Here is a 43,763-nt window from a genome sequence, read left to right as displayed (position 1 = left end):
ATGCCAAGGTCACAATTGACCTCAAGAGGATACTGAGACTCCCCACATCACTCCACTCAAAGGTCAGCATGATTTGCATGGAGGTTAAGAACCCTGAGACATTTGATCCCCTTAAGAGTGCCGTTCCAAAATTTGTTCATGAAAGGGAATCATAAGGTCATCTTCTGATGGCCTTCCAGGGATTCAGGAAGGCGTCAAGGAACATCAGAAATTCAGGGTCCAGTGATTCAATGGTATCCTCAAGGAAATCAACACTGAAGCCATTTATCAGTTCTTTGCGTATGTGTTTTCCCATTTTAAGCCTTTCAGGTTTTGATAGGAGCCTTTTAATGTAATCAACAGCGTTCCTATCCCTCCTGGGGGATTCCACCACAAGCCTCGGGCCCTCAACCCATACCCTCTCATGCCTTTCTGTGAACCTCTCACTGTGCCGCCTGGACCAGACAGGGGGTCCGTATCTCTTCCTGTAGGATGGGAGCGCCCAGACCTCCATTTCAATGATCATAAAAGAGACACTTGATTCGTCGCTCCAGTAGTCGGCCCCAAGAACCGAGAATCCCTCATTCTCCAGGTTTCTGACTATGGAATCAAGGGTCTTCCTGAGCTGGGGGTAGAGGGCATCTGCGGGGACATCAGGCACCCCGGTGGATACCAGAATGACCTTTGAGCCCCTTTTTTCTATGGTTTCAAGTATTTCACCGGGATCTGGGGTGTACTGTGGTTTCCTGAAATATTCGGGTTTCGGGTCCCTCAGGAAATTCCTGGCTGCAGTTACAAATTCAGCCATCCTCTGCAGTGTGAGTGCCGCCGCAACGTTCCTGTTACTGTCTACAGGGTCAACCACCACGAGGGGCTCCTGAAAACCCCCACCGGTACCATGGCCCTCGAGGTCTATGATGTACCCGGGCCTCCAGCTGAGGGCGCCTTTAAGCACCCTCTCGAAGTTTCCGTAGTGGAGAACCAGGAGCTCTGCAAGGTAACCTGCAAATCCTCCAACCCTGAACTCGGATCCGTAGGTCCCTGTTGACTTCATGAACTGTTTGAGGAGAAGAACCTCATCCATCTGCTCCTCCTTAAGGTTCCTCTGGATGTACCTTGTGTGGAGTATGGTTCTGTCAACGGCGGATCTGAGTTCTGAGGCATGGGATATCCTGTAGCAGGGGACGAAGTCCACCTCGTAACCATCTATGTGTCCTGTAACGTAGGGGTGTGACGCATACCTCTCCTCGGCCTCTCCCATGAACCTCTCTATGCAGAGGTATCCGAGTTTCAGGCCATTCTCCTTCAGTTCATCCTCGGGGGTGTCCAGGGGGAAGTGGATGAATATATCGATGTCGGCGCCGCCTGAAAGCCAGGTCCCCTTGGCAACTGAACCCACAAGGAAGGCCTCAGCATCTATCCCCATGCTCGCTGCGAGTTCATTTATACATTCAACAAGGCTATCTGATAATTCCATGACCCGCTGATATTCTTCTCTTCCGGGTTTTATACTCTCAAGTATTTCACTGTAGTCCATGTTTATTCACCATGTTATCCGTTTATACTCCCAGTGCACACTGTCGCATGTCCACCATATCAATTAAAATTAATCAGATTCTGAAGACCTCGAGGTCACTGTAGACGGGTCCTTCAGGTGTGAGTTCACTCCTTTTAAGTGAGACCCTGTCAACCCTCAGGGTCCCGGCGTCCACATTCTCCAGCTCCCCTATCATGGCTGCAAGTTTCTCACGGTTCCTTGGACCCTTTACCCGCCCGATGGTCAGGTGGGGCACATAATCCCTTTCCTTCCGGAATCCTATCCTGGCAAATTCCATGTCCAGGTTCCTCTGCAGCTCTGAGAATACCTCCGGATTTTCAACCCCAAGCCACACCACCCGGATGTAGTTAGGGTTTGGAAAGACACCGGCACCGGTTACGTGAAGTTCGAATGGTTCATAGCCCTTGAGGGTTTCATCCACTATCCCCCTTATCCTCCTGAGTTTACCCTCACCCACATCACCGAAGAATTTCAGTGTGAAGTGGAGGTTCTCAGGTTCAACGAATTTTATCTGGGCATCTGCGCCCCTCAGGATATCCTGTATCTCACATACCCTTTCCCTTAGTTCATCGTCAGCATCAACTGCAAGGAAGGCCCTGACCTTCATTTCATGATCCTCCATGTTTCAGTCAAGTTTTTTCAGCCTTTCAAGGCTCCTGGCGGGTGTTTCAATGGTGTTGAGTATGTGGAGGTCCACCCTGCCCAGGAGTTCACTGAAGAACCTCCTCCGGAGCCCCATCTTTCTCTCATCCCGTACAAGCTGGTGGGGGTTGCAGAAGTCATTTTCCAGCAGATACTCCATCCCCTCCTCCGGATCCAGCCTCCTCATCGGGGGATTATCTGGGTTTCTCTCAAGGAGAACAACCCTTTTGAGTGTTGTGGACTCCCTTATCCGCCCCCCAAAGAGCATCCCAACATCTGCAACCCCCCTGGCTCTAGCATCCAGTTTCACAGAGTCCAGGAGGGAGGAGTACTCATTCCACACAATCCCTATATCGTCCCGGATATAGGAGTTCTTCTCGGATGCATACACCAGAACCCCGTTCTCAAGGAGGCGGGTGAAGAACCAGTCATCTGAAACATAACTGTAGGCCCCATCAAGGAGGAGGCCGTAGGTGAGGGTCGTCTTACCTTTACCAGGCGGCCCTATGATCGCAACTCCCTCCCCTTCACGGTCGAGGGCTGAGCCATGGACCGAGTAGCGGCGGTGCTCTGAATGGTACTCCTCAAAGAAGTCGGCAACCGCTGCAAGGGCTATGCTCTTAACCCAGCCATAGTAGTCACAGTTTCTGATTATGACTGTCTTTGAATTTGCCTCGTAGAGAACCTCCAGGTCACCACCATCTGACACAGCGAATACCTTTGCATGGGGCCTCACATCTTCGCTCATGAATCTGAAGTTGTCCTCCCACTCCTCCTTGAATGACACGTCATCTGTGAGGAGCTTGACGCAGGCCCCATGGAGGCTGGCCTTCCTCTCAAAGAGTCTGAGTCTGGAGAGTTCAGCCAGGAGTTCATCCTTCTCCCTGGGGGTTATGAGCCTCACTCTGTACATAAATATACCATCTGTGAATGTGATGAGTTTATGATAGGCCATTCAGGCCCATCCCCTCTGCTGTGGCTCATTTCTCGATTATGGTCTCTGTTATGGCCATACCGAAGTGCCTTGCAGAGTCCTCGAAGTAGACAAGGACCTTATCACCCTCACTGAGCTCACTGACAGATACAGGTTCTCCCCTATCATTCACCAGCCTTATTGTCTCTGCGTTCTGCAGGAGCGTCCTGACCCTCACGCCCTCGTACTCTGCCTCAACAAGCATCAGGGGCCTCTTCTCGATTTTAACCCTTCCGACAACCGCGGTCCTTGACCTCCCATTCCGGTCAACGATGAGGACCTCATCACCGGTTTCAAGTTCAGAGAGGTACTTTGTCCTGCCACCGGGTATCATGACGTAGGCCTGGACAGGTCCGGCGTTCACGCGGAAGGGCCTTGAGGCCACATACTCGCTTTCAAGGGACTCGCTGTGCACCAGGAAGAGACCCTGTGAGTAGCTGCCCACCAGCATACCCTCACCGACGTCCATCATTGAGCAGGTGTCCACGCAGACCCTGTCACCGGAGCCCAGGGGCTCAACCCTGGTGACCGTGGCGGGTTTGAGTTCATAGGTTTCACTTTCGATCTCCTCAAGGAGCTCTGCTATGGCCTTTATCTGTGAGATGTCCGCGGGTTCTATGAGTACGCCGTCGGTTCCGTGTTCAAGGGTCTCAAGGGCTACCCTCGCCTCATCGGCATCTGCCGCCGCCGCGACCAGTTTAACGTCCTCCTCCTGGAGATCCGCTATTATGTTCTCAAGGGGGATGATCTTCCAGTCCTCCCCAACGAGTATGAGGTAGTCCACGATGCGGCCCAGTTTTCTTGCAAGTTCCTCGTGGGCCTTGCTCCTTATCTCAACGTAGGCCGCAACCTCCTTACCCCCGGATTTAAGCTCAGCTGCCATTTCAAGGTCCCTTGAGTAATCAAGGGTCTCGGGGAGTTCCAGGGTTCCGTCGCCCTCACCGTCCCTTCCAATGAGTACTATGTCTGCCTCTTCCTCAGGGGATATCAGGGTGAGGTTTCCAAGTTTCTTTATCCTCTCGGCATCAGAGGTGTCCACGATGTGGTCTATCCCTGATTCGAGGGCTGCTGTTATGAAGGCCTTCTTCTCATCCCAGTAGGTGTCTGGGGCCATCAGCCATGCGAATTTCATCTCAGTCGCCACCCCTGAGTATCCTGACGGCATCCTCAACTTCAAGGCCGTCATGAACGATACCTGCAATGGCCCGGGTCATATCTGCAGGTGAATCGGCCTGGAAGATGTTCCTTCCAATGGCTACACCGGCACCACCTGCATCAACGGAGTCCCTGACCATCTGGAGTAGTTCCTCCTCTGTTTCAATCTTTGGGCCCCCTGCTATCACCACAGGGACAGGGCAGCCCTTCACAACCTCCCTGAAGGTGTCAGGGTCACCTGTGTAGTTGGTCTTTATTATATCTGCACCCAGCTCTGCACCTGCACGCGCTGCAAGTTTAACAACCTCAGGGTCGTGCTCGTCCTTTATCCTGTCACCCCTGGGGTACATCATGGCTATGAGTGGCATTCCCCAGTCATCACAGATTTCAGCCACGGTACCGAGCTTTATGAGCATCTCCGGCTCCCTCTCGGATCCCACGTTCACGTGGACTGATACGGCATCGGCGCCCAGCTTGAGGGCCTTCTCAACCGAGGTGACAAGCACCTTATGGTTGGGGTCAGGGCCGAGGCCCGTGCTTGCGGATAGGTGTATTATGAGGCCGATATCCCTCCCGTACCCCCTGTGTCCGCTCCTCACCATCCCCTTGTGCATGAGGACGGCGTTGGCTCCGCCGCTTGCCACCTCATCGATGGTCCCTGCCATATCTATTATCCCCTTAACGGGTCCAATTGAGACACCATGGTCAAGGGGTACTATGACAGTCCTGTCGGTCTTCCTGTTTATTATCCTCTCAATTCTAATCCTTTTGCCTATCATGGGCACCCTCCTTGTAGATTTTACTGGACCAGAGTTTAAATTCCCTGAGCCGTGGTGGGATTCCAGCGTCCCCACTTGACTCAAGCCATCCATACCCTGAGGTGAATGACTCTTCGGTGATGGATGAGCATACAAAGTCCAGGAGACCCCGGTTCCTTATGATTGAGGCCCCTGGTTTGAGTGTGGATGACCATATGAAGTACACCTTGAAGGTTGTATCTGGATGATAACCCCCTCCAAGGTCAACGCTGAGCACATCACAGGATTCAATCATACTGCAGACCTCTTCAAGGGTTTCATGGAGGCGAACATCCCCTGATATGAATTCAACATTATCCCTCTCCCTGCTCAGGGCCTCCATAACATCAACCGCCTCTGGGCTGTTATCAACCGCCACCACCCTGCCACCCGGCACAAGGTCAGATATTATGCGTGTTGAATTCCCTATGTGACACCCCAGTTCAACAACGGTGTCCCCGGGCCTCAGGACATCCCTGAGGACGTCCCGGTAGATGTTTATATCATACACCAGTCTTATCATGGCCTCACCTGTCTGTCCCCCTCACACCATTCATCCGGGGATCCCTGATGCAGAGATGGGAACAGTGATTAATATAATCTTTTAATTTAAAGTATTTTCCCCCAAATCCACAGATATGTTCATTATCACCCATAGAACCCCCCCAGATGGTCTTCTGCCCTTTAACTCCAGCATCACAGAAACCTTGCACCTGAAAAGTCAATTCCATACACGTCATCGCCCCCGGCATCAGGGTCCGCTGACAGTGCAAATACCGTGTTACCCAGCATTGCCATGGATGCCCCCAGTGTCCCCTCAGAGAGGGCCTCCATGGGTTCTCTGAGTTCCTGGGTTATGAGTGAGGTTCCTGTGGCAAACTCACGGGAGAGTTCCATGAACATCCTGGGTGTCGGCTCCCTGAGGAGCCTCCGGATCATCCCGGCACCCATCCGGTTTATCGCACCAACCTTTGCTTCGTCACCGATGACCGATGCCGTGTCAAGCTCCCCCAGGGTCTCTGTTAAGACATACAGGCCCCTGTCAGTGATCTGGTCTGTCCTGCCGTATCCAGGCGGGCCCTCCCTGGTTCTTATGACTATCCCGCCGGTCATCTCGGCTATCAGGTCACCCAGTCCTGTTCCAAGTTCCACCTCTGCCCTGTGGGCCACTGAACCTGCAGTGTTGACCGTGACAGGGAGTTCAAGTTCCCTTACAGCTGCAAGGACGCTCCCCAGGGCGCAGGCAGCTGATACCCCAAAACCACACCCTATGGGGACATCAACCCTGTGGTGTATGCTCACACCCTCCCTGAATCCTGTTATTTCCCTGAGGATTTCAATGGAACGCAGGCTAACTGATTCCCCGTGTTCTCTCTTCCCGTTGACCCTAACAACCGTTTTATCTTCGGAACTCCTGACCTTTATTGAGGTTTCAACTCCCCGGTCAAGGACGACCCCTGCACCCCTGGAACCGGTTCTCAGGGGATCAGCGGCCCTTACAACCTCAAAGAATCCGGTTATATGTGCTGGAACAAAGACTGAGGGCTTCATTTAAATACTTCCCTGGACATACTCTAACTGTTCACTGGTATATTGTAACATGAATATAATGATTTTTAAGGAGGACCTGAAATCAGAAACAGGATTGATCTTCACACCCACAGTCTCCTGAGTGACGGTGAGCTCCTGCCATCTGAACTTGCAAGGAGGGCATGTGTCCTGGGACATGAGGCCATAGCCATCACAGACCACATAGATGCCTCGAATATAAACACCATAACATCCCTCATAGACGCGGTTGAGGATATCGGAGATAACTGGGACATCAGGGTCATACCGGGGGCTGAGATAACACATGCACCTGTTGAGATAATTGAAAAACTTGCTGTGAGGGCACGGCGTCTTGGGGCTGAGATCATAGTTGTGCACGGGGAAACAATCGTTGAACCTGTGATTCCCGGCACCAATCATGCGGCTGTTAGCTGCCCGGAGGTTGATATACTGGCCCACCCTGGCCTCATAACGGTGGATGATGCTGAACTTGCCCGTGAGAATGGTGTTACACTTGAGATAAGCGCAAGGAAGGGGCACTGCCTGGGTAACGGGCATGTTGCGAGTGTTGCCCGTGAGGTGGGGGTTCCGGTTGTCATTGACACCGACACCCATGCACCGGGTGACCTCCTTGACTATGACATGGCACGCCGGGTGGGTCTTGGAGCTGGACTTGATGAATCAGAGGTTGAAGAAGCCCTTGTTAAGAACCCTAAAAAACTTCTTAAGGGTAATGGCATTATATGAGCCATTTGATTAATAGATTGGTTTTCCTGAAATTTCCATTTATTTTTTCAGGATAAAACTGTGAATGATTGGTAAATCGATAGGGGATCTAGAAAAAAGAATTTAATAGGTGAATTTTTAATGTGTCTTCACCTTCGGCCCGTTCTGAACTCGGGTCAACCTCTGGAGTTATATATCTGCACCCATATAACTGAACACAGTGATCCGACTTTTAATAATTTGATGGCAGTAAATAACAAAAAGTTTATATCTCCTCAGAATAAAATAACTCATTGTAACTAATACCATGATGGAGGAAAAAGCCAAAATGAGAAAACTCAGCACATGGAAACTGAAGCTAAGGATGTTCCTGGCAACAGCACTTTTATTTGGTATAATCTACACCATACTCATAGCAATAGGGGCCCTCATGGGATTCGGCGGTCCACTGTTCTATGCCCTGCTTGGTTTTGGCATAGTGTTCCTTCAGTACCTCCTCTCCCCCAAGATAGTGGAACTCACAATGAACGTCCATTACGTCAGTGAGGCCGAGGCCCCCAGGCTTCACGCCATGGTGGATGAACTTGCAAGGAATGCTGGAATACCCAAACCCAGGGTTGGAATTGCAGAGATTGCAGTGCCCAACGCCTTTGCCTTTGGGAGAACAAAATCAGACGGTAGGGTATGTGTAACAAGGGGCATACTGAACCTCCTTGATGAGGAGGAACTCCGGGCCGTCCTTGGGCACGAGATATCCCACATAAGGCACAGTGACATGATAGTCATGACCCTTGTGAGCGCGGTTCCACTTATCTGCTATTACATATTCTGGAGCACCATATACAGCAGGGACGACGATGCAACCCTGGTTGGAATCGCGGCACTCATAGCGTACTTCCTTGGCCAGCTGATAGTCCTCTTCATATCAAGGACAAGGGAGTACTATGCGGACCAGGGCAGTGTGGAGATCGGTGGCCAGCCACACAAACTTGCAAGTGCACTCTACAAACTGGTTTATGGCTCCGCTGCATTTGACAGGGATGATCTGAAGCAGGTTGAGGGTGTTAAGGCATTCTTCCTCAACGATGTATCCGACGCCAGAAATGAGATAAACGATCTCAGTCAGCTTGACATTGACATGGACGGCACCATAAGCATGGCCGAGCTTCAAAGGGTGAAGTACAGTGGAGTAAAGGTTGGTATGGGTGCAAGGATACTTGAACTTCTCTCAACACACCCAAACATGCTCAGAAGGATTGAGAGGCTCTCTGAGTTCACCTGATTAATTTTTTATCTCAGGAATTCAACTTTTTTGCAATATGATCTGATTCTTTCATGGGGACTGTATTCGTTTCTGGAACATATTGCTAGCGGATTGGCAGAGAAATCATGAATACAGCTGTGAGTTCACCAACGATGCAGACATTTAAGAACGCTTTCACTGATACTCATGGCAGGTTTCTTAATCAGCATCATCGTTCCAGGCAGTAGAAAACGTAGAGAAGGTTAGGGAGTGGGTGTGCGGGTTTTCATTACTTCTTCACAACACCCACAATGGCCGACCTTGGGACCCATGTGTTGAGGGGCGTCCTGACAATCACCGATGTTGGTGTGTAGATGCGCTCAACCTTCTTGTTGTCACTCATGAGGTACACCCTGGTGGGCTCTATCTTACCCACCCTCTTCACTATAAGGCCATACTCTGGGTGCTTGGCTATAACTATATCCCCCACCTTGTAGTCGTCTGTCTTGAGCACTATGAGTTCCTGCCCATCCCTTAGTGTCGGGTACATTGAGTCACCGCTCACAACGGCTGGCATGGGGAGCTGATCAACACCGAACTGTGACTCAATGGTCACATCAACCTTACTGTAGCCGTAACTCCTTGCTATATCTGTAACATTGGCCTTTATTGTCTCAACGGTGCTGTCAGGGTCGTTAATGACGTCCGCCATGTATTCACCGATCTTCTGCTCCATCTCAGGTGGAGCTTTCTGGAGGAATATGGTGTCTGCCTCAACCGTGATGTTAACCCCGTCAGTCTTTATTGTGATGTCAACCGAATGGGCGTTCTCAGTATAGTAAAATGCACCTGCAAAAGCGATGACAAGCACTGCAAGGATAATCAGAACCTTCTTCATCTTCAATCCTCCGGCATGAGTTCATCAATCATTGTCCTGGTGATACGGACGTCCATCTGTCCTGGTGCTGTTGAACGGTCCGCTGATGCAAAGGTTATTGGAGCACCGAAGAGGGCGGCTGCGACCCTCGTGTATTTCCCGGCTTCCCCCATGGATATTGCTATTGTATTATCCTCCACCGAGAGCAGCTGAAGAACCACGAGGGTGTCCGCCAGGTTCCGGGGCATAACAGCCACCTTTGCAATGTCCCCGAATTCCTTCTCCATCCGGACTATCCTCAGGAGGGCCTCAAGTGATGGTGTCCCTGTGAAGTTATGGTAGGATATGATGCTCCCAGCGGCAACTGCCGTGACCCTCTCGATGTACTCAGGGTCGGTGCTGAGTTCAACATCAACATAGCGGGCAACCTCGGCAGCGGAGCTCAGGAGTTCTATCCTCTCAGATTCGGTGCCACTGAAGTCACCTCCCTCCTCCGGGGACCTGTTTGTTGCTATTACAGGAAAGTCAATATCCTCTATGACACCTTTCACCTCAGCCCCCGATGCCCCTTTGAGGGCATCTATTCTGAGCTCCAGGATATCGGCTCCTGCTTCTATGGCCCTTTCTGCGGATTCGATAACAGCTTCATATGTCCTCTCAAAGATGGGGACACAGATCATGGTTTCCATTTAATTATTTCTCCTTAGGTTTGTGGAGTTTCGAGAACCAATAATTTACACTAACCTCTATATGTTATTTCTGGTAATTAAATTTTGCATGGTTGGGGTGCTTGTTATTCCAATCATACGAGACAGCACTCAGGAACCTCCACACTCCACAGGGTTCTGCTGTAACCTGTTTGTTCCTGCACTTTGAATGGGGTGAAGGTGAAGGGTGCCGTGTTCTGCTGTAACCTATTTATTCCCGCACCTCAAATTAGGTATAAGGTGATTGATTTGAGGATAACTTCCATAGGTGCAGATATATCAGATAATGATACGAGCTGCAGCAGGGAACTTATAAATGCACTGGAGGCCTCGATACCGGGCCTACTTGACGCGGGTGCAGAGAGCGCAGCACTCACAAACATAACAGGCGACGATGTGGTTATAAGTGCATTTGTAGAGGATGAGATGCTGGAGGACGTGAACAGGGCAATAGTTGAGATACTCAGGGACTCATCAGAGAGCCTCGGCGACCTTGAGGGGATATCAGATGAACCTGACGGTGCAGGTGAGGGCATATCATATGCAGAGGCACTTGTGAGGCAGGATCGTTACCCTGATGCGGTTATACTGGCATTTGACACCTATGGTGGTGAGGACTTCGTGGCTGATGTTGCGAACTCAGCCATACAGGCTGCTGGGGGAATGGATGGAGTTACAGATGTGAGCCAGGAGATCAGGCCAGGGGTCCGCAGGATTCCAGGAGTGGGTTATGTTTCAGATAAGACCGATGACCCTGTTGTTGTGGCGACCATAGAGGATATGGAGAGCGTCGGGGTCGTGGCAGGGGCAATGCTGGGGGCAGCCCTTGGACACAAAAACGTGTACCTTGTAAGGAGGGGCTCACCCTCACATGTGATACCTGGAAGTGTAATAGTCTCTGCAACAGCATTCCTCAACGGCAACCTCATCGACCTTTCGGTGCCATTTGAGGAGAGAACAAGAATACTTATGGTCTGAACCTCTGCCTGGCAGGGATTCCGATGGTCCGCTTGGCGTATTATGGGATCCACCGGGGGGTTAGCTGATTCATTATCACCAAGTATTTTAGATTTCACCAACATAGTATTGAGGGGATTTATCATGATACTGCTTGATGAGGATACCAGATGCCTGGTTCAGGGCATAACAGGTAAACAGGGATCATTCCATACAGAACAGATGCTTGAATACGGAACAAGTATAGTGGCCGGTGTCACACCCGGTAAGGGTGGGCAGGAGTTCCTTGGCCTCGGCGTGTACAACTCGGTTGAGGAGGTCAGGGAGGAGATGGATGTCAATGCATCCATAATCTTCGTACCTGCACCCTTTGCCAAGGACGCGGCCTTTGAGTCCATAAGGCACCTTGACCTTGTGGTTATAATAACAGAGCACATACCGGTCCACGACTCAATGCAGATAATGGAATACGCTGAAAGGATGGGTAAGACAGTCATAGGGCCCAACACTCCTGGCATAATAACTCCCGGTGTTGGTAAACTGGGTATAATGCCCACAAACATCTTCACCGAGGGCAACATAGGGATAGTCTCAAGGAGCGGGACACTCACCTATGAATTCGCTGCCCAGCTCACAGAAGCGGGCTTCGGCCAGAGCACCTGTGTCGGGATAGGAGGCGACCCTGTAACGGGCCTTGGATTTGTGGATGTCCTTGAGAGGTTTGAGGAGGACCCCCAGACAGACGCAGTTGTCCTAATAGGTGAAATAGGTGGAGACGCAGAGGAGAGGGCCGCAGAGTACATAGGTGACCACATGTCAAAGCCGGTCTTTGCCTTCATCTCAGGCTCAACTGCACCTCCAGGTAAGAGGATGGGCCATGCAGGGGCCATCATAGAGGGAGGTGCAGGAACAGCGCAGAGTAAAAGGGAGGCCCTTGAATCCGCAGGCGCTGTGGTTGTTGACAGGCCATCCGCCATAGTCAGGGAACTCAGGCGCATGGAGGGGGCTCTCTGATGTCACTCATGGATGACCTCCTTGAGGGTAAGATAAAACTCTATGAAATTGAAAGGCACGTACCTGTTGATGAGGCTGTCAGGATAAGAAGGGAGTTCATTGAGAGGGTCTCAGGGGCCAGGCTTGAGCATGTATCCCACTATACAATTGACATGGATAGGGCGTCAAGGAGGAACATTGAAAACCCCATAGGCGCCGTTCAGATCCCCCTGGGGGTCGCCGGCCCACTGAGGGTTAGGGGTGAATATGCAGACGGCGAGTACTATGTACCCCTTGCAACCTCAGAGGGTGCACTGGTGGCCTCCGTGAACAGGGGTTGCTCGGTGATCACAGGGGCGGGGGGTGCATCTGTAAGGATAACAGGTGACTCTATGACAAGGGCCCCCGTTATAAGGACTGGTTCTGCTGCTGAGGCTTTAAATCTCAGGGAATGGATCCAGGAGAACATTGATGCCATCAGGGAGGAGGCTGAGTCAACAACGAGGCACGGAAAACTCATAAAGATAGACCCGATTATCGTGGCGGGGCCCTACGTTTACCCCAGGTTCGTCTACACAACAGGGGATAGCATGGGGATGAACATGGTCACCATAGCCACAGAGAAGGCCCTTGAACTCCTCACAGAGGAGACAGGTGCCCATGTGATTGCCCTGAGTGGAAACCTCTGCACCGATAAGAAACCCGCATCCATAAACCTGGTTGAGGGCCGGGGTAAGAGCATCAGTGCAGAGGTAACTGTACCGGGGGAGATGGTTGAGAGGGTCCTCAAGACAACACCAGAGGCTGTTGTTGAGGTTAACACCGCAAAGAACCTCCTGGGATCAGCCCTCGCTGGAAGCATGGGATTCAATGCCCACTACGCCAACATAATAGGCGCCATATTCCTTGCAACGGGACAGGATGAGGCCCACATTGTTGAGGGTAGCCTTGGGGTTACCGTTGCAGAGGAGAAAAACGGCGACCTTTACTTCTCAGTTAACCTCCCTGATGTGCCCCTTGCAACTGTTGGGGGTGGCACGGGACTTGAGACGGCATCCGAGTGCCTTGATATCATGGGTGTCCGGGGTTCAGGGGGTGTCCATGAGTTTGCAGAGATCGTGGGGGGTGCTGTCCTTGCAGGTGAACTATCCCTCATGGGCGCCCTCGCAGCCGGCCACCTTGCACGTGCACACAGTGAACTGGGGAGGGGTTAGCCCTTATTGACTGAAATGATGGATGATCAGAGATGGATATACGTGAATTTCTTCATGAGTACATCAACATGAGCCGCTATGTGGCTCTCGGGACACTTGACGGTATACTGGCTGTGATGGGTGTTACACTAACCGCCAGTGGAGTTGCAGGTGCCGGCGGCCTCAGTGTGGATAACCACCTCATAGCCCTGACAGGACTCAGCGGGGGCGTGGCCCTTGCAATGTCCAATGCCTTCGGTTCATTCATAGGTGAGAGGGCTGAAGAAACAAGGACAATGCGTGAGCTTGAGAGGAAGATGATGATGGATGAGGGTAAACTGGATGATACCATCATCCACCAGCAGGCAAGGCGACGCGTGTACATGAGCATGTTCACACATGGATTCTCAAGTTTCCTTGGCTCCTTTGTACCTGTACTCCCATTTCTTGTGATATCTGAGAGGATGACAGCAACCATTGTGACCGTTGTACTGTGCCTCGCAGCCCTCCTGGTCCTTGGCGTTTACCTCGGGAGGGTTTCAAGGGAGAACATCTACAGGACCAGCCTTGAGGTTGTTGTGATAGGGATCCTGATAGGCCTTGTCAGCATCTTCCTCGGGGGATCCCACTGAAAAAAGATTTTTTTGTGGTTAAAAAAGGTTATTAAAAAATTTTTATTTTTCCCATTCTTTCCCGGAAAAATTAACTGTTGGGTCAGAACTCAGCGATTTATAAACTGTAGACGAGGACGTGATATATGATTTCATCGAGCACCTGAGGTCAGAACTCAGCGATTTATAAACCGTAGACTCTTTCAACGGTCTCCTGGTGTATTCTGTAGGCGTCCTCCTCACTGAATATCCCCTTATTCAGGAATTCAATTGTCCTCCTCGGGACGGTCTTGGGTCCGAGGACCGCGCCTGGTCTGCTGCTATCATCAAGGTAGTCGGTCTCCATGAGGAAGCCTGACCCCTTCCTGATGCCCTCCCTTATGACATCTCCGGATGCAATGAGGGATGGTGTGAGTCCATGGTTCTCATCCCTTCCTGTCAGGGGGCCGGAGAAGTGCTTTATAACCATGTGCTTCTTTATACCAGCCTCAGAGGCCATCCCTGCGAATTCCCTGAACTCTTCAGGTCCAGAGGTCTCGGTGTGAAGCTGCACAGGACATGAGGCCTCGGCTGCAAGTTCCATGGCATACACCATCAGCCTGTTGTGGATGGTCATCTCCTCAGGGGGGACAGGGTAGTGGGGTCTTCCAACCTCACCTATTGCAACGGCCCTCCCCTCAAGGACCAGTGACTGGGCATACTCAAGGCCCTCCCTTATCATCTCCTCGGCCCTCTCAGGGTCGCGGCCGGCCTCAAGGAGCCTTGATAACTCCGCCGGGTGGAGTCCCACCACAGCATATGCTTCAACCTCTGTCTCCTGGTTGATGATGTCAGCGTACTTAAGCACCGTATCCATGGTTTTACGGTAGTCTGTCCCGGCGTTTATGGTCCAGGATGGCTTGTTGGGGATTATCATCCTCCTGCCACCGGACCTCTGAAATTTAAGGGCCACGGCTTTCGGCCCCTCACCGTTGATGGGGTCAACGTGTATGTGGTTATCGGTGATGGGTATGTCCAATCTATCACTGCTCCAGTGTTTTCTCGGGTACCTGGTTCATACAGCCTCTTGGTCTTCTCATCTCACCTTCAAGCCCCATCTTCTCCAGGACGGCCCTGAAGTCCACCTTTGTCTTGAAGCACCCGTCCCTGAGGAGGGGGACACCCTGTGGTGTGAACCTTGAGAGCTTCATCATGGCCAGGTTGAGGTCCTGGTAGCAGGCCACCCCGAGGACCGCCTTGAACCTCCGCTCCTCCATTATCTTCTTTATGAAGGTTGACCCCGGTATCACGAAGACCGTGTACCCTATGCTCTCGGCCCGCTCCTTGATCTTACCTATTATGCAGCGGTTGCATCCAGTGCAGACAAGCCCTGTCCTGTCGAGCCTTGCCTCACATTTTGGATTTCTGAGGCAGTGGGGCAGTACGAGTGCCTTCTCATGGGGGTCTATTGACCGGAACCTTTTCTCGTTGATCTTGTTCCTCACCTCAACCCCTATCTGATCCACTATACGGCTGTTGAGTCCCAGTGTCTCTGAGAACTTCTTGAATGGACCGTAGAACATGTCCACTGTGATAAGGAGGAGTCTGGGGAATATCAACCGGTCCTCATTGAGAAGAAGCCTCCCGAGGAAGAGGCTTGAGGCAAGCATCACAATGATACCCAGACCCGCTATGAATACCAGCTGCCCGAATATCTGATAGAATTCGTTGATCATAATCATTCACGTTCATGGTTTATGTGGGTGTACTTAAAAATAGTTTCCCTGATAGAATTCGTTGATCATAATCATTCACGTTCATGGTTTATGTGGGTGTACTTAAAAATAGTTTCCCCGCCTCACCATTCAAGTTTTGTCACCCACGCCCTGATACCGGGTGGCATGTTTGAGAGTTTAACCAGGCCATTCTCTGATACTATCTCCATCCCTGATAGTTCGCTGACCGAGCAGAGGAGATGGTGGTCCGGGTGAGTGCCGGGGGTTATCTCGCAGCTCAGTCTTATTGTATCTGAGGCAGAGACCACCATCTTCAGCCTCCGGGACCCTGGATGGTCCTCAGGGAGAACAACTAGGGGGTTCTCGATCTCAAGGAGGAGGTAGGCGAGGGCCATCATGCCCCTCCTTGCCTTTTCCCCTGAGCTGAATGCGGATATGACTATGAGGTCATCTGGTTCAAGGAACAGGGCGACCTCATCATCAGGGGTGTTCATGAAGATGGTTCTCCTCCTGCCGGAGGGTATTATGCCAAGTGTACCTGAATCCGACTCCACAAAGAGTATCCTGTCATCCTTTAAATCGAATTCCAGACCACTCACCCTCTAGCCTTCACATTCAACGTTATCTGACTGGCATGATGGGCAGATTATCCGCCTTCCAACACCCTTGAACTCGTTTCCACAGTCAAGGCACTTACATTTACGGGTCTTCATCTTCTTGATGTCAATATCAGCCATTGGACCTCCAACAGTGCACATATCTATCACCAGCTTAATCTATCTTTGGCATCCCTTATCTACTTTATCCAGAGGGACTCCTACACCGGACCCCTATTTTAATACCATCATCCACCATATCCAGATTGATTCCTACACCGGAACCCCATTTTAATACCATTCCACGTAAAAACTTATTATTGAGAATAAAGATAGAATTATATGGTTATAAAAACCAGGTGAGTTAATGAAGAACCTTATTTTTCCATTCACAGCTATAGTTGGACAGGAGAGGGTGAAAAAGGCCCTTATACTCAATGCAATAAATCCCAGGATAGGCGGTGTCCTCATAAAGGGTGATAAGGGGACAGGTAAAACAACCGCCGTGAGGGCCCTGGCAGACCTTCTTCCATCACTGCGGACAGTTAAGGGCTGCCCCTTCAACTGCGACCCTGATGAACCTGAAGAGGCATGTGAGGTGTGCCGTTCAGGTGACCTCGAGGTGGAGTACCGGAAGATGCGGGTGGTTGAACTCCCCCTGGGTGCAACAGAGGACCGCGTGGTTGGATCCCTTGACATAGGGAAGGCTCTCACAGAGGGTATAAAGGCCCTTGAGCCGGGTATACTTGCAGAGGCCAACAGAAACATACTCTACGTTGACGAGATAAACCTACTGGACGACCACCTGGTGGATGTCCTGCTTGATGCTGCGGCCTACGGTGTGAACACAGTTGAGAGGGAGGGAATATCCCTTCAGCACCCATCAAGGTTCATCCTGGTTGGGACCATGAACCCCGCTGAGGGCGAACTCCGGCCCCAGCTCTCAGACAGGATAGGTATACACATAAATGTTGGCACGGTCACAGACATCAGGCAGAGGATCCTCATAATGAAGCGGAGGGATGAATTCGAGGATGACCCTGAGGGATTCGTTGAGAGGTTCGCTGAGAGTCAGCGGGAACTCAGGGAGAGGATAATGGAGGCCAGGAAGCTCCTTCCAGCGGTCACCATTGACGACGACCTCCTTGAGCTGATAGCAAGGGTCTGTGTCGATGCAGGTGTCGATGGGCACCGGTCCGATATTGCAATCGTCAGGACATCAAAGGCCATAGCGGCCTTCAACGGCAGGAGGAGGGTCCGTGAGGAGGACGTCGAGGATGCAATAATACTGGTTCTGGGGGAGAGAATACCTGGAAGGACCTATAACCGTGAAAACACCAGAAGGGAGATGCAGAGGGCCCGTGAGGAGATGGAGCGTGAAAGGGAGTCAGAGGAGCCTGAATCAGAAAGTGGTGACTCAGGAAGTGGTCCGGGTGAGGGTGAAGATGATGAAACCCCTGCAGAGGGACCACCCGGGGAAGGTAGCAGTGGAGATTCAGGGGCTTCACCGGCGGCATCATCCCTGGGGGCCCTTGCCGCTGATGTGGAGGGCAGGGAACCTGAAACCCAGGACATGGACGTTGATATAAAGAAGCTCCTCAGGATCAGGGGTAAGAAGAAGGAGCGCCTCTACGGCTCAAGGGTTGAGTCAAAGACCACCAAGGGCAGGTACGTGAAGAGCAGGTTCCCCAGGGGCTCAGGTGACGTTGCTGTTGACGCCACACTCAGGGCCGCCGCCTCAAGGGGGGAGCTTAAGATAGAACCCGGCGATATAAGGGAGAAGATACGCAAGCACGGTGCAAGGGCATCAATCGTCCTGGTGGTGGATATAAGCGGGTCCATGTTCTCTGAGAAGAAGGCCGCCAGGGTCAAGGGTCTCATAGAGAGGTTCATAGAGGACGCCCAGAGGCATAAGGACAGGATAAGTGTTGTGGGTTTCCGCGGAAGGGACGCCAAGGTTATAATACCCTCAACAGCTAGGGCATCATCATTCAGGGATACGGTTGACAGCATAAGGGTTGGTGGGACAACACCAATGGCACAGGGCATAAAGAGGGGCCTTGAGATACTCAGGGAGGAGAAGAGACACAGCGAGTACGTCCCCTTCATGGTTATCCTCAGCGACGGCATGCCAAACGTGGGGGTTGAGAGGAACCCCAAGAGGGAGGCGGTTGAGGCCGCAGCCAGGCTCAGGGAGGAGGATATACCCTCCGTTATCATAAACTTTGAGCAGGGCTCAAGGGGTGGAAGGGACCTCAACATGGAGATAGCCCTGGCCTCAGGTGGCAGTTACTATGACCTCCATGACCTTGAGGACCCATCCATAGCTGTTCCAGGGATAATGAAGCGTGAGAGGGAGATGTTCTAGCAGAGGTTACTTTGGTATCCCCATTCATCCAAATTATTTATACGTGTGTTGCCAATATCACCCTGATGAGAATCGTGGTATACCATGCAGAGGAGTGTGACAGGAAGAAGTGCACCAGCCTTAAACTGGGCAGGAAGGGAAAATTTAAAATAGTAAATAGTCTCAACCAGATACCCAGAGGTGCACTTGTCCTCAACCCTTTTTCTGAGAAGGCAGTCTCACCCGAGGACCGTGACATGGTCATGAGGAGGGGCATCGCTGCCCTGGACTGCTCATGGAAAAAGGTAAGAAAGTCATCGGTCATATTCCAGACCGCAGGGAACCACAGGTCGCTGCCATTCCTGGTGGCCGCAAACCCCACCAACTACGGAAAACCCTGCATACTATCAACTGCAGAGGCCGTGGCGGCAACCCTTTATATAGTTGGACTGAAAGATATAGCGTCTGACATCATGTCCTACTTCAAGTGGGGTCCACACTTCCTGGACCTCAACCGTGAACTTCTTGAAGCTTACTCCCGGGCTAGGGATAGCCGTGAGGTTGTTGAGATTCAGAACAAATACATAGGAGGCTAATTATGGCAAGATTTGAGGAAGCAGAAAACAGACTATTCAATATCAAGATCTGCCTTAAATGTAACGCCAGGAACCCACCAACTGCAAAGACATGCAGGAAGTGCGGTTACAAGGGATTAAGGTACAAGGCAAAGGAACCAAGGGGTTAAACAGCCCCACTCCCCCATTTATTACTTTTCTGAGTGTTCAAAATGAAGGTTGAAGATTATTTCCATGATATTCTTGGGGAGAGGAAGATACACCTTACCCTCATAGACCCTGAGGAGCAGATCCCTGAGGAGGCCGTTGAAATCGCAGAGGCCGCCATAAGGGGTGGTACCGATGGTATAATGCTCGGGGGGTCAACCACTGATTCCAGTGAACTCGATGCCACCGCAGGGGCTCTGAGGGAGAACATAGATGTCCCGATAATACTTTTTCCCGGGAACACCACAGGTGTCAGCCGTCACGCGGATGCCATATTCTTCATGAGTCTCCTCAACTCAAACAACCCCTACTGGATCATAGGTGCCCAGGCCCTGGGCGCGCCAGCCGTTAAGAAGATGGGGATAGAGGCCCTCCCAATGGGTTACCTTGTGGTTGAACCAGGGGGTACGGTGGGCTGGGTTGGAGACACCAAACCAGTTCCCAGGAACAAACCGGACATTGCGGCAGCATATGCCATGGCCGCAGAGTTCCTTGGTATGAGGCTCTTCTACCTTGAGGCGGGTTCAGGTGCCCCACAGCATGTGCCTGAGGAGATGATATCCCTTGTTAAGAGGTGCACAGACCAGATACTCATAGTGGGCGGCGGTATAAGGACCGGTGCGGATGCCGCAAGGGTTGCAGGCGCAGGTGCAGATATCATAGTCACGGGTACCGTGGTTGAGAACAGCTCAAATGTCGAGGATAAGATTCGGGAGATCGTTGAGGGTATGGGGTCCCTCTAGTAATATTTTATCTTTTAACTGATCCAGAGTAGCTGGCATCTAAAATTCGGTTTTTTGATGTTTTTGTCCCGCTAATTCAGGAATTCTAATATTTCCTCTTGGCCTTTTATTCAAATGAATTTCATAACCAGAGTATTCATTCTACTATTTATTCTACCATTTTTTCACTGATTCACTGGATCAGAAGCTCCACCATCCTTAGGGTTCAATATCGTCAGTCATGACTCCCTGGTTTCTTCAAACTAGATGAATCTCTCTTCACCACAACTCAGATTCTGCATGTTAGTTTGCATGTAAACCCTCTATTCACTCAACGAAAACATGGATGTATTGAGGGCCTCGCCATTTGCCTGAAAGCAAAAATGGTTAACTAATATGCACAATATATATGCCCTTATGAAGAACCATCTGGTGGCCCATATTCTGAACCGTGTTGCTGACTACATGGAACTCAGGGGCGATGAATTCAGGACAAAGGCCTACAGGAGGGCCGCGAGGACAGTGGAATTTCTTGGGGAGGACATAGAGGATGTGGCAGCCCAGGGGAGGCTCAGGGAACTCCCGGGTATAGGGGAGAACATCGCTGCAAAGATAGAGGAGATACTATCCACAGGTTCACTCTCACTCCTTGAAAGACTGGCAGGGGAATACCCTGTGGACCTTGACTCCCTCCTCTCGGTGGAGGGTGTGGGTCCAAAGACGGTTAAACTCCTCTACGAGGAGCTGGGGATAAAGACACTGGACGACCTGGAGGAACAGGCAAAGAGGCACCGTATAAGGAGGCTGAGGGGGATGGGTGAGAAGAGGGAGGCCATGATACTCCGTAACATTGAACTTGCAAGGTCAAGGATCTCCAGGAGACCCCTCGCCTACGTTGTCCCACTAGCATCCCGGATAAAATCCGAGCTCCTTGAACTTGAGGGTGTAAGGAGGGTTGAGGTGGCGGGCTCCATAAGAAGAGGCCGGGAGACCGTCGGGGACATCGACATACTTGTGACAGCCACCGACCCGCGGAGGGTCATGGACCACTTCACCTCCATGGACATTGTTGATGAGGTAGTGGTTAAGGGCCCCAGGAAGTCAACTGTACGCCTCAGGGAGGGCCTTGACTGTGACCTCAGGGTCTTCGACGACGAGGTCTTTGGCTCGGCACTTCTCTACTTCACAGGCTCATGGGAGTTCAACGTGGAGCTACGGAGGATAGCCATCTCCTCCTCAATGAAGCTCAGTGAGTACGGCCTCTTCAGGGGGGATGAGAGGGTCGCCGGGAGGACAGAGACAGAGGTCCTGGAGGCACTTGGACTGACCTACATTGAACCTGAACTCAGAGAGAACCGTGGTGAGGTTGCCGCCGCAGCAGAGGGGAAACTCCCGGACCTTGTAAATCTCTCAGATATCAGGGGGGACCTCCACATGCACAGCCTCTTCAGTGACGGCATCGATGCAATGGAGTACATGGCAGAGTACGCATCCATCCTCGGGCGGGAGTACATTGCCTTCACCGACCATGCAAGGTACATTGACGATGTGGATGCATACCTAAGGGCCGCCGAGCGTATAGAGGACGTGGAGGTCCTTGCAGGTGTTGAGGTCAACATACTCTATGATGGAAGCCTCGAGGTCCCTGATAAAATCCTGCAGGACTTTGACCTGGTTGTTGCAAGCATCCATGACCCTGGAAACATCACAGAAAGGCTACTCAGGGCTATGGAGCATGAGCCGGTAGATATAATAGGCCACCCCACCGGGCGAGTCCTGGGGTCACCTGACCCCCTGGTTGACATGGAGAGGGTGGTTGAACGCGCCTCTGAACTTGGAGTCGCCCTGGAGGTGAACTCCAACCCCCTCCGCCTGGACCTCAGGGACACCCATGTCCGGATGGCGGTTGATGCAGGCTGCAGGATCGCAATAAACAGTGACGCCCACTCACGGGGTGCACTTGAGAACATCAGGTGGGGTGTTATAACCGCAAGGCGCGGCTGGGCAGAGCAGGATGATGTGATAAACACCATGGGCATCAGGAAACTCAGAAGGTGGCTTGGGGACTGAAGGTGATTTTATGACGTCAATTCTGATAGTTGAGGACGAGGCACTCATAGCATCTGACCTCCAGATGAGACTGGAGGATATGGGCTACAGTGTCGTTGGGGTTGCGACCACAGGTAAGGAGGCCCTCAAGCTGATAGCAGAGAAGAGACCGGACCTCGTGCTCATGGACATAGTCCTGAGGGGCGAAATGGATGGTGTGGATGTGGCCCGGAGAGTGAAGGAACTCAGAGTCCCGGTGGTGTTCCTCACAGCCTACTCTGACCCCGAGACCATAGGGAGGGCCAGGAGGGCCGGGGCCTACGGTTACCTCCTCAAACCCTACGATGACCGGACACTCAAGGTGACGGTTGAAACAGCACTCAAAAGGTACCGGGCAGATATAAGGGACCTCCTGAAGGTCCCGAAGGATAGGAAGACAGGGGCAGTCCCAGGGGTCCTTGTGGTGGAGGATGAGGCGATCGTCGCAGCCGACCTTTCCCATAAACTGGAGGAGGCAGGGTTCAGGGTAGTGGGGGTTGAGGATACAGGTGAGGGCGCTGTATCAGCGGCCGCGGAACTCCAGCCCGACGTTGTCATCATGGACGTCTACCTCCGTGGTGAAATGGATGGTATAGAGGCCTCGGAGGTGATACAGGGTGAGCACGGAATCCCCGTGATATACCTGACAGCCTACTCAGATGACTCGACCCTATCCAGGATACTGGAGACAGAACCCTACGGTTACCTCCTCAAGCCCTTCAGCACCGAGCAGCTGAGGGCCGAGATCGAGGTGGTACTACAGACCATTAAGGAAACTGAGGATTACTCAAGGAGGATGCATGAGGTCATCGTCACCAAGGCAGAGGAGATGAAGATAGAGAAGACAGGAGTCTTCTTTGTATCCTCGGTGATACTCGGACTTGCAGCCTACGGCTTCATAACACGGAGCATGACCTGGCTCATGTACACGCTATTCATACCGGTGGTCTACAGTCTCCTGCATCTTTCATTCAGCTACAGGAAACCCGAAAGGCCTGTTTCAGATTCAATGCCCATGGTGAGCATTATAGTCCCCGCCAACAATGAGGAGAACACCATTGAGAGGTGCGTTGAGACCCTATCATCCCTGGACTACCATGTAAACGGCAGGAGGAACTATGAGATCATAGTGGTGAACGACGGGTCAACGGACCGTACCGGCGAGATCCTTGAGGACCTCGTGAAGAGGTACAGGCACCTGAAGGTTGTGACAAGGAGGGCCCCCTTCGCCTTCAACGGTAAGGGGTACGCCCTCAACGATGGTGTGACACTGGCCGAGGGAGACATCATAGCGGTCTTTGATGCCGACGCCAGGGTTGAACCGGACTTCCTCAGGAACATAGTCCCCTACCTTGATGGTGATGATGTGGCCGGCGCCCAGTCCAGGGTGAGGATGTACAATGCAGATGAGAACCTCCTCACCAGGATGCAGGACCTTGAGTTCGCCATATTCGGCAACGTTATCATGAGGTCAAGGATGAACATGGATGTCCCGGCCTTCCTTGGGGGTAACGGCCAGCTGGTCAAGAGGAGGGTCGTGGAGGAGATAGGGGGCTGGGATGGCTACGCGGTTACAGAGGACCTGAACCTCAGCGTCAAGCTGATGCTCAGGGGCTACCATGTCAGGTATTCCCCTGAGGCGGAGGTCTTCCAGGAGGCGGTGAGTGAGTGGCCGGCCTTCTTCAGGCAGAGGACCCGCTGGCTCACAGGTAACCTGGAGACCCTCTTCGTCTACCTTGCCCCCATGATCGATGCCCCCATAGCACTCCACAGGAAGCTTGACGCCATATTCTACCTCTTCTCCATGATCTTCATAGGGTTCGTCATGCTGGGTTACGTGGTATTCATCCTCAACCTCGCTGGTTTCGGATTCAGGATGGAGGCCCCGTTCATAATAGGCCTAATATCAACCGTGGCGTTCTTCCCACTCACAATGAGCGGTATAAGGATGGACGGCTACAGCATACCCCGTACCATACTGTTATCCATTGAGTACTGGGCCTACTGTTTATACCTCATACCCCTCTTTGTGGCCGCGACGGTTCACATGCTACGGAGGCGCGAGAGGCGCTGGGCCAAGACTGTCCACAGGGGGGAAGGTGAAGGTTCAGAGCAATAGTATCAGAGCATTGCAGAGTTTATTACAGGGAGGGGGACGGCGAATCCTTGAGCCACCATTTATATATTATTAATATTTGAATATGTATTATGAAGAGGGTCATGCTTGCAGTCGCCGAATTTCTGTTGGGGTGGGGTGCCCCGGAGAGGGCCCTCCACATTACCAGGAGGGTTACAGAGGCTGACCCTGAAAACCCGGCGGCATGGATGCTCCTGAGTAACATAAACCAGAATATGGGAAGATACAGGGATGCCCTGAAGGCCCTTGAGAGACTCACGAAAATAAGTCCCCATCCACTGGCCTGGCATAAGATGGGCTACATCCACAGTATCCTCGGGGAGGATGAGGAGAGAGACGCTTGTTACCGGAGGGCCCCTGAACTCTATGAATCATCCATCAATGAGAACCCCGGTAACGCCACCCTATGGTATGGAAGGGGCCTGATACTTCACCAGTGGGGCGAAGATGAAGGGGCACTGAAGTCATTTGAAAAGGCCACAGCCATTGATCCACTCCATGCCCAATCATGGGTCTACATGGGGTTCTCCCTGAATAAACATGGAAGATACCGGGAGGCACTGGAATGCTTTGATAGGGCCATCAAGCTGGATGCAGGGAATGCCCCGGTATGGATCGGCAAGTCAGAGGCTTTTGAGGCACTCGGGAACCAATGGGCCTCTGAGAAATGCCTTAAAATAGCACTTGATACAGCTAACGGTGTCCCCATCGAGGAGGACCCCCCGGAGTCCATCTACCCATACCCCTTCAGGGCACTCACAGTCATCTCATACGCCTTCACAGCACTCACCCTCGCCCAGTTCATACTGATAATTTTCAGAGCTGAGTTGGCGGGCACCTTGGTAATGGGAGCCCTTACGGCTACAGCCATATACATATTACTGAAGGAAAGGCCACGGAGTGAACTGCCAATGGTCCTGGGGGCCCTGATTTTCACCCCATTCGCATTTCTGTATCTATCAATCCGGCAACTGATAAAGCCTGAGGAGTCAGGGGATCGTATCCTGGCAACAGTATCCCTTCCCATCCTCTTTGGGCCGATGATTCTGTTCACGGCGCTTATCCTGCCATACCTGGCACAGGAGAGTAGCAGGATCATGTATACCCTCACCATGACATGGAAAACCGGAGACCTGCACTTACTTTTCGACTGGGCCCTGGAACACATTGATAGTTTTTTGAGTTCCATCCTTTTCTTGGGCCATGCTACCTGCGTGTAAATGGTGGACATCCACGTGCCCTGAGACACTCAACAATAATGATCTGTGTACTGTTAACCTACATTTTTATCCTGCTACTCCTTCCACACATCATTTAGTGGGTACTGAACGAGCCTGGTGATTCGGGTTCTAATAATGTGGAGGCGTACTTCCACACATCATTTAGTGGGTACTGAACCCACAGCTAATTCAGATTCTTTTTTCTGAAGATGAGGTAGAGGGGTACGCCCCCCATGATAAGGAGTAAGCCGTCGATGATGGTCCATGGTGTGGTATTCAGGAGGAGGTAAATACAGATAAGGACACCCAGGACACTCTTCACAGGAATCCTGGCGCCATCTCTCCTTCGAAGTATCCCCAGTGAAACGCAGGTTGTCGCGTAGGGGAGCAGAAGGGTTAAAACAGATAGTTCAATGAGCCCAGCCGCTGTACCGGTGAGTGCAGCTGCAAGGGCCGTGAGGTTCTGGACCAGGATACTGACGTGGGGTGTGCCGAACCTCCCGTGGACCCTGGAGAGGAGACGCGGAAGGAAACCATCCCTGGACATGGCAAAGAGCAGCCTGGCGGTTGAGAGCATCCCTGCCTCCTCTGAACCCGCAATCGAGAACACGGCACCTGCAGTGAGTATAAGGGCCCCAAGTCCACCCATGAGGCTGTAGCCGGCAACCGTGAGGGGTGCGTTTGAGGCCGCAAGGACCCTCCAGGGTACAAGACCAAGGATAACGGCATTGGTGAGGAGATAGAATAGCATCACAAAGACCATCCCGAGGGTTATGGCAAGGGGTATGTTCCTCTCAGGATTCTTAACCTCATCTGCAGGGACCGTTACAAGTTCAAATCCAACGTAGGCCCAGAACACCAGGACGGTGACACCGCCAAGGGCCCCCAGGCCCATGGGTGCCAGGGGCGTGTAATTACCTGCAGGGGTTGCGGGGTTGAGGGCGAGGTACACCGCCCCCAGGATTGCAAAGAGGAGCACCGGCGCCACCTTGAGGACCGTCAGGAAATCGTTCACCTTACCGGCCCTCCCAACCCCGGCGATGTTTATGAGTGTGAGTGAGACTATGAAGAGGACCTTGACGAGGGCCTCCCAGATGGCATTAAGGGGGATGAAGTACTCAAGGTAGTAGACGAAGGCTATGGGGAACACCGCTATGGCTATCCACGAGGAAACCCAGAGGGACCACCCGGTTATGAAGCCTGCGAAACGTCCAAGGGTCTCACAGGTATAGGCATAGGGGCCCCCGGTCACAGGGAGGATCCTGGAGGCCTCAGAGAATACAAGTGCAATAACCACGGCCATGAGGCCGGCCAGGAACCAGGCCATTATGGAGGCCGGGCCAAGGCTACCTGCACCATAGGCAGCCACGATGTAGATGTCGGCCCCCACTATGGTCCCGATTACAAGGTTAACCGTGTCAAAGAGGGTCAGCTCCCTCCGCAGCTGGGTTTTCATGGTTTCTTTGGTTATTCAGTATATGTACAACACTACTTGATTAGATGATCTGAATTGTCTCATTATCTTTATTCCTTATTATGAATTTTCCATTCTCCTCATAGATATTCACATCCTGGAATGTCTCCTGAAATCCCGGTGGGGGCCCATAGCGACCATTGGATACCCTCCTCCCGGTCATCCAGGCAACCTTATCTGCAACTGAACCCGAGGCCCACACCACATCATCAGGGGATGTATGGGTGTCAATGTACTTCTTAAGGGGATAGTAACGATTTTCAAAGGGCGTGCTCATATCTGCCCAGGAAGTATCGATTAAACTTAAAGGTGCCAGAAATGCAGATGAAGAAAGTATGACAAGCAGCAGTATTATGATCTTGAAGGAAGCTGGGGATCTGTTTATCAGCTGATTAAAGAAATATGACCCTGTAATAGCAAGGGGAAGCACCACATACTGGAGGGCCCTTGAAACATCAAAGTATAGCTGTAATATGAGTATACCTGTAATGTATGCTACAATAGGTTTAAATTCTTTTCTTTTTCTTATGAACCACAGACCGATAGTTCCGCTTATAATAGGTATCAGTGAAAGTTCATTTACCAGATCAAGGCCCTGAAAACCTGAGCTTAGATTTCCAGAAGATGAAGGACCGTACACTGCAAAATAAATTATCCAGAATATGATTAGAGGGGATATAGCGATTATCAGGTTCCTATTCTTTTTGATACCATCTGCAAGGATAACAGGCAACACCAGAAGACCCATGATATGTGTGGAAATGGCCATCAATGACGTTATGAACGATAGCTTCAGCTTTGACTTTGAGAGTGAATATATCGTGAGTACAATGAATATGGGGACGAATGTGGCGGGCATTACTACTGAGAGTGTGTCTGGTCTCGGAGCTGCAAGTACAAGCATCCCTGCAATGAACCCTGCTCTTTCACCATAAAACTTTGATGAAACCCATGATGCTGTGAGGACAGTAAGGAGAATCTGGAGGGTACACATGATGGAGTGCATGAATCTAACTCCACCAATCCACCAGAGGGATGCCATTAGTATATGTATAAGGGGCTGGTGCCAGAGGGGTCTTCCTGCTGGATAGTAGACCATGTAGTCCCAGAGGAGACCATGAATTGGATCATCAATAATTTCCCTCGCCCTCACAAGATGAAAATCAAGATCACCATGTGTGGGAAACAGATAATATGGATTCAATATAAGAAGAAAGGCAACTACAACAAGCGGAATATATGGTAGAATCCTTTGCAAATTCCTTTTACTGAATATCTTTAGCGGGACAGTAGAGGGGTTATCCATATCATCTGCAGATTTCATGATAACCTTATTATACGTCTGCAATAAAAATAATTATGGTGTTATTATGGTTACAAGTGAGGAGATGAAGAGGAGACTGGCTGAGAGGAGAGGCGGCGCTGTTTCAGCTTCCCCAAAGGAGTCATCAGCAGAGAAATTCTGCCCAAACTGCGGGAAGGAATACGGACCTGACTCAAACTTCTGTGACGAGTGCGGCACGAGGCTTGAGGAGCGAAGAGAAGCGCCTGCAGTTGAAAAGCACGGCGACATTGTATACGTTACAAGCAACTACGTTCCGGGATACAAAGCTGTTGAGACCCTAGGATTCGTTTATGGGCTGACAGTTAGGAGCAGGGGACTCGGGGGTCAGATAGGCGCAGGTTTAAGGTCCATCGTGGGTGGTGAGATCAAGGAGTACGTCACCATGATGGAGCACTCAAGGCAGGAGGCCCTTGAGAGGATGCTTGACCATGCCCGTGAACTGGGGGCCAATGCGGTTATAAGTGTCCGTTTCGACTCAGACTCCATATCCGACATAATGCAGGAGATCCTTGCCTACGGCACAGCCGTCATCGTTGAGCCAGAGGAATAGGTAAGGCCCGGGATGTCCCTGGAACGGTCAGATGACCTGGTCATTCAATTAAAAACCACAAACTATTTATAATATTTATTTCTTATTCAACATTAAACATTTACATGGGGGATTTTTTATTGGACATTTTTGATAGGATTGCACAGACCCTTGAGAACAGGGTGAGGTCAGGGATCGGAAGACCCTACTTCAGGTCAGCGAAATACATGGCGCATGAATTCAGCACAGCTAACTTCAAGCCCATTGAGGGGGGAGAGGATAGGCTCGTGGCCTTCATAGACGGCGGCAACAGCCCCATACTGGAGGGGCCGGGCATCTCAGTCCAGCTCAACAGGGTTGCCCTGAGTCTCTTCAGGGGGGGCCAGAGGGTCCAGCCCGAGATACCATCAAGGATCGAGTTCTTCTCTGTCATGACCATGAACCCGGAGGATGAGATGTGCAGATTCCAGATACACCCTCTAAGGGAGGAGTACCTGGAATTCCTCCCGGATGAGGATGACATGCACCTTGAACTGAAAGACACCGATACCGTTGATGAGTCAACCCTCAAGGGCCTTCCCAGGCGGTTTGCAGAGTGGAGCATGGCACTGGGTGCCCTTGATGAACTCGATGCAGGGGATGTTCTGGTTAGGGACGGTTCACTGCAGGCGTCATTCGAGAAGGAGAACAGCTACATAAATGAGCTGGGGGATAGGGCAGGGGAAATCCATGTGGCAGGGCTCTCAAAGACCTGCACCCTCTACACCACCACTTCAATTTCACTCCTTTCAGCCATCGGGAGGCTCGCATCAGAGGGTGACGTGAAGGGGACATGGTGCTACGACCCCATAGCCATCAGGACAGACAGGCCCACCATCCTGGCGGCGGTTAAGCTGAACCCCGCAGGAAGGATATTCCGCATGGACATCCTCGGAGATTATGAGGCGTATAAGGCACTGGACGTGGCATCCGCCCTAAAACTGAACGCAGGGGACGCATGCTTCCCTGGCTACCCCTACGGGCTGGTGGACGTGGACATGAGGGCCCGTGTCTCAGGTGATGAGGTTGAAATCTATAGAAGAAGGGTCCTGTCACAGATCAGGGATGGTGAAGTCCTTAGGGGTATAAAATATGAGACGGAAAGTCTCGACTACCACGATACACTTAACAGGTATGCAGGTGAGGATTGATGGAAATCGCAGGACAGATAATAGGTGGCGAAACAGCCGCGGTACTCATAAGGCAGAAATCAGATGAACCAGTGGAACTCGGCGACCTCCTTGTCGCTGAGGGGGAAGGCTACACGATACTCCAGGTCAAGGACCTCAAATACAGGTCCCAGATACCACAGGGGATGAGGGAACTTGCATCAGGCTTCAACCTTGAGGGCTACAGGGGTGACGTTGAGTTCCTTGAACCGGAACTACGGAACTACATCATCGCAGAGGCCCGCCCCATACTCCATGTAAGGGACGGTGAGCCAATGCTACCCAAACGCCTCCCGGGCTTCTTCAGGGAGGTTCGGAGGATAAGGGATGGGGACCTGGCATTCCTCGAAAAGCCCCGCAACCCGGTATTTCTTGGAAATGTGAGGAGCGGCTCAAAGGTCCTTGAGACACCGGTCTACATCGACGCCCTGGACGCCATAACCCACCACATCCTCATACCTGCAACCACGGGTAGGGGTAAGAGTAACCTGGTGAAGGTCATGCTCTGGAGCCTGGCAGATATGGACCGTGTGGGCATGCTGGTGCTGGACCCCCACGACGAGTACTATGGCAGGAATGAGGCGGGACTTGGAAAGCATCCATCAGGTAACGTGGTCTACTACTCCCCTGACGCGCCGGTCGGCGGGAATACCCTCTCAATAAACCTGAGGGCCCTGAGACCCGAGCACTTTGAGGGTATAATACCATTCACACAGGCCCAGGAGCAGGCAATTGCAAAGTACCACAACTGCTACAAAGAGAGATGGATCATCAAAATTGTTGAAGGGGAGAAGCTTTCCGATGTCAAATCTGTGACACTCAGTGTACTGAGAAGGGTCTTCGATGTGATACTCGGCGTCTACCTGGATGAGGACACCGGCGAGATAAAGTCCCGTGGGGGCGTATTCCGGGATGTGGGTGGTGAGTCAACCATAAAGGACATAGCGGGACACCTCGAGGATGGAAAGATAGTCGTGGTGGACACATCCAGGCTCATGGGCGAGGCGGAACTCCTCGTTGGGAGCGTGATATCCGGTGAGATCTTCAGGAGGTACCAGAAGTACAAGTCCACCGGGGAGCTCAGGCGAAAACCTGTCATAGGGATAGTGATAGAGGAGGCCCCCCGTGTCCTTGGAAAGGAGGTCATTGAGAGGCAGGGAAACAACATCTACAGTACCATCGCAAGGGAGGGTCGTAAATTCAACATAGGCCTGGTCGCCATAACCCAGCTCGTAAGCCTCATCCCCAGGACGGTCCTTGCAAACATGAACACCAAGATAATCCTGGGGAATGAGATGGCCCAGGAGAGGGCTGAGATAATAGGAAGCGCCTCCCAGGACCTCTCAGATGACAACAGGGCAATAGCAAGCCTGGATAAGGGTGAGGCCATAGTGAGCAGCATATTCACAAAGTTCGCGGTGCCTGTGAAGATACCACTCTTTGAGGAGTTCATTGAATCCACGGATCATGAGGATGAAGATGAGGACATTGAATTCATAGGATGAGGTGAAACTGATGTACAGATTCGCGCACCTGTCAGACTGCCACCTTGGGGCCCAGAAACAGCCTGAACTCCGGGAACTAGAATTCCAGGCCTTCAGGATGGCACTGGATGATGCACTGGAGAATAATGTCGACTTCATGATAATAGCGGGGGACCTCTTCCACTCCAACATCCCCAACATGGAGACCGTCAAGAGGGCCACAATGGAACTCAGGAGGATCAGGGATGAGGGGGTCCCAATCTACGTCAACTATGGCAGCCACGACTACAGCCCATCAAACACCTCCATGATAGACATCCTGGAAACCGCGGGGGTCATAGAAAAGGTTGTGCGCCCCATCCCAGGAAAGAAGCTGGGACTGGAGTTCACGGTGGATGAGAAGACCGGGGCAAAGATCACGGGCCTATCAGGGAGGTCAAGGGCACTGGAGGTTGACTACTTCAGGAACCTTGACAGGGAGGCCCTTGAGGCCGAGGACGGCTTCAGGATATTCCTCTTCCACAGCGCCATAACCCAGTTCAAGCCCGTGGACCTTGCAGAGATGGACTCCATCGACCTCAACCTCTTCCCCCGTGGCCTGGAGTACTATGCAGGGGGCCACGTCCACAGGAAGGGCTGCTACATGGAGGAGGGCTACGGCCCCATAGTATACCCCGGGGCACTCTTCGGTTCATACGCAGGGGACCTTGAGGAGAACGCCAGGGGAGAGGAGAGGGGATACTACCTTGTTGAATTCAGGGAAAAGGCAAAAACTCCCCAGTTCAGGGTTATAAGGCCCGCTGAATTTGAATACATAGAATGTGATGTGACAGGTAAGAACTCCCAGGACGCGTCCCTCCTTATACGTAAAGAAATGGGGGAACATGATGTCAAGGGAAAGGTTGTGATGTTCAAGATCAGGGGTGAGCTCAGCTCAGGGAGGACCTCGGACATAGATTCCACGTGGATAAGGAGGGAACTTGAATCCAGGGGGGCCCGTGTTGTCCAGATCAACAGGCACGGACTCAGCACCCGGGAGATACAGAAGGTGAGGGTCGCTGAGAGCGAGATCCCTGCACTTGAGAGGAGAATCTTCAGGGAAAAACTCGCCGGACTTGACATCAGAAACAGAAGTCTCATGAAGAGGGGCGACTCACTGGCGGTTGACCTCCTCAGGAAACTTGAAAATGAGATTTCCCCCGGTGAGAAGAAGGAAGAATATGAGAGGAGGGTAATTGAGGAAGCAGAGGCCGTCATGGGGGTTAATCTGGATGATGATAACCGATAACCCTGGAGAGATGAGGGTGTTGACCTGCTCAGGGTGAATCCAGATAACTGATAGCAGGTGGTGATATTCTTTGATTATCAATTCACTTGAACTCAGGAACATAAGGAGCTATGAATCAGGAACTGTTGAGTTTGATGATGGGGTGACCCTATTTGAGGGGGATATAGGTTCAGGTAAGACGACGCTTCTACTTGCAATAGAATTCGCGCTTTTCGGGCTGGGTGACCAGAGGGGTGACAGCCTTCTGAGGGCCACAGCAAATTCAGGTTCAGTCAAACTCACCTTCACTGTTGACGGTACAGAGTACACCATCTACCGGGAACTTAAAAGGGCCGCCTCAGGGGTGCAGCAGGGGGAACTCTACATCAGAACACCCAGAGGGAGAAGGAAACTCTCTGCAAAGGAACTGAAGGCCGAGGTACTTAACATCCTGGGTTACAGGGAACCCCTGAATCCAAGGGCCAGGAGCAGGATATACCGTTACGCGGTCTTCACCCCACAGGAGCAGATGAAGAGCATAATAGAGACCGGAAAAACTGACCGGCTTGAAAGGCTCAGAAAGGCCTTCGACCTTGAGAAGTACAGCAGAGCAGCGGATAATGCCAGGTTGCTTTCGCGGAAAATCAGGCGATCCGCAGAAAGCCTGGAGGATAAATCCTACGACCTTGAAGATAAGAAAAAGGAGCTCCAGAATATTATCACTGAGAAGGGGGAACTGAAATCTGAGAGGAAGCAGCTTGAAGATGAACTCAGAGAAATCGAGGCTGAGATCAGCAAACTCGAACTGAAACTTGAAGAACTCGAAAAGGAGGAAAAAAGGATTCAGAATGCGGATGAGAAGATAAAATCCCTTCAGAATGAAATTAAAAACCTGAGTTCATTCTCAGATAGTCTCAAGAGGAAAAACAGGGACATAGAGGAAGAATATAAGAAATCCATGGATGAACTTCAGAAATGCCAGGAGGTGAAAGATAAGCTTCAGAAGAAACTTGATTCACTCAGAAACGATATTGAAAAGATGAAGGATCAGAAAAAATCCATCAAAGAGGACTATGAAAAGTTCAAAGATGCTTCTAGTAAGCTTGAAGGCCTTATGAATCAATTTAAGACCCTTTCAGGTGTCAGGGACAATCTGGAACTTGAAATCACCGCAATTAAGGGTGAGATTGACGACCTCAAATCAGAGATAAGAAAACTGGAGTCCCTTGAGGATCCAGGGTACACTGAGGATGAATTGAAAACTGAGATAGATAAACTTGAGGGCGAGGTATCGAATCTCCAGCATAAGATGGGCGCCATTTCCGGAAAGATAGAGGACTACATGTCCATAAAAGATGTTAGTGTCTGTCCCACATGTGACCAGGATGTGGACCCTGCGTACATAGACGATAAACTCAGAGATGCCCGAAAGAGGGAAAAGTCATTTAAATCCAGGATAAATGAGCTTAAAGCGAACATTAAAAATAAAAAAGAACTCCTGAAACGTGTAATAGAATACATGAGGTCCAGGGAAGAACTCAGTAGACTCCGGAAGGACCTTAAGAAGAAAACAGCCGAATATGAGAAAAAGCAGAAGGACTTTGAGAATAAGAAGGAAGAAATCAGGGGCATTGAATCAGATATAAACAAAAATGAAGAGATAATCAGTGAACTGAAGGATGCGGAATCCCGTTTCAGAAAAATTGAGGAGGAGCTGGAAACCCTCCGTGAAAGGGAGAAGAACTGTTCAAGCAGACTCTCAGCATCAGATTCGAAGATAGAGGACCTTGAAAAAAGAATTCATGAACTCAACCCTGAAACCAGCAGGGAATACAGAGAGAACCTCCAGAAGATTGAGGAAAATGCTGCAATCATCGCTGAAAAGAAAGAGGAAATAAAGAAAAACCAGGAGGCACTCAAAAACAGAGATAAGGTGGAGGCCAGTATACAGGAGGTAAGTGAAAACCTCCATGAACTTAAAACCTCTGAGAATGACAAAAGAAAGAGTCTGGGATCAGTTGGGGGAAAAATCGAGGAAAAGGAGAAACAGATCCGGAACCTTGAGGATGAAATTGATGAAAAGAAGAAACTCAGAAAACGTGCCAGTGAACTCAAGGACCATGTGACCTGGCTTGAATCATACTTCATCCCTGCACTCGCTGACATTGAGACCCATGTGATGGCACAGATAAACCATGAATTCAATGAGAGGTTCCAGAAATGGTTCAGGGTCCTGGTGGACGACCCGGATAAATCGGTGCGGATTGACGAGGACTTCACACCCATCGTTGAGCAGGACGGCTATGAACAGAACCTTGAGTACCTCAGTGGTGGTGAGAGGACCAGCATAGCACTTGCCTACAGACTCGCCCTCAACATGGTGGTCCAGAGCCTCACCGATGTGAGGTCCGATATACTCATACTGGACGAGCCAACCGATGGCTTCAGCAAGGAGCAGCTCTACAAGCTCAGGGACATCTTCGATGAACTTGAGGCCAGACAGATAATCCTGGTATCCCATGAGGAGGAACTTGAAAACCTTGCAGACCACATATACCGGGTTGAAAAGTCCGATGGAGTATCAGCCATCCAGAAGGCGGGCTAAATTTCTAAAAGCCCATAGATAATTTTATTTCCATTTTTGACAATTTAAAGCATTCTTTAGATTCATATAAGTCTTTAAAATCATTTTAAATTCGAATTTTCATTTTAATGTTGCTTTTAATTTATTGAAGATTCTGGTTCTTCTTTTAACAGAAATAAGCCCTCTAAGTGGCCATTTATACAGGATTTACCTTCTGAATCTCCATTGTATCGGGGAGCCCCTCTGCCCCTAAACTCCAAACGGGATTCCCTGATGGCCCCTATCTTCAAATAAAATGGGATGGATTCTCAGAGAATATCTGAATATTAGAAAAGGATTCTAGTGGCTTTTTTTGATTAAAGAAGCTCTCAGAGCTTTTATTTTATGGAAACATTTATATACTATGATGATGTAACCATTGACTCAGTGTCCTAAGTGACCTGAAGGGTTAGTATTGGACATGGAGGCGATAGAATTACGCGATTCAAAGCAGTCACAGTGCTCTTTGCACTGATGTTCACTGTGGGTTCAGTGCCCATCAGTGAGGCAACAAATACTGAAACAGAAAACGCAAAGATAGTAACAAAAACTGAAACCATAAAGGCGGAACCTGTGAAGGTTGACGCCGCATACAAGTACAAGAAATATAAGAAGACCTACAGGAAGAATGTCAGGGCCACATACCGTACAAGTGTGAAGAAAAGGTACTACAATAATAAGTACTACAAGAAGAAAAGGGTACGGGCGGCCTACAGCACCAGCACGTACCGCTATGATCCCAACATAGGGGACTGCTGGGCTATGAGTGAATACTTATATAAAAGACTCACATCAGCCGGGAAGAAGGTGCGTATAATACAGTACGCCACGAGCTTGTCCCCACGACACCGCACAGTACAGGTTTACAGCGGCGGTAGATGGGTGGACTATGACTACAGTGGCTACAACAGGATATACCACCCTACATCAAGCAAACCCGGCATGTTTGTGGTTAAATCATCGGCCTAAAGAGGCCAACCCCTTTATTTTTTCATTCAGGTTTGATTCTTATCCCTCTGGATTCACCATATCTCATTTAACTCTGATTTTAATCCTGTGATTAACTGCATCAATTTTATAAGATTTGATTCGTATCTGGATTAACTGCATCCTCAATGGCTTCCCCTATGCAGTGGGGATTCCATCCAACAATCTCGGAACTCACTTCTTCAAGTTCCAGCGGCACATTCTCAAGGCCATAGGGCCTCACCGTTATTATGGGTTTGGAGAGTTTCACAGCCCTTTTAACATCATCCATTATTTTTTCCTTCATGGTTCCCCAGAGGCCAGCAAGGATTATCACAGCATCTGCATCCTCAAGGTCAGTCTGCCTCCAGCTGAGACCTGAAAGGCTGAGTTTCTCCCTGAAGACATGGTGGTCCTCAATGTCACCCTCTGTTATGTAAAGCCTGAATTCCATACCAGATTCTCCAGTACAATGATTAAAAGCATGGTCAATTAAAATACATATTAAAGCATCATCTTTGATTCAAGGAGGGCCTTCAGCTTACCAGGATCATGCCTTCTCTTCCACAGTGGAGTTTTATCATCACTGTATATACTGAGGTTCTCCTCGAATGTGGCTCCACCATCAGCACGGTAGATCACACCCAGCGGAAACTTCCCTGAACCGTAACCCTCAAGGGACTTCTCAAAGGCCAGCGTCCTGTCTGAGGTGTCATGGTCAGTGTAGTAGGTGTTCTCACGGAACCACTGGAACGTGTTGACACGGTTGAAGGTCACACAGGGCTGGAAGATATCCACGAGGGCATAGCCATGGTGCCTTATGGCCTCAACGAGAATGTCCCGGGTCCTCTCAATATCACCTGCAAAGGCCCGGGCAACGAAGGTGGCCCCCAGGGAGATTGCCACTGCAAGGGGGTTGAAGGGCTCCTCAAAGACACCGTGAACCTGCACAGGTGTCCTGAAGCCCGGCTGACTGGTGGGGGATGCCTGCCCCTTTGTGAGACCATAGACCATGTTGTTATGGACGATGTTTGTTATATCAGGGTTCCGCCTTATGTTGTGGATGAAGTGGTTGCCGCCCTCACCGTACATGCAGCCATCACCGCTCACATCGATAACTGTGAGTTCAGGGTTCACAGCCTTTACTGCCACAGCAGCCGGGAGGGACCTCCCATGAAGGCCGTTGAAGTAGTTACACTTCAGGTACTGGGGGAGCTTGCCTGCCTGACCTATACCTGAGACGAGCACCAGCCTCTCAGGTGGTATATCAAGCTCTGCAAGGGCCATCTTGAGGGCCCGGAGAATCGAAAAGTTACCGCAACCAGGGCACCACGCCACATCCACATCAAGGTCATAGTCCTCGGGTTTCATTCAAAAACCTCCCCTATGAATTTCCTTATCTCCTCAACACTGAAGGGCATACCATTGTACCTGTTGAGACGATGGCCAACCTCAAAGCCGGCCTCAAGTTTAAGGAGATCAGCAAACTGTCCCCTGTAGTTGTTCTCAATGGCAGCTGTCACATCAAATGACTCGAGAAGCTCACGGGTATCAGGTGCCAGGGGGTAGACCTGGCTGAAGTGCACCATGGTGACCTCGGCATCAGATGACTCAATGGCCTCCCTCACAGGCCAGTAGGTGGAACCCCAGCATATCACTGCACTGGAGTCGTCACCCCAAACCTCAGGTGGAAGGGCATCATCCCTGAGCATTTCAAGGCGCAGATTCCTCTTCTCAACCATCCTCCTTCTTACGTTGAGGTCCTCTGTTATGAAGCCGTCCTCGTCATGTTCATCTGAATCAACACGCACAAGTCCCTCTCCATAGCCGGGAATACCGCGGGGGGAGATACCGTCCTCTGTGAAGCTGAACCTCCTGTAGCTGGCATCCGTCTCGATGATATGATACTCCGGCTCCACACCGATTTCAGGTGCCGGGAGGTTGTAGTAGAGGTCTGCCAGGTACTGGTCTGAGAGTATGAAGACAGGTATCTGGTACCTGTCTGCAAGGTTGAATGCATGGGCCGCTATTTCAGCGGCATCCTCAAGTTTTCCAGGGGCGAATATGGCCCTTGCAAACTCCCCCGGTCCCGAGTAGAGGGCCAGGTTCAGGTCCTCCTGGGCAGTCCTCGTTGGGAGACCAACCGCAGGCCCCGGCCTTTGACCAATGTATATCACCACAGGGGTCTCTATCATCCCTGCAAGGCCCACAGCCTCCTCCATGAGGGCAAATCCACTCCCCGAGGTTGCAACAAGTGACCTGGCACCTGCATATGACGCCCCAAGGCACATGTTTATGGCCGCAATCTCATCCTCAGCCTGCTCAAATACCATGTCAAATTCATCGGCATTCTCTGCGATGAATATCTGGAGGGGACTTGAAGGGGTCATTGGGTAGGATGACATGAACCGGCACCCACCGGCTATACACCCGAGGCCCACGGCCTCAGTACCGTTAAGAATTACGTGTTTTCTGACAGAGGGGTCAGGTTCAACAGAGACTTTCAGGCGGTCTTTTAGTTCCTCACCAAGTTCATACCCCTTTCTGCCAGCCCTCAGGTCTGCATTGAGGATCTCTGCTCCCTTGCGCTCAAAGAGTGACCTTACGGCATCATCGAAGACATTCTCTTTGACCCTGAAGAGACTGGCAGCGACACCTGCAGCCACAACATTGGCGAATATCCGCCCACCCAGTTTCTCAGCCTCCTCCAGTATGGGCAGGCCCACCGCATCTTCCTCCCCGAAGCTCTCATCTGCAATAATCAGTGTCCCGTTGATTCTCTCCCTAAGGTGGTCCACCGCCCCCGGGCTCAGGGCAAAGAGGACATCGATACGGTCCACAAAGGCCCTTACAGGCCCTGATGAAACCCTTATCAGCGTTGAGTTTTCACCTCCACGTACACGGGACATGTACTCCTTGGATGAGAATATATGGTACCCTGCGGCACTGAAGGCCCTTATAAGGAGTGCCTCAACAGTCTGTATCCCCTGCCCTGCCTCACCGCAGAGGACCAGTGCAACATCATCCCTTACCTCCTTCATTTAAACATCACCCCATTTCCAATTTTTAAATTCTCTTTCATGGCACTGCCATCAGAGGAGCCTCCTCAGGTAACATCTCCCCTTCCTGTTCTTCTCAAGGTACTGCTGGTGGTAGTCCTCGGCCTCATAGAAGGTCCCTGCCGGTTCAATGGCTGTTACTATCCTCCCGCTGAACCTCCCGGACTCCTCAAGCTTTCTCCTTGACTCCACTGCAAGCCTCCTCTGCTCATCGTCATGGTAGAATATCACTGAACGGTACTGCTCACCCACGTCCGGCCCCTGCCTGTTGAGGCTGGTGGGGTCATGGATGCTCCAGAAGACATCGAGGAGGTCACTGTAACTTACAAGGTCAGGGTCAAAGGTGACCTCAACAACCTCGGCGTGCCCTGTAAGTCCGGTGCAGACATCCTCATAGGTGGGGTTTTCCAAGTGGCCCCCCATGTACCCCACACGGGTGGATACGACACCCCTGACCCTCCTGAAGGCATCCTCAACTCCCCAGAAGCATCCGGCACCGAAGGTGGCCTTCTTATATCTTCCCATCCATTTCACCTACCTTGATACGTTACCCCGCACCTGGGCCTGGTCTGCGGTGAACCTGAAGGGTGAGCCTCCACCCCCAGCTATGGAGAATGACATGAGGACACTTCCAGTTGGGTTCTTACGATAGTCGAAGGGTCCTCTTATGGTCCAGGAGTAGGTCTGGTTTCCTATGTTCAGTGTCCACCTCCCCATCTGACCTATGCCCCTGAGGTCATCCGCACCTCTTCGGGGGTCACCGACACCACCCTCAACCGTGAAGCTGGTGCCGGCACTCATCCGGCCAAGGTTGAAGGTCCTGCTTGAACCTGGCTGGAGGAGGAAGAAGTAGTTTCCAGGGTCCCCCGATATGATGTGCCGGCTTCCGCCACCAGTGGTGTTATTGGCCTCATAGATAAAGACGCTTTTTGATGGGCCGATATTGGTTATTGTGAGCTTCACATCAACTGTCTCGTTTCCCTGGATTTTGAAGTAGGAGCTGTATATGTAGAGGGCTGCAACCGCGATTATTATGATGGCTGCAAAAAGAAGTATGTACTCTGCACCCCCCTGTCCACCTCTATCCTTCATTATCATGTAAGATATATATTGTATGATTATTTATATAAAACTGAGGTGTGGTAATGGGACCCGGGGCAGCTTCTGAAACTCCTCCTGTGAGCATGGAGGTTATATTAACTGCGGTGGCTGTGACCCTTGCGATTGCAGCGATCATCCTGCTGATTGTATTTATAGGTAAACGTAAGAGGTCAAGGGAGGAAGGGGAAAAACCTCTCAGGCCAGAGGTGTCAAAGAACGAGGATATAATAGCCCAGCTCAAGGAGGAATACGGGGTTTCTGATGATGAGGATTCAGGAGAAGATTAACAGTTAATATCGGTGAATCAATGAGGGTTGCGGTGCTGGGACTTGGAGCTGAGGGTTTAAGGGCAGTTGAGTCACTGAAGAGAAGGGGTCACAGCGTATATGCAAGTGATATACGGCGCGAAATCCCTGCAAAACCTGAGGGAGTTGACCTTGACCTTGGCTTTCATGACACGGAAAAGATAGAGGCTGCGGATGCGGTTGTAATCAGCCCATCAATGATAAAAACTGAATTCATGGAGCGGTTCAGGGATAAACTCCTCTGCAGGGTCCTTGAGGGCCACAGGAAGCCAAAAACCATCGTGGTCACAGGGACCAATGGAAAGACCACAACAGCCACGATGATAGCACATGTACTTGAATGTGCAGGTGAAAGGGTGCTTCTTGGCGGAAATGCTGGCGGAGGATTTGAGGGTTACACAGAACTCTTTTTAAGGGCATCTGAGGAGGAATTCGACTACCTTGTGGTGGAGGTCTGCGATATGACCCTGGAATTCGCATCAGAGTGCTTTGACATTGACCTCGTGGTCCTCACAAACCTTGGCGAGGACCACATGGACTTCCACGGGTCAATGGAGAATTACAGGAGGACGATGGCAGAATTCCTGAAGGGAAGGGATGCTGTGATAAGCCCCAGTGAATCAGACAGAGAACTCAGGGAGGCCCCCCGGCTTCTCAGGACCTACAGTGAGTACACCGGGCCCCTGAGGGTTGAGGGTGGATTCAACAGACTGAACGCAGGGGCCGCATCAGAGGCCCTCAGGTATCTTGGGGTTCCAGAGGATATCATAAGGGAGGGACTTGCCGGTTTCGAGCCTGTGAGGGGTCGTATAAGGTCCTTCATCATCAACGGGGCATCTGTTGTTGCAGGTAAAACCGACAACCCCCATGCCCTGAGGGCAGTACTCTCAGAATCAGACTTCGATGTCATGTTCATCGGGACACCCAGGAGGACAGAGGAGTGGCGCCTCCATATCCTTGATGAGGTTGCAGAGTCACCCCCTGAGGTCCTTGTGATATTCCCGGGCCTTGAGGACACGGTTGACATGGTACTGGAATACCTCGAGGGTCTTGAAATCCCATCAGAGGTCATAACGGTTGATGACCCTGATGAAATCCCCGGGATGGTCCTTGAGTTTTCCAGGAAATACAGGAGAGTCTTCGTGGGTGGAAACGGTCAGGACAGGATAATCAGGGTCCAGGAAAAACTCGAGGAGATCTCCTCCTGTGAATGAACAGCATCACCTGCGTAAGTGGTATATATGAATAACCCATAATAATAACTGGACCGCATATTCTTTAGCATCCGGGAAAATCCTGGATTGATAATAACCATTACTTCATGACCATGCATACTTTTAACCTAAAACAGATCCATGGGTGCATAAATTGATCAGGAACATGAACGTGCTTGTGCTTGGAGCTGGAAACGCGGGTAGACCCGCCGCAAGATTGCTGAGACACCTTGAAAACAGTGTGCTTGTAAATGACGTCAGGGAACTGGATGAACTACCCCCCAAGGCCAGAAAGAGAATAGATGAGATGAAAAAGGAGGGTGTAAGGTTCAGGTTCGGGGGTCACAGGATTGAGGACATGCTCTGGGCCGACGCCGTCTTCATATCACCCAGCATACCCCATGATGCACCGGTACGTGAGATGCTGGGGAGGGTGGAGAAGGATCTTATTCACATAACAACATCAGACATAGGGAGGGCCCTGAACCAGCTCATAGGCATCCCCATGGTGGGAGTTGCAGGTACAGACGGAAAGACAACAACCACCAACATGATAGACCACATACTCTCATCACACCACAGGACGGTGTCATTCTCATCGATCCAGGACTCACTGGTCATTGAGGGCCTTGTTGAACTTGTGGTGAATGGTGATGTGAGAAACAGGGACATGGCCGTGTTTGAACTCCCACATGGGACCATAAGGATGGCTGATGGCCTTGAAATAGTGGCTGGTGTTGTGACAAACCTCACACCCGACCACATGGATGAGTTCAGGGACTACGATGAATACATTGAGAGAAACTTCTCAATAAAGAACCTCATAGCCCCCGGGGGTGTTCTGGTACTCTGTGGAGATGACCCGGTCATCGCAGGGCTCCTGGATGACCTTGAGGTTAAAAGTGTTGTCTATGGTCTGGGAAATGGGAGAACAGTTGAATTCATGGATAGAACCTTCGGTGGCTCGGCAGAACCCCAGGTCAGCGCAACAGACATAGAACTCATGGGTCTCGATGGCTCGGAGTTCACCCTGAAGGTCTCAGAGATACCGACTGCCCGCTGCAGCACCTGCGGATCTTTAAACTGTGAGGAACATGATGGGGTGGTCCATATCGGGCCCCTCACCGAGAGGATAAAGCTCAGGGTACCTGGTCTCTTCAACGTGGAGAACGCCCTTGCAGCCATAACCGTTGCACTGGTACTCGGATTTGACATTGAGGATATCAAAAATTCATTAGAGGACTTCAGGGGTATAAAGGGTAGATTTGAATTCATAGACATGGTTGATGGTGTGCCTGTGTACATGGACGCAGCCCACAACCCTGAGAGTATGGAGAAACTCTTTGAGGGCATTGAATTTAAGGGGAGACTGATAATAAGCCTGGACAACCCCGACACCCTCACAGTGAGGGACAAGTACAGGATAGGCCAGATACTGGGTGAAAGAGCCGATGTACTGATTGTGAGTGCCAGGAATGAGACAACAGGTAAGATTGACATGGAAGCGGCCTCTGAGGTAGAGAGGGGTGCCGGCAGGGATAAAACCATAAAGACTGAGAGCGTATATGATAGCATAAGGATGGCCCTTGAAATCGCAGAAAAGGGGGATACGGTACTCC

The 43,763-nt window shown here is 51.1% G+C and carries 43 protein-coding genes and 2 pseudogenes (1 of these 45 only partly in view); 24 read left to right on the top strand and 21 right to left on the bottom strand.

Annotation, left to right across the window (positions count from 1 at the left end; translation table 11 throughout):
• Positions 1–155, top strand: a pseudogene (locus tag QFX39_RS06435) (DNA primase catalytic subunit PriS); the annotation flags it as partial.
• A gap of 2 nt (positions 156–157) precedes the next feature.
• On the opposite strand, the gene cca reads toward QFX39_RS06435, so the two are convergent.
• From cca to QFX39_RS06395, 8 genes are all read right to left on the bottom strand, one after another.
• On the bottom strand, positions 158–1,516 hold the full coding sequence (cca, locus tag QFX39_RS06430; RefSeq protein ID WP_300478457.1) for a CCA tRNA nucleotidyltransferase: 1,359 nt from the start codon (positions 1,514–1,516) through the stop codon (positions 158–160).
• 73 nt (positions 1,517–1,589) lie between these two features.
• Positions 1,590–2,159, bottom strand: coding sequence for an RNA 2',3'-cyclic phosphodiesterase (gene thpR, locus QFX39_RS06425; protein WP_367185387.1), 570 nt, complete (start codon positions 2,157–2,159; stop codon positions 1,590–1,592).
• Positions 2,160–2,162: 3 nt separating this feature from the next.
• Positions 2,163–3,092 (bottom strand): hypothetical protein, encoded by a 930-nt coding sequence (locus QFX39_RS06420; protein ID WP_300478454.1) that lies wholly within the window; start codon positions 3,090–3,092, stop codon positions 2,163–2,165.
• Positions 3,093–3,159: 67 nt separating this feature from the next.
• A complete protein-coding gene (locus tag QFX39_RS06415; RefSeq protein ID WP_300478471.1) occupies positions 3,160–4,284 on the bottom strand; it encodes a 3-dehydroquinate synthase II in 1,125 nt (374 codons plus the stop codon).
• Position 4,285: 1 nt separating this feature from the next.
• Positions 4,286–5,086, bottom strand: a complete 801-nt coding sequence (locus tag QFX39_RS06410; RefSeq protein ID WP_013295778.1) for a 2-amino-3,7-dideoxy-D-threo-hept-6-ulosonate synthase — start codon at positions 5,084–5,086, stop codon at positions 4,286–4,288.
• Positions 5,067–5,627, bottom strand: a complete 561-nt coding sequence (locus QFX39_RS06405; protein WP_300478450.1) for a trans-aconitate 2-methyltransferase — start codon at positions 5,625–5,627, stop codon at positions 5,067–5,069. The genes QFX39_RS06410 and QFX39_RS06405 overlap by 20 nt, the downstream gene beginning before the upstream one ends.
• A 4-nt stretch (positions 5,628–5,631) precedes the next feature.
• Positions 5,632–5,760, bottom strand: a complete 129-nt coding sequence (locus tag QFX39_RS06400; protein ID WP_300478447.1) for a hypothetical protein — start codon at positions 5,758–5,760, stop codon at positions 5,632–5,634.
• A 40-nt stretch (positions 5,761–5,800) separates the two neighbouring features.
• On the bottom strand, positions 5,801–6,655 hold the full coding sequence (locus QFX39_RS06395) for a pantoate kinase (protein ID WP_300478444.1): 855 nt from the start codon (positions 6,653–6,655) through the stop codon (positions 5,801–5,803).
• An 81-nt stretch (positions 6,656–6,736) separates the two neighbouring features.
• Here QFX39_RS06395 and QFX39_RS06390 point away from each other — a divergent pair, with 81 nt between their 5' ends.
• Both QFX39_RS06390 and QFX39_RS06385 read left to right on the top strand, forming a co-directional pair.
• Positions 6,737–7,402 carry a histidinol phosphate phosphatase domain-containing protein gene (locus tag QFX39_RS06390; protein WP_300478469.1) on the top strand — a complete coding sequence of 222 codons (666 nt, stop codon included), beginning with the start codon at positions 6,737–6,739 and terminating at the stop codon, positions 7,400–7,402.
• Positions 7,403–7,709: 307 nt separating this feature from the next.
• Entirely contained in the window at positions 7,710–8,663 is a 954-nt protein-coding gene (locus QFX39_RS06385) for a zinc metalloprotease HtpX (RefSeq protein WP_300478442.1), read from the top strand.
• Positions 8,664–8,913: 250 nt separating this feature from the next.
• On the opposite strand, the gene QFX39_RS06380 is transcribed toward QFX39_RS06385, so the two are convergent.
• Both QFX39_RS06380 and aroD read right to left on the bottom strand, forming a co-directional pair.
• Positions 8,914–9,522 (bottom strand): S24/S26 family peptidase, encoded by a 609-nt coding sequence (locus QFX39_RS06380; protein WP_300478440.1) that lies wholly within the window; start codon positions 9,520–9,522, stop codon positions 8,914–8,916.
• A gap of 2 nt (positions 9,523–9,524) precedes the next feature.
• On the bottom strand, positions 9,525–10,190 hold the full coding sequence (gene aroD, locus QFX39_RS06375; protein WP_300478438.1) for a type I 3-dehydroquinate dehydratase: 666 nt from the start codon (positions 10,188–10,190) through the stop codon (positions 9,525–9,527).
• A gap of 267 nt (positions 10,191–10,457) precedes the next feature.
• Between aroD and QFX39_RS06370 the strand changes: the two genes are divergently transcribed.
• The 4 genes from QFX39_RS06370 to QFX39_RS06355 all read left to right on the top strand — a co-directional run bounded on the left by QFX39_RS06370 (position 10,458) and on the right by QFX39_RS06355 (position 13,983).
• Positions 10,458–11,186, top strand: coding sequence for a hypothetical protein (locus QFX39_RS06370; RefSeq protein ID WP_300478435.1), 729 nt, complete (start codon positions 10,458–10,460; stop codon positions 11,184–11,186).
• Between the two features lie 123 nt (positions 11,187–11,309).
• A complete protein-coding gene (gene sucD / locus QFX39_RS06365) occupies positions 11,310–12,179 on the top strand; it encodes a succinate--CoA ligase subunit alpha (protein ID WP_300478432.1) in 870 nt (289 codons plus the stop codon).
• Positions 12,179–13,372 (top strand): hydroxymethylglutaryl-CoA reductase (NADPH), encoded by a 1,194-nt coding sequence (gene hmgA, locus QFX39_RS06360; protein ID WP_300478430.1) that lies wholly within the window; start codon positions 12,179–12,181, stop codon positions 13,370–13,372. Before sucD ends, hmgA begins: the two co-directional genes overlap by 1 nt.
• A gap of 32 nt (positions 13,373–13,404) precedes the next feature.
• Positions 13,405–13,983 carry a TIGR00267 family protein gene (locus tag QFX39_RS06355; protein WP_300478428.1) on the top strand — a complete coding sequence of 193 codons (579 nt, stop codon included), beginning with the start codon at positions 13,405–13,407 and terminating at the stop codon, positions 13,981–13,983.
• Positions 13,984–14,146: 163 nt separating this feature from the next.
• Here QFX39_RS06355 and QFX39_RS06350 read toward each other — a convergent pair whose 3' ends face one another.
• The 4 genes from QFX39_RS06350 to QFX39_RS06335 all read right to left on the bottom strand — a co-directional run bounded on the left by QFX39_RS06350 (position 14,147) and on the right by QFX39_RS06335 (position 16,444).
• The gene (locus QFX39_RS06350; protein WP_300478425.1) at positions 14,147–14,980 is read right to left on the bottom strand and encodes a TatD family hydrolase; all 834 of its coding nucleotides are present in this window, start codon (positions 14,978–14,980) and stop codon (positions 14,147–14,149) included.
• 4 nt (positions 14,981–14,984) lie between these two features.
• Positions 14,985–15,677, bottom strand: coding sequence for a DUF116 domain-containing protein (locus tag QFX39_RS06345; RefSeq protein WP_300478422.1), 693 nt, complete (start codon positions 15,675–15,677; stop codon positions 14,985–14,987).
• A gap of 122 nt (positions 15,678–15,799) precedes the next feature.
• Positions 15,800–16,276, bottom strand: coding sequence for a hypothetical protein (locus tag QFX39_RS06340; RefSeq protein WP_300478419.1), 477 nt, complete (start codon positions 16,274–16,276; stop codon positions 15,800–15,802).
• 3 nt (positions 16,277–16,279) lie between these two features.
• Complete coding sequence (locus QFX39_RS06335; protein ID WP_171770386.1) at positions 16,280–16,444, bottom strand: hypothetical protein; 165 nt, start codon at positions 16,442–16,444, stop codon at positions 16,280–16,282.
• Between the two features lie 196 nt (positions 16,445–16,640).
• On the opposite strand from QFX39_RS06335, the gene QFX39_RS06330 reads away from it, so the two are divergent.
• The 7 genes from QFX39_RS06330 to QFX39_RS06300 all read left to right on the top strand — a co-directional run bounded on the left by QFX39_RS06330 (position 16,641) and on the right by QFX39_RS06300 (position 25,569).
• Positions 16,641–18,641, top strand: coding sequence for a VWA domain-containing protein (locus QFX39_RS06330; RefSeq protein ID WP_300478414.1), 2,001 nt, complete (start codon positions 16,641–16,643; stop codon positions 18,639–18,641).
• 65 nt (positions 18,642–18,706) lie between these two features.
• Positions 18,707–19,216, top strand: coding sequence for a DUF367 family protein (locus QFX39_RS06325; protein ID WP_013295761.1), 510 nt, complete (start codon positions 18,707–18,709; stop codon positions 19,214–19,216).
• A 2-nt stretch (positions 19,217–19,218) separates the two neighbouring features.
• Entirely contained in the window at positions 19,219–19,365 is a 147-nt protein-coding gene (locus QFX39_RS06320) for a 50S ribosomal protein L40e (RefSeq protein ID WP_010876192.1), read from the top strand.
• Between the two features lie 42 nt (positions 19,366–19,407).
• Positions 19,408–20,145: a geranylgeranylglyceryl/heptaprenylglyceryl phosphate synthase gene (locus QFX39_RS06315; protein ID WP_300478404.1), complete on the top strand. Its 738-nt coding sequence runs from the start codon at positions 19,408–19,410 to the stop codon at positions 20,143–20,145.
• Between the two features lie 396 nt (positions 20,146–20,541).
• Positions 20,542–22,194: a DNA polymerase/3'-5' exonuclease PolX gene (polX, locus tag QFX39_RS06310; RefSeq protein ID WP_300478401.1), complete on the top strand. Its 1,653-nt coding sequence runs from the start codon at positions 20,542–20,544 to the stop codon at positions 22,192–22,194.
• Positions 22,195–22,204: 10 nt separating this feature from the next.
• Positions 22,205–24,331 (top strand): response regulator, encoded by a 2,127-nt coding sequence (locus QFX39_RS06305; protein WP_300478398.1) that lies wholly within the window; start codon positions 22,205–22,207, stop codon positions 24,329–24,331.
• Positions 24,332–24,420: 89 nt separating this feature from the next.
• Positions 24,421–25,569: a tetratricopeptide repeat protein gene (locus tag QFX39_RS06300; RefSeq protein WP_300478395.1), complete on the top strand. Its 1,149-nt coding sequence runs from the start codon at positions 24,421–24,423 to the stop codon at positions 25,567–25,569.
• 184 nt (positions 25,570–25,753) lie between these two features.
• Here the strand turns inward: QFX39_RS06300 and QFX39_RS06295 are convergent, their stop codons facing one another.
• Positions 25,754–27,025 (bottom strand): amino acid permease, encoded by a 1,272-nt coding sequence (locus tag QFX39_RS06295; RefSeq protein WP_300478393.1) that lies wholly within the window; start codon positions 27,023–27,025, stop codon positions 25,754–25,756.
• Positions 27,026–27,065: 40 nt separating this feature from the next.
• A complete protein-coding gene (locus tag QFX39_RS06290) occupies positions 27,066–28,196 on the bottom strand; it encodes a hypothetical protein (RefSeq protein ID WP_300478391.1) in 1,131 nt (376 codons plus the stop codon).
• Positions 28,197–28,365: 169 nt separating this feature from the next.
• On the opposite strand from QFX39_RS06290, the pseudogene QFX39_RS06285 reads away from it, so the two are divergent.
• The 7 genes and pseudogenes from QFX39_RS06285 to QFX39_RS06255 form a co-directional block, all read left to right on the top strand.
• Positions 28,366–28,566: pseudogene (locus QFX39_RS06285) on the top strand (zinc-ribbon domain-containing protein); the annotation flags it as partial.
• Positions 28,567–28,614: 48 nt separating this feature from the next.
• Positions 28,615–28,938, top strand: a complete 324-nt coding sequence (locus tag QFX39_RS06280) for a heavy metal-binding domain-containing protein (RefSeq protein ID WP_300478466.1) — start codon at positions 28,615–28,617, stop codon at positions 28,936–28,938.
• A 119-nt stretch (positions 28,939–29,057) separates the two neighbouring features.
• On the top strand, positions 29,058–30,107 hold the full coding sequence (locus QFX39_RS06275; RefSeq protein ID WP_300478389.1) for a DNA double-strand break repair nuclease NurA: 1,050 nt from the start codon (positions 29,058–29,060) through the stop codon (positions 30,105–30,107).
• Positions 30,107–31,630 carry an ATP-binding protein gene (locus QFX39_RS06270; protein ID WP_300478388.1) on the top strand — a complete coding sequence of 508 codons (1,524 nt, stop codon included), beginning with the start codon at positions 30,107–30,109 and terminating at the stop codon, positions 31,628–31,630. Before QFX39_RS06275 ends, QFX39_RS06270 begins: the two co-directional genes overlap by 1 nt.
• Before the next feature lie 10 nt (positions 31,631–31,640).
• Positions 31,641–32,897 carry an exonuclease SbcCD subunit D gene (locus QFX39_RS06265; protein ID WP_300478386.1) on the top strand — a complete coding sequence of 419 codons (1,257 nt, stop codon included), beginning with the start codon at positions 31,641–31,643 and terminating at the stop codon, positions 32,895–32,897.
• Positions 32,898–32,967: 70 nt separating this feature from the next.
• Entirely contained in the window at positions 32,968–35,481 is a 2,514-nt protein-coding gene (locus tag QFX39_RS06260) for an SMC family ATPase (RefSeq protein WP_300478384.1), read from the top strand.
• A gap of 477 nt (positions 35,482–35,958) precedes the next feature.
• The gene (locus tag QFX39_RS06255) at positions 35,959–36,468 is read left to right on the top strand and encodes a hypothetical protein (protein WP_300478382.1); all 510 of its coding nucleotides are present in this window, start codon (positions 35,959–35,961) and stop codon (positions 36,466–36,468) included.
• Between the two features lie 106 nt (positions 36,469–36,574).
• Here QFX39_RS06255 and QFX39_RS06250 read toward each other — a convergent pair whose 3' ends face one another.
• The 5 genes from QFX39_RS06250 to QFX39_RS09015 are packed head-to-tail and all read right to left on the bottom strand — an operon-like array spanning position 36,575 to position 40,622.
• Complete coding sequence (locus QFX39_RS06250; protein WP_300478380.1) at positions 36,575–36,919, bottom strand: hypothetical protein; 345 nt, start codon at positions 36,917–36,919, stop codon at positions 36,575–36,577.
• A 50-nt stretch (positions 36,920–36,969) separates the two neighbouring features.
• Entirely contained in the window at positions 36,970–37,836 is an 867-nt protein-coding gene (locus tag QFX39_RS06245) for a thiamine pyrophosphate-dependent enzyme (RefSeq protein ID WP_300478378.1), read from the bottom strand.
• The gene (locus QFX39_RS06240; protein WP_300478376.1) at positions 37,833–39,506 is read right to left on the bottom strand and encodes a 2-oxoacid:acceptor oxidoreductase subunit alpha; all 1,674 of its coding nucleotides are present in this window, start codon (positions 39,504–39,506) and stop codon (positions 37,833–37,835) included. Before QFX39_RS06240 ends, QFX39_RS06245 begins: the two co-directional genes overlap by 4 nt.
• A 51-nt stretch (positions 39,507–39,557) precedes the next feature.
• A complete protein-coding gene (gene msrA, locus QFX39_RS06235; RefSeq protein WP_300478374.1) occupies positions 39,558–40,049 on the bottom strand; it encodes a peptide-methionine (S)-S-oxide reductase MsrA in 492 nt (163 codons plus the stop codon).
• Between the two features lie 9 nt (positions 40,050–40,058).
• The gene (locus tag QFX39_RS09015) at positions 40,059–40,622 is read right to left on the bottom strand and encodes a class III signal peptide-containing protein (protein ID WP_367185386.1); all 564 of its coding nucleotides are present in this window, start codon (positions 40,620–40,622) and stop codon (positions 40,059–40,061) included.
• A gap of 47 nt (positions 40,623–40,669) precedes the next feature.
• Here QFX39_RS09015 and QFX39_RS06225 point away from each other — a divergent pair, with 47 nt between their 5' ends.
• From QFX39_RS06225 to QFX39_RS06215, 3 genes are all read left to right on the top strand, one after another.
• Positions 40,670–40,912 (top strand): hypothetical protein, encoded by a 243-nt coding sequence (locus QFX39_RS06225; protein ID WP_300478372.1) that lies wholly within the window; start codon positions 40,670–40,672, stop codon positions 40,910–40,912.
• 20 nt (positions 40,913–40,932) lie between these two features.
• The gene (locus QFX39_RS06220; RefSeq protein WP_300478370.1) at positions 40,933–42,144 is read left to right on the top strand and encodes a Mur ligase family protein; all 1,212 of its coding nucleotides are present in this window, start codon (positions 40,933–40,935) and stop codon (positions 42,142–42,144) included.
• A 154-nt stretch (positions 42,145–42,298) separates the two neighbouring features.
• Positions 42,299–43,763, top strand: the 5' end (the start) of a protein-coding gene (locus tag QFX39_RS06215) for a Mur ligase family protein (RefSeq protein ID WP_300478368.1). Its footprint extends 1,544 nt past the window's final position; only the first 1,465 of its 3,009 coding nucleotides appear in the window; its start codon is at positions 42,299–42,301; its stop codon lies beyond the right edge, outside the window.

The organism is Methanothermobacter sp., assembly GCF_030055425.1.
GTDB lineage: Archaea > Methanobacteriota > Methanobacteria > Methanobacteriales > Methanothermobacteraceae > Methanothermobacter.
The sequence above is the reverse complement of the archived record's forward strand: the minus strand, read 5'-3'. Positions and strand labels throughout refer to the sequence as shown.

Bases quoted from the DNA above. Each gene is read 5' to 3' on its own strand.
- cca (WP_300478457.1), bottom strand. From the start codon at position 1,516: ATGGACTACAGTGAAATACTTGAGAGTATAAAACCCGGAAGAGAAGAA.
- thpR (WP_367185387.1), bottom strand. From the start codon at position 2,159: ATGGAGGATCATGAAATGAAGGTCAGGGCCTTCCTTGCAGTTGATGCT.
- QFX39_RS06420 (WP_300478454.1), bottom strand. From the start codon at position 3,092: ATGTACAGAGTGAGGCTCATAACCCCCAGGGAGAAGGATGAACTCCTG.
- QFX39_RS06415 (WP_300478471.1), bottom strand. From the start codon at position 4,284: ATGAAATTCGCATGGCTGATGGCCCCAGACACCTACTGGGATGAGAAG.
- QFX39_RS06410 (WP_013295778.1), bottom strand. From the start codon at position 5,086: ATGATAGGCAAAAGGATTAGAATTGAGAGGATAATAAACAGGAAGACC.
- QFX39_RS06405 (WP_300478450.1), bottom strand. From the start codon at position 5,627: ATGATAAGACTGGTGTATGATATAAACATCTACCGGGACGTCCTCAGG.
- QFX39_RS06400 (WP_300478447.1), bottom strand. From the start codon at position 5,760: ATGGGTGATAATGAACATATCTGTGGATTTGGGGGAAAATACTTTAAA.
- QFX39_RS06395 (WP_300478444.1), bottom strand. From the start codon at position 6,655: ATGAAGCCCTCAGTCTTTGTTCCAGCACATATAACCGGATTCTTTGAG.
- QFX39_RS06385 (WP_300478442.1), top strand. From the start codon at position 7,710: ATGAGAAAACTCAGCACATGGAAACTGAAGCTAAGGATGTTCCTGGCA.
- QFX39_RS06380 (WP_300478440.1), bottom strand. From the start codon at position 9,522: ATGAAGAAGGTTCTGATTATCCTTGCAGTGCTTGTCATCGCTTTTGCA.
- aroD (WP_300478438.1), bottom strand. From the start codon at position 10,190: ATGGAAACCATGATCTGTGTCCCCATCTTTGAGAGGACATATGAAGCT.
- sucD (WP_300478432.1), top strand. From the start codon at position 11,310: ATGATACTGCTTGATGAGGATACCAGATGCCTGGTTCAGGGCATAACA.
- hmgA (WP_300478430.1), top strand. From the start codon at position 12,179: ATGTCACTCATGGATGACCTCCTTGAGGGTAAGATAAAACTCTATGAA.
- QFX39_RS06355 (WP_300478428.1), top strand. From the start codon at position 13,405: ATGGATATACGTGAATTTCTTCATGAGTACATCAACATGAGCCGCTAT.
- QFX39_RS06345 (WP_300478422.1), bottom strand. From the start codon at position 15,677: ATGATCAACGAATTCTATCAGATATTCGGGCAGCTGGTATTCATAGCG.
- QFX39_RS06330 (WP_300478414.1), top strand. From the start codon at position 16,641: ATGAAGAACCTTATTTTTCCATTCACAGCTATAGTTGGACAGGAGAGG.
- QFX39_RS06325 (WP_013295761.1), top strand. From the start codon at position 18,707: ATGAGAATCGTGGTATACCATGCAGAGGAGTGTGACAGGAAGAAGTGC.
- QFX39_RS06320 (WP_010876192.1), top strand. From the start codon at position 19,219: ATGGCAAGATTTGAGGAAGCAGAAAACAGACTATTCAATATCAAGATC.
- QFX39_RS06315 (WP_300478404.1), top strand. From the start codon at position 19,408: ATGAAGGTTGAAGATTATTTCCATGATATTCTTGGGGAGAGGAAGATA.
- polX (WP_300478401.1), top strand. From the start codon at position 20,542: ATGAAGAACCATCTGGTGGCCCATATTCTGAACCGTGTTGCTGACTAC.
- QFX39_RS06305 (WP_300478398.1), top strand. From the start codon at position 22,205: ATGACGTCAATTCTGATAGTTGAGGACGAGGCACTCATAGCATCTGAC.
- QFX39_RS06300 (WP_300478395.1), top strand. From the start codon at position 24,421: ATGAAGAGGGTCATGCTTGCAGTCGCCGAATTTCTGTTGGGGTGGGGT.
- QFX39_RS06295 (WP_300478393.1), bottom strand. From the start codon at position 27,025: ATGAAAACCCAGCTGCGGAGGGAGCTGACCCTCTTTGACACGGTTAAC.
- QFX39_RS06270 (WP_300478388.1), top strand. From the start codon at position 30,107: ATGGAAATCGCAGGACAGATAATAGGTGGCGAAACAGCCGCGGTACTC.
- QFX39_RS06265 (WP_300478386.1), top strand. From the start codon at position 31,641: ATGTACAGATTCGCGCACCTGTCAGACTGCCACCTTGGGGCCCAGAAA.
- QFX39_RS06250 (WP_300478380.1), bottom strand. From the start codon at position 36,919: ATGGAATTCAGGCTTTACATAACAGAGGGTGACATTGAGGACCACCAT.
- QFX39_RS06245 (WP_300478378.1), bottom strand. From the start codon at position 37,836: ATGAAACCCGAGGACTATGACCTTGATGTGGATGTGGCGTGGTGCCCT.
- QFX39_RS06240 (WP_300478376.1), bottom strand. From the start codon at position 39,506: ATGAAGGAGGTAAGGGATGATGTTGCACTGGTCCTCTGCGGTGAGGCA.
- msrA (WP_300478374.1), bottom strand. From the start codon at position 40,049: ATGGGAAGATATAAGAAGGCCACCTTCGGTGCCGGATGCTTCTGGGGA.
- QFX39_RS09015 (WP_367185386.1), bottom strand. From the start codon at position 40,622: ATGATAATGAAGGATAGAGGTGGACAGGGGGGTGCAGAGTACATACTT.
- QFX39_RS06225 (WP_300478372.1), top strand. From the start codon at position 40,670: ATGGGACCCGGGGCAGCTTCTGAAACTCCTCCTGTGAGCATGGAGGTT.
- QFX39_RS06220 (WP_300478370.1), top strand. From the start codon at position 40,933: ATGAGGGTTGCGGTGCTGGGACTTGGAGCTGAGGGTTTAAGGGCAGTT.